37 protein-coding genes (1 of these 37 running past the window's edge) are annotated in these 57,671 nt (G+C 70.0%); 14 read left to right on the top strand and 23 right to left on the bottom strand.

All coding sequences use genetic code 11. The annotated features are described in order from the left end of the window. The 5 genes from ACGFZA_RS06915 to ACGFZA_RS06895 all read right to left on the bottom strand — a co-directional run. On the bottom strand, window positions 1-79 hold the 5' end (the start) of the coding sequence (locus tag ACGFZA_RS06915) for a glycosyltransferase (RefSeq protein ID WP_393677747.1). 1,928 nt of this gene lie to the left of the window's left edge; only the first 79 of its 2,007 coding nucleotides appear in the window; its start codon is at window positions 77-79; its stop codon lies off the left edge, out of view. A gap of 3 nt (window positions 80-82) precedes the next feature. Continuing rightward, window positions 83-1,753: a stealth family protein gene (locus ACGFZA_RS06910; RefSeq protein ID WP_385279307.1), complete on the bottom strand. Its 1,671-nt coding sequence runs from the start codon at window positions 1,751-1,753 to the stop codon at window positions 83-85. A 54-nt stretch (window positions 1,754-1,807) separates the two neighbouring features. Further along, entirely contained in the window at window positions 1,808-3,574 is a 1,767-nt protein-coding gene (locus ACGFZA_RS06905) for a stealth family protein (RefSeq protein ID WP_393678876.1), read from the bottom strand. Window positions 3,575-3,957: 383 nt separating this feature from the next. After that, window positions 3,958-4,971, bottom strand: coding sequence for a hypothetical protein (locus ACGFZA_RS06900; RefSeq protein ID WP_393677745.1), 1,014 nt, complete (start codon window positions 4,969-4,971; stop codon window positions 3,958-3,960). 276 nt (window positions 4,972-5,247) lie between these two features. After that, window positions 5,248-6,327: a hypothetical protein gene (locus ACGFZA_RS06895; protein ID WP_393677743.1), complete on the bottom strand. Its 1,080-nt coding sequence runs from the start codon at window positions 6,325-6,327 to the stop codon at window positions 5,248-5,250. 296 nt (window positions 6,328-6,623) lie between these two features. On the opposite strand from ACGFZA_RS06895, the gene ACGFZA_RS06890 reads away from it, so the two are divergent. Further along, the gene (locus ACGFZA_RS06890; RefSeq protein WP_385279315.1) at window positions 6,624-7,721 is read left to right on the top strand and encodes an LCP family protein; all 1,098 of its coding nucleotides are present in this window, start codon (window positions 6,624-6,626) and stop codon (window positions 7,719-7,721) included. A gap of 57 nt (window positions 7,722-7,778) precedes the next feature. On the opposite strand, the gene ACGFZA_RS06885 is transcribed toward ACGFZA_RS06890, so the two are convergent. From ACGFZA_RS06885 to ngcE, 9 genes are all read right to left on the bottom strand, one after another. Further along, window positions 7,779-9,284, bottom strand: a complete 1,506-nt coding sequence (locus tag ACGFZA_RS06885; protein ID WP_385279317.1) for an amino acid permease — start codon at window positions 9,282-9,284, stop codon at window positions 7,779-7,781. A gap of 163 nt (window positions 9,285-9,447) precedes the next feature. Further along, window positions 9,448-11,421, bottom strand: a complete 1,974-nt coding sequence (dxs, locus tag ACGFZA_RS06880) for a 1-deoxy-D-xylulose-5-phosphate synthase (RefSeq protein WP_393677740.1) — start codon at window positions 11,419-11,421, stop codon at window positions 9,448-9,450. Window positions 11,422-11,638: 217 nt separating this feature from the next. Further along, window positions 11,639-12,937, bottom strand: coding sequence for a sugar ABC transporter permease (locus ACGFZA_RS06875; protein WP_385279321.1), 1,299 nt, complete (start codon window positions 12,935-12,937; stop codon window positions 11,639-11,641). After that, the gene (locus tag ACGFZA_RS06870) at window positions 12,934-13,722 is read right to left on the bottom strand and encodes an ATP-binding cassette domain-containing protein (protein ID WP_030979331.1); all 789 of its coding nucleotides are present in this window, start codon (window positions 13,720-13,722) and stop codon (window positions 12,934-12,936) included. The genes ACGFZA_RS06875 and ACGFZA_RS06870 overlap by 4 nt, the downstream gene beginning before the upstream one ends. Window positions 13,723-13,954: 232 nt before the next feature. Next, entirely contained in the window at window positions 13,955-15,022 is a 1,068-nt protein-coding gene (locus ACGFZA_RS06865; protein ID WP_385286975.1) for a sugar ABC transporter substrate-binding protein, read from the bottom strand. A 123-nt stretch (window positions 15,023-15,145) separates the two neighbouring features. After that, window positions 15,146-16,345: an ROK family protein gene (locus ACGFZA_RS06860; protein ID WP_385287023.1), complete on the bottom strand. Its 1,200-nt coding sequence runs from the start codon at window positions 16,343-16,345 to the stop codon at window positions 15,146-15,148. Window positions 16,346-16,560: 215 nt separating this feature from the next. Next, entirely contained in the window at window positions 16,561-17,481 is a 921-nt protein-coding gene (locus ACGFZA_RS06855; RefSeq protein ID WP_385286977.1) for a carbohydrate ABC transporter permease, read from the bottom strand. 91 nt (window positions 17,482-17,572) lie between these two features. Further along, window positions 17,573-18,496, bottom strand: a complete 924-nt coding sequence (locus ACGFZA_RS06850; RefSeq protein WP_393677735.1) for a carbohydrate ABC transporter permease — start codon at window positions 18,494-18,496, stop codon at window positions 17,573-17,575. Between the two features lie 53 nt (window positions 18,497-18,549). Then, window positions 18,550-19,992 carry an N-acetylglucosamine/diacetylchitobiose ABC transporter substrate-binding protein gene (gene ngcE, locus ACGFZA_RS06845; RefSeq protein WP_385286980.1) on the bottom strand — a complete coding sequence of 481 codons (1,443 nt, stop codon included), beginning with the start codon at window positions 19,990-19,992 and terminating at the stop codon, window positions 18,550-18,552. Window positions 19,993-20,490: 498 nt separating this feature from the next. On the opposite strand from ngcE, the gene ACGFZA_RS06840 reads away from it, so the two are divergent. From ACGFZA_RS06840 to ACGFZA_RS06820, 5 genes are all read left to right on the top strand, one after another. Then, a complete protein-coding gene (locus ACGFZA_RS06840) occupies window positions 20,491-24,327 on the top strand; it encodes a GH92 family glycosyl hydrolase (RefSeq protein WP_393677733.1) in 3,837 nt (1,278 codons plus the stop codon). 385 nt (window positions 24,328-24,712) lie between these two features. Continuing rightward, window positions 24,713-26,941 (top strand): glycosyl hydrolase family 18 protein, encoded by a 2,229-nt coding sequence (locus ACGFZA_RS06835; RefSeq protein WP_393677731.1) that lies wholly within the window; start codon window positions 24,713-24,715, stop codon window positions 26,939-26,941. 196 nt (window positions 26,942-27,137) lie between these two features. Next, window positions 27,138-27,971 carry a Scr1 family TA system antitoxin-like transcriptional regulator gene (locus tag ACGFZA_RS06830; RefSeq protein WP_393677729.1) on the top strand — a complete coding sequence of 278 codons (834 nt, stop codon included), beginning with the start codon at window positions 27,138-27,140 and terminating at the stop codon, window positions 27,969-27,971. After that, window positions 27,968-28,177 (top strand): DUF397 domain-containing protein, encoded by a 210-nt coding sequence (locus ACGFZA_RS06825; protein WP_393677727.1) that lies wholly within the window; start codon window positions 27,968-27,970, stop codon window positions 28,175-28,177. The genes ACGFZA_RS06830 and ACGFZA_RS06825 overlap by 4 nt, the downstream gene beginning before the upstream one ends. Before the next feature lie 29 nt (window positions 28,178-28,206). Further along, window positions 28,207-29,718, top strand: a complete 1,512-nt coding sequence (locus tag ACGFZA_RS06820; RefSeq protein WP_393677725.1) for a hypothetical protein — start codon at window positions 28,207-28,209, stop codon at window positions 29,716-29,718. Window positions 29,719-29,726: 8 nt separating this feature from the next. Here the strand turns inward: ACGFZA_RS06820 and ACGFZA_RS06815 are convergent, their stop codons facing one another. The 6 genes from ACGFZA_RS06815 to xylB form a co-directional block, all read right to left on the bottom strand. Further along, window positions 29,727-30,368 carry a histidine phosphatase family protein gene (locus tag ACGFZA_RS06815; RefSeq protein WP_393677723.1) on the bottom strand — a complete coding sequence of 214 codons (642 nt, stop codon included), beginning with the start codon at window positions 30,366-30,368 and terminating at the stop codon, window positions 29,727-29,729. 33 nt (window positions 30,369-30,401) lie between these two features. After that, window positions 30,402-31,397, bottom strand: coding sequence for an aminoglycoside phosphotransferase family protein (locus tag ACGFZA_RS06810; RefSeq protein ID WP_393677720.1), 996 nt, complete (start codon window positions 31,395-31,397; stop codon window positions 30,402-30,404). Window positions 31,398-31,487: 90 nt separating this feature from the next. Then, window positions 31,488-35,468, bottom strand: coding sequence for a hypothetical protein (locus tag ACGFZA_RS06805; protein ID WP_393677718.1), 3,981 nt, complete (start codon window positions 35,466-35,468; stop codon window positions 31,488-31,490). A 56-nt stretch (window positions 35,469-35,524) separates the two neighbouring features. Then, window positions 35,525-37,672, bottom strand: coding sequence for a hypothetical protein (locus ACGFZA_RS06800; RefSeq protein WP_393677716.1), 2,148 nt, complete (start codon window positions 37,670-37,672; stop codon window positions 35,525-35,527). Window positions 37,673-37,972: 300 nt separating this feature from the next. Beyond that, window positions 37,973-40,228 carry an alpha-xylosidase gene (gene yicI, locus ACGFZA_RS06795; RefSeq protein WP_393677714.1) on the bottom strand — a complete coding sequence of 752 codons (2,256 nt, stop codon included), beginning with the start codon at window positions 40,226-40,228 and terminating at the stop codon, window positions 37,973-37,975. A gap of 52 nt (window positions 40,229-40,280) precedes the next feature. Further along, a complete protein-coding gene (gene xylB, locus ACGFZA_RS06790; RefSeq protein WP_385287002.1) occupies window positions 40,281-41,765 on the bottom strand; it encodes a xylulokinase in 1,485 nt (494 codons plus the stop codon). Window positions 41,766-42,032: 267 nt separating this feature from the next. Between xylB and xylA the strand changes: the two genes are divergently transcribed. The 5 genes from xylA to ACGFZA_RS06765 all read left to right on the top strand — a co-directional run bounded on the left by xylA (window position 42,033) and on the right by ACGFZA_RS06765 (window position 47,854). Next, window positions 42,033-43,202, top strand: a complete 1,170-nt coding sequence (xylA, locus tag ACGFZA_RS06785; RefSeq protein ID WP_393677712.1) for a xylose isomerase — start codon at window positions 42,033-42,035, stop codon at window positions 43,200-43,202. A gap of 179 nt (window positions 43,203-43,381) precedes the next feature. Continuing rightward, the gene (locus ACGFZA_RS06780) at window positions 43,382-44,620 is read left to right on the top strand and encodes an ABC transporter substrate-binding protein (protein WP_393678875.1); all 1,239 of its coding nucleotides are present in this window, start codon (window positions 43,382-43,384) and stop codon (window positions 44,618-44,620) included. Window positions 44,621-44,631: 11 nt separating this feature from the next. Continuing rightward, window positions 44,632-45,603 carry a carbohydrate ABC transporter permease gene (locus tag ACGFZA_RS06775; protein ID WP_385287006.1) on the top strand — a complete coding sequence of 324 codons (972 nt, stop codon included), beginning with the start codon at window positions 44,632-44,634 and terminating at the stop codon, window positions 45,601-45,603. Window positions 45,604-45,608: 5 nt separating this feature from the next. Continuing rightward, the gene (locus ACGFZA_RS06770; RefSeq protein ID WP_385287008.1) at window positions 45,609-46,466 is read left to right on the top strand and encodes a carbohydrate ABC transporter permease; all 858 of its coding nucleotides are present in this window, start codon (window positions 45,609-45,611) and stop codon (window positions 46,464-46,466) included. An 8-nt stretch (window positions 46,467-46,474) separates the two neighbouring features. Next, entirely contained in the window at window positions 46,475-47,854 is a 1,380-nt protein-coding gene (locus ACGFZA_RS06765; RefSeq protein WP_393677708.1) for a GH1 family beta-glucosidase, read from the top strand. A gap of 262 nt (window positions 47,855-48,116) precedes the next feature. Here ACGFZA_RS06765 and ACGFZA_RS06760 read toward each other — a convergent pair whose 3' ends face one another. Then, window positions 48,117-49,346 carry an ROK family protein gene (locus ACGFZA_RS06760; protein WP_385287012.1) on the bottom strand — a complete coding sequence of 410 codons (1,230 nt, stop codon included), beginning with the start codon at window positions 49,344-49,346 and terminating at the stop codon, window positions 48,117-48,119. A gap of 239 nt (window positions 49,347-49,585) precedes the next feature. On the opposite strand from ACGFZA_RS06760, the gene ACGFZA_RS06755 reads away from it, so the two are divergent. Further along, window positions 49,586-51,655, top strand: coding sequence for an FUSC family protein (locus ACGFZA_RS06755; protein ID WP_393677706.1), 2,070 nt, complete (start codon window positions 49,586-49,588; stop codon window positions 51,653-51,655). A gap of 101 nt (window positions 51,656-51,756) precedes the next feature. Here the strand turns inward: ACGFZA_RS06755 and acnA are convergent, their stop codons facing one another. Beyond that, window positions 51,757-54,471: an aconitate hydratase AcnA gene (gene acnA, locus ACGFZA_RS06750; protein ID WP_393677704.1), complete on the bottom strand. Its 2,715-nt coding sequence runs from the start codon at window positions 54,469-54,471 to the stop codon at window positions 51,757-51,759. Window positions 54,472-54,879: 408 nt separating this feature from the next. After that, window positions 54,880-55,965 (bottom strand): DUF5937 family protein, encoded by a 1,086-nt coding sequence (locus tag ACGFZA_RS06745; protein ID WP_393677702.1) that lies wholly within the window; start codon window positions 55,963-55,965, stop codon window positions 54,880-54,882. 99 nt (window positions 55,966-56,064) lie between these two features. Here ACGFZA_RS06745 and ACGFZA_RS06740 point away from each other — a divergent pair, with 99 nt between their 5' ends. Together ACGFZA_RS06740 and ACGFZA_RS06735 are read left to right on the top strand one after the other, a co-directional pair. After that, complete coding sequence (locus ACGFZA_RS06740) at window positions 56,065-57,426, top strand: MFS transporter (protein ID WP_393677700.1); 1,362 nt, start codon at window positions 56,065-56,067, stop codon at window positions 57,424-57,426. A gap of 48 nt (window positions 57,427-57,474) precedes the next feature. Beyond that, window positions 57,475-57,671: ATP-binding cassette domain-containing protein (locus ACGFZA_RS06735; protein WP_393677698.1), on the top strand; the 197-nt coding region annotated here is incomplete at its 3' end.

Below are 57,671 nucleotides of genomic sequence, written 5' to 3'. Positions count from 1 at the left end.
GGGACTGGGCGAGCCGGGCGGCCGCACGGGCGCCGATGGAGTCGGTGGCCAGGGTGTGGACCAGGATCTCGATGTTCATGGCTCAGGCCGCCGTCTTCTCGTACGGGCTCGGCACCGGGTAGAAGGCCTCCAGGAACCGGTGGAGCAGTTCGCTCTGGTGCTCGATCTCGGCGGGGTCGCTCGCGGAGTCGTTGAGGCAGAAGGTGTCGCGGTCCCGGCGCAGCAGCAGCAGTTCCAGCTTGTGCTCCAGCTCGGGGTCGTCCAGCGCGAAGTAGCCGTAGCGGAGGTCGCCGGGCAGGCTGCGGCCGGAGTAGTAGCCGTAGTAGTGGTGCAGCGAGGAGGCTATGGACAGGTCGGAGACGCTCCGCACGGCGCTGGCGGAGGTGCGCCGGTGCTCTTCGGGGAAGTCCTGTTCGATGGCGGTGAGGATGTCGCGGTTGAGCGCGTACGGCACGTGCTTCATCTTCTGTACGAGGGTGCGGCCGAACCGCTCCTGGATGAGCCGGCGGTTGTTCTTCGCGGCGACCGAGGTGGGTACCTCGTCGGGCTCCGGCGGGCCGTAGGGGACCTGGGCCGGGGACGGGAAGAACTTGGCGATGCCGTTCGGGTGGAAGAACGCGGAGGGCGTGAGGGTCCGGCCGATGAACATGTCGTCGTTGAAGTAGACGAAGTGGCGCGACAGTCCGGGGATGTGGTGCAGCCGGGACTCGATCGCGTGGCTGTTGAAGGTCGGCAGGTGGGAGGGGTCGTCGAAGATCTCCCGGTGGTCCACCACACGGGCCCTGCCGTCGCCGTCCGTCCACCAGTGCGGGGTCTGCCGGTCGGTGACGACGTAGATGTTGCGCACCCACGGCATGAACATCCGTACCGAGCGGAGGCTGTACTTCAGTTCGTCGCGGGAGACGTAGCGGGCCAGGCTCGCCGCCTCCGCGTGGAAGACCTCACCGCGGCTCTCGGCGCGGCGCCGCTGCCAGGCCGGGTCGTCGCCGTCCACCCAGGTGTACACGACGTCGATGGGGAAGGGGTGCTCGTCGGGGAAGAGGATGTCCAGTTCGGGACGGGTGCGGGTCGGACGCAGGGGCGGCACCTCGGACTCGTGGGCCCGGCCGACGAGCCTGGTCATCTGCTCCCCGGGGACGACCAGCTGCTCACGGCCGAGCGAGACGTGCTCGCTGGCACGGTTGCGGCGGGGGGCGGCGAGGCGGTCGACTCCCTGTCCGGGCACGCTCTCCTCGGGCTCCCAGAACTCGATGTCGCAGCCCGTGTCGGCACCGTGCGTCAGGTGTCCCTCCTCCGTGGTGCGGAACCAGAACGCGCGCACGACGGACAGGCCCTTCGCCCGCTCCCAGGTCTTGTCCGACGAGCCCTCCCACGCGCCGTCGCCGGGGGCCATCCCGGTCTTGGGGCGGGCGATGTAGCCCTTGCTGCCCGACAGCCGGGCGCGGAGCGCCGCCAGGGCCTGGGGGCGTCGGCGCGCGTCGACGCCGACCGCGGAGGCCGTGTCGTCGAGGCCCGGCACCGCGAACCAGTCGATCCCCTCGTTCTCCAGGGCGCGGCGGACTTCCAGGTTGTTCAGCTCGCGCGCGGCAAGCGGCGTGAGACGGTCGTGCACCAGCGCGACGCGCTGGTGCATGTCCACGATGACCTGCCGCTCCGTACGGCCCCTGCGCAGTTGCGCCGGCGCGGGCTCCGGGCGAGGGCCGGTGCCCACGGAGGTCTCGCCAGCCGTTTCCCGGCTGGAGGTGTCAAACACGCGGTTCACTTTCGTTACGAGGGGATGGGTGCTGCGGCGGGAGGAGCGGTTCGCTCACCGTCGGATCTCGGCCTTCTCCAGCCCGTCGGACCGGCTCACGTTGCGGTACTCGTCCGAGTCGACCCGCTCGAAGCGGCTGGGGACGGGGAAGTACGCGTCGAGAAAGGTCCTGACCATGTGCTCCTGGGCCTCCGGGTCGGGATGCTCCACGGTGTCGTTCAGGCAGAACGTGTCGAAGCTCCGGTGAGCGAGGAGGTTGTTCAGGCGTCGCCGGGCCTGCTCGGCGGCGAGGTCGATGTACTGGTAGCGCAGGTTCCCGGCGGTCGTACGGCCGGTGTGGAAGCCGTAGTAGTGGTGCAGCGACGACGCGATCGGGACGTCCTCGGGGGACCGGAAGCGGGAGTGCTGGGTGCGGTGGTGATCCTCGCTGTAGACCAGCTCGATGTCGGCGAGGATGCTGCGGCGCAGTGGGTGCGGGGTGTGCTTCATCTTCTGCGCGATGCGGGTGCCGAAGGACCGCTCGATCAGGGCCCTGCTGTTCTTGCCCGCCGCGTTCACCGGCAGGTCGTCGCCGTCCGCGGGGCCGCTCGGGATGAGTGCCTTGGACTGGAAGAACTTGGTCAGGCCATTGGTGTGGAAGAAGCGGTCGGCGCCGAGCGGACGGCCGAAGAACACGTCGTCGTTGAGGTAGAGGAAGTGCTCGGACAGGCCGTCGATGTGGTGCAGCTGGCTTTCGATGGCGTGTGAGTTGAAGGTGGGCAGGGCGGTGGGGTCCGAGAAGATCTCGCGGTGGTCGACGACCTGGAGGCCCGGGGCCTCGGTGTCCAGCCAGCGGGGCACCTGTCCGGCGGTGACCAGGTAGACGGTGCGGACCCAGGGTGCGTACTGGTGCAGGGAGCGCAGGGAGTACCGCAGTTCGTCGCGACTGGTGAAGCGCGCGTCGTTGGCCGCCTGGGCGTGCAGTGTGCGGGGCGCTTCGCCACCCGTGCGTCCCGAGCGGACGGCGTCGCGTTCGGCGCTCCACTTGGGGTCGGAGTCGTCGACCCAGGTGTAGACGACGTCGATGGGGAAGAGGTGGTCCTCCGCCAGGGGCTGGGTGAATTCGGCCACGGTGCGCGCGCTGCCCGTGGTATAGGCGCCGGGCACCAGGGCGAACAGGGCCTGCGGGACGGTGTGGCGTGGCGCGTCGACCGGCACCTCGTCGACCACCCGGTTGGGGCGGGGTGCCTGGAGCCGGCCGTTGCGTTCCGGCCAGAACTCGAGGTCGCAGCCCTGGTCGGCGCCGAAGACGAGCTCCTGGGTGGGGTCGGTGACGTACCAGGCGACCCGGAGGGCTTCCTGCCTGCGCAGTTGGCGCCAGGACCTGCCGTCGTCGCCGGGCCGCATGTCGGACTCCGACGCGGAGGACCCTCCCACATAGCCCGGCGACTGCTCGAAGGCGATCTGGAGCATCTCCTGCGCCGGCTCGCGCAGTCCGGCGGGCACCGCGACCGTCGGGACGTCGTGTGTGGCACCGCGGACACAGAAGTACTCGATGCCCCCGGCCTCCAGCGCGGCGATGAGGATGTGCAGATTGCGGGCCCGGGCGGCCCACGCCGTGGCGCCGTCGACGACCAGGGCATGCATGTGCCGGCCCTTGACCCGTACCACTCGGTGCGTGAAGGCGGCGCTGTGCCGGGGTGCGTTGCGGCGGCCGCCCATCGCCCAGACCACGGTCGCCGACCGGACGGCGTCGACGGAGGTGAAGGAGGACTTGACGGCGGAGCGCAGCGGGGCCGGCACTTTGCGGACGATGCCCCTGCGCGCGCCCGCCGGTATCACGGACCGATACGCCGAAACCAGCGATCCCGCCTCCGGATTACCGGAACCGACCACGAGGCATCCACCACCCACGCCACTGCGGTCCTGCGTCTGCCACAACCGGCCACCACGTCGTGCCCGGCCGACGGACGGTACGAGACCGAAACCTGTCATCCACCATGCAGACCGCCCCACCGGACGGTCGGACTTGCTCACTCATGAGCAAGTCACAGAACCTTCACATAAGAAGCGGATCAACGTCCAGCCAGAAAAGCGGACATGCGTGACATATGCCCGTGATGAATCCCACCGAGGAGCCGTACAACCTTTTACAACTTCACGCGAACCCCACATGACATCGAGGTGAAGTTCCGGCTGCCCGGAGCTCCGGAGGGGCCGTCAGGTCACAACCGGTGCCAGTGCGGTGAGAGCGTGAGCCCGGGGCCCGCTTCCTGCCGGGCGACGGACACGGACCCGTCCCGCCCGCACACCGCGACCACGACACGACCGTGTCCGTCGAGGGCGAGCGCCGGATCGCCGGCGCACTCCGCGGCGGTGTCCGACCACCAGACGCCGCCCTGCTCCCCCTCGGTGGCGCAGACCCCGATCAGCAGAGTGCCACCCGCCCCGCGCTGTGCGAGCACCGTGCAGTCGTAGCCGTCGAGCGGGGTGCGCAGTGCCACGACGGCACCGTCCCCCGGAGACCCGCCCACCGGCACGGGCCAGGCGCCCGCACGGTAGGAGACGACCCCTGTCCTGTTCGCATCGCTCCAGTAGTAGGTGAACCGGCCGGGCGCCGTCTCCAGCGCCGTCACGGATCCGTCCAGGGCCTGGAACGGCAGGGGCTGAGCGATCACCAGCGGGCCGTCCGGTTTCTCCTGACGCCACTGCTGCACCCCGCGGTCGCCGGGCGCGAAGACCTCCACGAGGCCGCCCGAGGTCACCGACGGCACGAGCCCGGAGGCCAGCCCGGACCCCTTGAGGTCCTGCCAGGCGCCCCACTTGCCGCCCTTGCCCTCGCGGCGCATCTGCAGTCCCCGCCCCGCGTTGCGCACGAAGACGAAGACCGCCCCCTGGGCGTCGACCGCTCCGGCCGGGGCACCGGCCTTCCGGCCCTCCTCGCGGTCACGGTGGAAGTTGCCGAGGGAGCGCCATTCGGTGACGGGACGGCCGCTCTGGTACTGGACGGCGTGCACGAAGTCCACGCCCGGCCCGTCGGGACCACGGCGCTCGCGCCGCCCGAGGAAGTACACGTACGCGTTGGCGCCCTGAACGACGGTCAGATCCGTCAGGTCCGCGACCGGTACGAAGTCCGGGCCGTCCCACCGGTCCCCGCCCGGGTTCCGCTCCGTCCAGCGCACCAGGCCGCCGTCCGTGCGGGCGTAGAGCGTGAGCCTGCCGTCCTTGCCGAGCGACATCCACCTGCCCCGCGGCACTCCGGTGACCCGGTGCTTCTCGGGCGACGGGGGGAGAAGGCGGGCGCCGCTCGCGGAGTCCGGTCCTCTTCTCCGCATGATCCGGGACGCCCTCTCCGCTTCACCAGTTCTTCATCGCACCCGCACAGGTCCGACACCATCATATGCTCAGCGCTCTGCCGCCCCGGCAGGCCACCGGCACTCCGCGCCCGGTCGCTCACCGGCTCGGGGACATGTGCGGTGCCGGGACGGGCCGGCCGCGGCGTCGGGACGAAGCGGTCAGAGCTCGCGCCACTGTTCGAAGCTCAGCCCCGGCCCGTCCGTCTGCCGCGCCACGCGCGGGACGCCGTCCGCACCGGTCACCGCCATCACCATCCGGCCCCGGGCATCGTGGATCAGGGCCGGAGTGGTCAGGCAGGGCATTCCGGTGTCGGACCACCAGACGCCGTCGCCCTCCTTCTCGGTCACCCCGACGCCGACGATCGCGCAGCCGTTCGCGCCGCGATGGGCCAGCACCGTGCAGTCGAGGCCGTCCAGGACCGTGCGGATCACAGCCGGCGCACCCCCGCCCGGCGCGCCGCCCAGCGGCACCGTCCCGGTGTCGGCGCGATAGGCCACGGCAGCGCCGGACGGATCGGTCCCGTAGTACGTGACGCGGCCGGGCGCGGTCTCCAGTGCGGCCGGCGAGCCGGGCGTCAGCGTGACGCCCAGACGCTCGGACCCGCCCCAGCGTCCACTGGGCTCGGCCTGCTCCCAGTGCAGCGCGCCCTCGTCCGTCGCGGCGAGGACCGTGACACATCCGGAGTCGAGCGCGACGACGGCGGGGTCACCCTTGATGTGCTTGCCGTGCAGGACGCCCCAGACACCCCACTTGCCGCCGGGCTTCTCCCGGAGCAGCCTCATGCCGCCGTTGCCGTCACGGACGACGATGTGCAGCTCGCCGGGCCGGCTGACGACGGCGACGGGCGCACCGAGACTGCCGCCCCGGTGGTCCTCCTTGTGCGGCGTGCCCAACGGGTGCCAGGCGGAAGGGGGGCGGCCCGTCTGGTACTGGATCGCGTGCACGATGTCGACGGTGACGGCGCCGTCGGCCGCGGTCCGTTCACGGCGGCCCACGAAGTGCACATACGCCTCGGCGTTCTGCGTCACGGACAGATGCGTGAGGGGCGGTGCCGGTACGACGTCCGGAGCGCCCCATCCAGGGCCTCCGGGACGGCTCTCGGTCCAGCGCCGCAGGCCGCCGTCGCCGGGGACGTAGGCGGTGAGCCTGCCGTCCTTCCCCCGGGTGAGCCAGATACCGCGCAAGGCCCCGGCTTCAGGCACGGCCTTCGAGGCCGCACGGGCATCCTGTCCGGACATGGTCTGTGATCACCTTCCGAGAACCGACTTCCGACGCCTCGTACAACGTTTCGAAGCTGTCACATCCTAAAGCCCCGGAACGGAGGCCTCCCCCGGGCCTCGTCGCCGTGCGGCCCCGCCGTCGCTCCCCCGCTCCGCCGTGTCACAGTCACGCCACAGACTGCGTACGTACACCAGAGCGACTGTCTATAGTTGCTCACTCATCAGCAAAACGCGGACCGGCTCCACCCCCCACCCGAGTCCCAGCCCATCACCTGCGCCCCGACCAGGCCACAAGTTGTGAGGACTCACTCAGGATGAGCCAAGACGCCATCACGCCCGGACACCAAAGCCCCCCGGAGAACCCCTCCCGCGGGCGCAAGCGTGTGCGGACACGGGGCCAGCGCATACGCCGGGCCATCCTGCTGTCCGTTCTGGTTCTCGTCATCGCGGCGGGCGGCACGGCCTACTGGCTGTACAGCCGCCTGGACGGGAACATCAAGGGCGTCGACATCGACAAGGCGCTGGGTGAGGACCGCCCCGAGAAGCTCCCGACCAGCGGACAGAACCTGCTGGTCCTCGGCTCGGACTCGCGTGCCGGTGCCGAGAACAAGGAACTGGGCGGCGGCGGCGCCGTCAGCGGGGCCCGCTCCGACACCGCGATGGTCGTCCACATACCCGAGGGCCGCAGCAAGGCCTTCGCCATCTCCATCCCCCGCGACACCCTGGTGACCCGGCCCGAGTGCACCAAGGCCGACGGTTCGACGGTGGACTCCGCGAACCGGGTGATGTTCAACTCCGTGTACTCCCAGATCGGCCCCGCCTGCGTGGTCAAGACGGTCGAGAAGATGTCCGGTGTGCGCATCGACCACTACCTGGAGATCAACTTCTCCGGGTTCAAGGGGCTCGTCGATGCCATAGGCGGCGTCACCGTCGACGTCCCCCAGGACATCCACGACACCTCCTCCGGGCTCGACCTCACCGCCGGGCCCCACAAGCTCGACGGCACCCAGTCCCTCGCCTACGTCCGTACCCGGCACGGCATCGGCGACGGCAGCGACCTCGGCCGCATCGGTCTCCAGCAGCAGTTCCTGTTCGCCCTCCTCAGCGAGGTCAAGAAGCAGGACCTGCTGGGCAGTCCGACCAGCGCCTACAAGATCGCCAACTCCGCGACCAAGTCGCTCACGACGGACGAGGGCCTCGCCTCGCTCAAGTCGCTGACCGAGTTCGCCCGTTCGATGAACGGCGTCGACCCGGCCTCGATGGAGACCATCATGCTCCCCGTCGCCTACGACAAGATCGACCCGAACCGGGTGATCGCCGCGCAGCCGCAGGCCGGCACGCTCTGGAAGGCGATCCGCGAGGACGCCACGATCCCCGAGTCCGCCAAGAAGTCCCCCGCCACCGGCGGCTGACGCGACCGCGGACACACCGGCCCCGCCGGCCCGGAAGGGCGGGCGGGGCCGTCTGCGTCACACCCGGGTCCGGTTCACCCGGCTGTGCCCGCGTCCGTACGCGAAGTAGATGATCACGCCGATGACCATCCAGATGCCGAACCGCAGCCAGGTCTCCGCCGGCAGGTTGAGCATCAGCCAGACCGACGCGGCCACCGACAGGATCGGGATCAGCGGGACCCACGGCGTACGGAACGCCCGGTGCAGGTCGGGGCGGGTGCGGCGCAGGACGATGACGCCGAGGGCGACGACCACGAAGGCGAACAGCGTGCCGATGTTCACCAGCGTCGCGAGCTCGTTGATGCTGGTGAAGCCCGCGATGATCGCGATGAGCACGCCCAGCAGGATCGTCGGACGGTACGGGGTGCGAAAGCGCGGGTGCGTCTTCGAGAAGAACCGCGGGAGCAGACCGTCACGGCTCATCGCGAAGAACACCCGGGTCTGCCCCAGCAGCAGGATCATGCAGACCGTCGTGAGGCCGACGGCGGCGCCGAAGCTGATGACGCCGGCGTAGAAGGGGTGTCCGACGGCCTTGAAGGCGTCGGCGAGCGGGGCGCTCACGGAAAGCTCGGTGTAATGCTGCATTCCGGTGACGACGATCGATACGGCTACGTAGAGCACCGTGCAGATCAGCAGCGAGGCCAGGATGCCGCGCGGCATGTCCCGCTGCGGGACCTTGGTCTCCTCGGCGGCCGTGGCCACGACGTCGAAGCCGATGAAGGCGAAGAAGACGACGGAGGCGGCGGTGAAGATCCCCATGACGCCGAAGTTCGTGGGCTCGTAGCCGAAGATCAGCTGCACCAGCGGGGCGTCCAGGCCCGATCCGGACGGCTGCGGCTGGGCATCGGGGATGAAGGGCGAGTAGTTCGCGGTGTCGATGAAGAAGAGCCCCGCGATGATCACGATCAGGACCACGGCCACCTTGATGGCGACCACCACCGTCGTGACCCGCGCGGAGAGCTTCATGCCCAGCACCAGGATGACGGTCAGCACCAGCACCAGGACGAAGGCGAGGAGGTCGAAGCCGAAGCCGTCCGCCACATCGGGGCCGGAGAGCGCGTCGGGCAGATGCCAGCCGGCGTTGTCCAGCAGTGAGCGGACGTAGCCGGACCAGCCGACCGCCACCACCGCCGTGCCCAGCGCGAACTCCAGGACCAGGTCCCAGCCGATGATCCAGGCCACCAGCTCGCCGAGGGAGGCGTAGGAGAACGTGTACGCCGAACCGGCCACGGGGACCGTGGAGGCGAACTCCGCGTAACAGAGCGCGGCAAGCGCGCAGACGACGCCCGCGACCACGAAGGCCAGGGCGGTGGCCGGCCCCGCGGTCTCCTTGGCCACCTTGCCGGTGAGCACGAAGATGCCGGTGCCGATGACGACGCCCACCCCGAACACCGTGAGGTCCACGGCGGAGAGGGACTTCTTGAGGGCGTGCTCCGGCTCCTCGGTGTCGCGGATCGACTGTTCGACCGTCTTGGTTCTGAACAGTCCGTCTCCGCTGGGGGGCAGGTCCTGCTGGGTGCTCACCGGCGTACCTCCACGCACTCGTCGTGCCCGCCATGATTCGGACCCGGCGGCCCCCCGGCCGCCCGCAGCACGCCGCGCACGGCGGTATTTCACGCGAATGGGCCGGTCGGACCACCCGTACAGGGTGGGCGACCGGCCCAATCGGAGTGCGTCGGTGCGCGGGTCAGTCCCGGACCGGCTCCGCCACGGAGCGGCTCTCGGCGTCCGTGTCGTAGCGGCCGTCGAGCCTGGCGATCAGGCCGGTGACCTGACGGGCGATGTCCGGCGCGGTCAGCCCGATCTCGGCCATGACCTCCTTGCGGGAGGCGTGGTCGAGGAAGACCGGCGGAATGCCGAAGTCCCGCAGCGGTACGTCGACGTCGGCGTCGCGCAGCGCCTGGGCGACGGCGGAGCCGACACCGCCGGCCCTGCTGTTGTCCTCGACGGTGACGACGACCCGGTGCTTCGCCGCGAGCGGGGCCATGGCCTCGTCCACGGGCTTGACCCAGCGCGGGTCCACGACGGTGGTCGAGATGCCCTGGGCGTCGAGCAGGTCGGCGATCTCCAGGCACATCGGGGCGAGCGCCCCGATGGAGACGAGCAGGACGTCCGGCCGGGCGGCGGCCGGCTCGCGGAGCACGTCCATGCCGCCGACCGTGCCGACGGCCTTGACCGACGGACCGACCGCGCCCTTGGAGAAGCGGACCACCGTCGGCGCGTCGTCGACCTCGACGGCCTCGCGCAGCTGGGCGCGGACCTGGTCGGCGTCGCGCGGGGCGGCGATCCGCAGCGACGGCACGCACTGCAGGATCGACATGTCCCACATGCCGTTGTGCGAGGCGCCGTCCGTACCGGTGACCCCGGCCCGGTCCAGGACGAACGTCACACCGCACTTGTGCAGGGCGACGTCCATCAGGACCTGGTCGAAGGCGCGGTTGAGGAAGGTGGCGTACACCGCGAAGACCGGGTGCAGACCGCCGGTGGCGAGGCCCGCCGCGGAGACCGCGCCGTGCTGCTCGGCGATGCCGACATCGTAGATCCGGTCCGGGAAGGCCTTCTCGAACTTGGTCAGGCCGACCGGCTGGAGCATGGCCGCGGTGATCGCGACGATGTCCTCGCGCTCCTTGCCGAGCTTGACCATCTCCTCGCCGAAGACGGAGGTCCAGTCCAGGCCGGAGGTCGCGACGGGGAGGCCCGTGTCGGGGTGAATCTTGCCGACGGCGTGGAAGCGGTCGGCCTCGTCGAGCAGCGCCGGGGTGTAACCGCGGCCCTTCTCCGTGAGGCAGTGCACGATGACGGGCCCGCCGAAGCGCTTGGCGCGCTGGAGCGCGGACTCCAGGGCCTCCAGGTCGTGACCGTCGATCGGGCCCACGTACTTCAGTCCGAGGTCCTCGAACATGCCCTGCGGGGCGATGAAGTCCTTCAGGCCCTTCTTGGCGCCGTGCAGCGTCTCGTAGAGCGGCTTCCCGACGACGGGTGTGCGCTCCAGGAGGTCCTTGCCGCGGGCCAGGAAGCGCTCGTAGCCGTCCGTGGTGCGCAGGGTCGCGAGGTGGTTGGCCAGGCCGCCGATGGTCGGGGCGTAGGAGCGCTCGTTGTCGTTGACGACGATGACGAGCGGGCGGTCCTTGGCGGCGGCGATGTTGTTCAGCGCCTCCCAGGCCATGCCGCCGGTGAGAGCCCCGTCACCGATGACAGCGACGACGTGGTCGTCCTTGCCCAGCACCTCGTTCGCCTTGGCGAGGCCGTCGGCCCAGCCGAGCACGGTGGAGGCGTGCGAGTTCTCGATGACGTCGTGCGCGGACTCGGCACGTGAGGGGTAGCCGGAGAGGCCGCCCTTGCTCTTGAGCTTCGAGAAGTCCTGGCGGCCGGTGAGGAGCTTGTGCACATAGCTCTGGTGGCCGGTGTCGAAGAGGACCTTGTCCTTCGGCGAGTCGAAGACCCGGTGCAGGGCGATGGTCAGCTCGACCACGCCGAGGTTGGGCCCGAGGTGTCCGCCGGTCTTGGAGACGGCGTCGACGAGGAACGTCCGGATCTCTTCGGCGAGCTGCTCCAGCTGCTCGGGGGTGAGCCGGTCCAGGTCACGCGGTCCGTCGATGCGGGCCAGCAGATCCCATCCGTCGCCCGTCACCGCCTGACGCGCTTCGCGCGGCTGTGTCACCGTGCCTCCTTGCGATTGTGCTGGTCGAGCATGCCGATCCGATGAGTCTAATGTTCCGTTCGCCGCATCGGGCGTCGGGCGGGGGTGTGCTGCCCCACCCGGTGCCCGAACGCGACCGTGCCCGGCGCCCTGGAAGGGCGCCGGGCACGGTCCTGACCGCTCCGGACGAGGGGTGGTGCCAGGGCCTCGCTCCCTGATCCGGTCTGATCCGGAGATCCTAGGCGCGGCCTGCGGTCTTCTGGGTCTTGCGCGAGACCGAGTCGATGATCACGGCGATGAGGAGTACTCCACCGGTGATCATGTACTGGATCGCGTTCGACGACAGGTTCATCTGGTTGAGGCCCTGGACGATCGACTGGATGACCAGGATGCCCAGCAGCGCGGACCAGACCTTGCCGCGTCCGCCGAACAGGGACGTACCACCGATGACGGCTGCGGCGATGCACATCATGAGCTGGTTGCCGCCGCCGAGCGAGCGGTCGGCGCCGCCGGTCGCGGAGGCGAGGAAGAGACCGCCGACCGCACCGAGCGTGCCGGAGATCATGAACACCGAGATGCGGATCCAGGACACGTTGATACCGGCACGGCGCGCTGCCTCGATGCCACCGCCGACCGCGAAGATCTGACGGCCGTAGGTGGTGCGGCGCAGGACGAAGTCGGTGAAAACCAGGATCGCGAGGAAGATCACCAGGGAGAGCGGGAGGCCCTGCTCCTGGTTGAAGGCGTACGCCGCGAGGAGGGAGAGGATCGCGAGCAGCACGGTGCGCAGGATGATCTCGCTCTGCGGGCGGTGCGGCAGCTCCGCGGCCTTGCGGCGACGGGCGTCGCGCAACTGCGCGAGGTAGAAGGCCACGATCACGAAGACGGCGAGACCGTAGGCGGCGGCGACGTCGGCGAAGTAGTAGCTGGTCAGGTCGCGGACGAAGCTGCCGAGCGGGGTGGTGATGGTGGACTTCTCGCCCATCACCCAGGTCTGCAGACCGGCCCAGCCCAGGAAGCCCGCCAGGGTCACGACGAACGCGGGCACGCCGATCTTGGCGAAGACGATGCCGTGGAAGGCGCCGATGACCGTGCCGGACAGGATGCCGACCACGATGGCCAGGGAGTCGGGTATGTCCGTGCCGACCACGGCCCACATCGCACCCGCGAGACCCGCGACGGAACCTACCGCGAGGTCGATCTCGCCGAGCAGCAGGACGAAGACGATACCCACGGCCATGATGCCGGGGCCCGCCGCGTACAGCGTGATCTGGTCGAGGTTGTACGAGGTGAGGAAGTTGCCGGTCTCGAGCTGGAAGACGATCCCGATGACGATCAGGCCCACCACGACGGGCAGCGAGCCGATCTCGCCCGAGCGCACCTTGCGCTTGAACTCGGTCCAGTAGCCCTTGAAGCCCTGCTCACGGATGAGCAGGCGGGGGTCGACGACCCTGACCGCGCCGGCCGCGGCGGCGGGGGCCTCGGTGGGCTCTGCCTGGGCCGGGACCTTGGCCGAAGTCTTGTTGATGTTGCTCACTTGGATGCCTCCGCGCTGCGGGACTTGCGGCGGGTCACGGCGTTGTCCGTGGCTCCCGTGATCGCGGCGATGATTTCTTCGTGGCTGGTCGTCGCCACAGGGAAGATGCCGTTGTTGTGGCCGAGCCGCAGCACGGCGACCTTGTCGGCGACAGCCTTCACATCGGCCATGTTGTGGCTGATGAGGATGACGCCGAGGTTCTGCTCGCGCAGCCGCTCCACCAGGTCGAGGACCTGTGCGGTCTGCTCGACGCCGAGGGCCGCGGTGGGCTCGTCCAGGATCACGATCTTGGGGTTGCCGACCAGGGCGCGGGCGATGGCCACGACCTGGCGCTGGCCTCCGGAGAGCGCGGCGACCGGGATACGGACGCTGGGAATGCGGATGGAGAGCGTGGACAGGAGGTCCTGGGCCCGCTTCTCCATGGCGACCTCGTCGAGGACGCCGCCCTTCTTGATCTCGCGCCCGAGGAAGAGGTTGGCGACGACGTCCAGGTTGTCGCAGAGCGCGAGGTCCTGGTAGACGGTCGCGACGCCGAGGTTCTGGGCGTCGTGCGGACGGTTGATGTCCACCTTCGCGCCCTCCCACTCGATGACGCCCTCATCGATGGGGTGCACGCCGGCGATCGTCTTGACCAGCGTGGACTTTCCGGCTCCGTTGTCGCCGACCAGGGCGACCACTTCTCCGGCATGGACTTCGAGATCGACACCGGAGAGGACCTGGACCGCTCCGAATCGCTTGAAGACTCCACGCAACGCCAGCACGGGCGTCTGTGACACGTGAACCATCTCCTTCGCCGCCTGACCGGCGGGGATGTGCCGCCTGACCGGCGGAGACGCCGCGCCACGAGGGGCAGCGTCGACGTACGGAAGTACTGGGGGAAGAGTTGTCCGGCACCCGGCCGGCAGCGGGGTGTGAGCCGGTCGGGGCCGGACGGTCATGGGGGCGGGCGGACTCCGCCGTACGGAGCGGATCAGACCCGCACGCGCCAGGGCCTGTCGGCCCTGGCGCGAGGAGGTACTACTTGATGCCCAGCGCGGTGCACTTGGCGGCGATGTCCTTGACGCAGACATCGGCCACCTTGTAGATGCCGTCCTTGATCACGGTGGACTGGATGTTGTCCTTGTTCACCACGGTCGGCTCGAGCAGCGTGGAGGGAACACCGTCCGTCTCGCCCTGGGCGCCGATGTCCTTGCCCTGGAGCAGGTTGACGGCGAACTGGGCGGCCGCCGGGGCGAGCTGCTTCGGCGACTTGTAGATCGTGAAGGTCTGCGTACCGGCGATGATCCGCTGGATACCGGGGAGCTCGGCGTCCTGGCCACCCACCGGGATGTCCTTGATGCCGGCGTTGTCCAGGGACGTGATGATGCCGCCGGCCATGCCGTCGTTGGCGGAGTAGACCGCGTTGATCTTGCCCTTGCCGACCGAGGAGATGGCGGCGGTCATCTTCTCGCCGGCGATCTTCGGGTCCCACTCGCCCGACGCCTCGTAGGCGATCTTGATCTTGCCGTCGAGGGACGCGTGGGCGCCCTTCTTGAACAGACCGGCGTTCGGGTCCTTCTCGTCACCGTTGATCATGACGAGGTTGGCGCCGGCGGCCTTGGAGCCGAGGGCGTCGAGAACGGCCTGGCCCTGGAGCTTGCCGATCTTCTCGTTGTCGTGGCTGACGTAGGCGTCGGCACCGACGATGGCGCGGTCGTACGCGACGACCTTGACGCCCTTCTTGTGCGCGTCGGCGACCCACGCGGCGGACTTCTCGGCGTCGACCGAGGAGATCGCGATGACCTTGATGCCGTCGGCTATCTGCTGCTCGAACTGCTGCTTCTGCTGGCCGACGTCACCCGCCGCGTTGTTGTAGACAACCTCGCAGTCCGCGCAGTCCTTCTTGACGGCCTCGATGAACAGCGGCTTGTCGAGCGTCTCGTAACGGGCGGTCTTGTTCTCCGGGAGCAGCAGACCGATCTTGGTCTTGCTGCCCGAGTCCGCCGAGTCCTTCTTGTCGTCGCCCGCCTTGCCACAGGCGGCAAGGGATACGGCCATCGAAACTGCGGCCGTGCCTATGACGATGCGTCGCGTCATTGCGTTCATTGCGGGTGTGCCTCCCTGACGAGGCCGCAGCGTTGCGGCCGAGGTGGATTGGAGTCAACTCGGCCGCAGGCGTGGCGTCAAGGAGTAAATTCTTAACGAGATGACAACGGTGCCATTCGTTATCTAAGTGAAGGCAGGGGTCGCTGTCGGGAGAGTGCTTTCCAACAGGGACGAATCGCCCATCTCATTCAGGACGAGGGCCAGTGCGCCCAGCACCTCCGCCCGTCCGCCGAGAGCCCCGGGCAGCACCGAGAGCTGCCGTGCGGCGCTGGGGATGGCGTAGCGCGACACGGAGTCGCGGATGGGCCCCAGGACCAGCTCGCCCGCCTCCGCGAGCGAGCCGCCGAGCACGACCCGGCTCGGGTTGAGCAGATTGCAGAGGTTGGCCACCCCGCTGCCGATGTGCCGCCCCACGTCGCCGATCACCCGGCGGCACCCCGGGTCGCCCTCACGGGCCAGCTGCACCACCCGCTCCATGGTCAGATCGGGCCCGTGGCTGGGCTGGAGCAGGGGCAGGACGTACCGTGCGGCCGTGAAGGTCTCCAGGCACCCGCGGTTGCCGCAACGGCAGACGGGGCCCGATTCGTCGAGCGTGATGTGGCCGATCTCGCCGGCCGTGCCGCCGGGACCCCGGTAGATGTGCCCGTCGATCACCAGACCGGCGCCGACGCCGCTCGCGACCTTGATGTACGCGAGATCCCGGACCCCCCGGCCGCTCCCCCACACCAGCTCGCCCAGCGCCCCGAGGTTCGCGTCGTTGTCGACGTACACCGGCACGCCCAGGCGTCCGGCGAGCTCCTCGCTGGGGTTGATGCCCGTCCAGCCCGGCAGGATCGACGTGGAGCCCAGCGTGCCGGACTCGACGTCGATCGGGCCGGGAACACCGAGCCCCACCCCGATGACCTTGCCCGGGCTGATCCCGGTGGTCTCGATCAGCCGGTTGACCAGCTGTTCCGCCCGTCCGAAGCCCTCGGCGGACGAGGCGTCCACGTCCAGCGGCTCGGACTCCTCCGCGAGCACTTGGTGGGCCAGGTTGCCGACCGCGACCCGAAGGTGCGTGTGTCCGAAGTCGACGCCGATGACGATGCCCGCGTCCCCGCTGAGCGAGACGCTGCGGGCCCGGCGGCCGCCGGCCGAGGTGGGGGTCACCTCGACGGTGCCGCCCTCCTTCAGTTCGCGAACGATATTGGAGACGGTGGCCGCGGAGAGGCCCGTACTCCTGGCGATCTCCGCCTGGGTGAGCGAGCCCGCCATACGTACGGCGCGCACGACCCGCTCAAGGTTGGCGCGATGCAGAGATGTCTGCGACCCCGGAGTCTCCATCGACTCTCTCACTCCTGCCATATTCTCCAACATGTGAACTCTAAGCTGAGCGTTTTGGGGTACCCCCCGTCAAGACCTTGAGCAGTCGAAGCCTCGGATGAGCACCGAACCCTCGCTCGGCACGCTCCACGAACTCCCCCGTACACAGACGAACCGCCCGCCGGCAGGGCTGCCGGAGGGCGGTTCGGTGGTTCCGTGAGGAAGTGCTCGGGCTATTACTTCACCGCTCCCGCGGTCAGACCGGCCACGACCTGGCGCTGGAAGACGATGTAGGCCGCGAGGACCGGGAGCATCGCCATCACCAGACCGGCGAAGAGACCGGACCAGTCGCCCTTGTAGCCCTGGCTGTTGGCCAGTTCGACGAGTCCCTGGGAGAGCACCCGGTGGTCGGGGTCGCTGTTCAGCACCGTGGGCAGCATGTACTGGTTCCACTGCCCGAGGAAGTTGAAGATGCCGACGCTGATCAGACCGGGCTTCGCCATGGGCAGCATCACCTGGAAGAACGTCCGGGTGTGCGAGGCCCCGTCGAGCATCGCCGCCTCCGCCACGGAGCCCGGCAGCGTCCTGAAGAAGGAGGTGAGGAAGAAGACGGTGAACGGCAGCGAGTAGGCGATGTAGACCAGGATCAGCCCGTGCGTCGTGTTCAGGAGTCCCATGTTGTTCATCACGAAGAACAGCGGGACCAGCGCCAGGATGATCGGGAAGCTCATCCCGCCGATGAACAGGTAGTACACGAAGCGGTTGCCCGGGAAGTCGAACCGGGCCAGCACGTACGCCGCCATCGAGCCGAGCAGCAGCGTGCCGATGAGCGAACCGCCCACCACCACGACCGTGTTCAAGAAGTATTCGCTCATGTGCGCCTGACCCCAGGCGCGTGACCAGTTCTCGAAGTGGAGCTTGTCCGGCAGCGCCCACGGTGTCGACAGGATCGAGTCGTCGGTCTTGAACGAGGTCATGATCGCCCAGAGCAGCGGCATGACCACCAGGACCGCCCAGATGATCAGCACACCGTGCGAGAAGACGTTGAGGACCTTGCCCTCGCTGCTCTTCTCCTTGCCGCCGCCCGGTGCGGGCGACTTGGACACGGGGCCGGGCTCCGTCACCGTGACCACGGGTGGGGTTTCAGTGGTCTTCACGCGTGGTCACCTCGTACTGTCGTGCCGGCCGCCGGGGCCGGGCTGTTGTGCGTGCCGGGGATCCGGGCAGCGTGTCCCGGGAGGCGCGGCATCAGAACTCCAGCCGCTCGCGCCGGCCCAGCCGCATCACGATGGCCGCGAACACCATGGTGACGATGAGCAGCCCGACACCGATCGTGGTCGCGTATCCGGCCTGACCGTCGCGGAACGCCGTCTGGTAGACGTACAGCGGCAGGACCGAGGTCGCGTAGTCGGGACCACCGGGGCCGACGGTCATGACCTGTACGGCCGTGAACGCCTCGACCCCGAGCGCCAGGATGCCCATGTAGACCCACCCCGACTGCACGGTGTCCCAGAGCAGCGGCAGGGTGATCTTGAAGAACGTCGTGACGCGGCTGGCCCCGTCCAGGAGTGCCGCCTCGTAGAAGTCCTTCGGGATGGACGCCATTCCGGCGGAGAAGAGGACGACGAAGAATCCGACCGTCGACCAGACCAGCACCACCATGACGCAGATGAGTGCCAGATTCGGGTCACCCAGCCAGTCCGGCTGGATGGAGTCGAGCCCGATTCCCGCGAGCGCCGAATTCAGCATTCCACTGCGCGGGTTGTACGCGAACTGGAACAGCAGGGCGACGATGACGATCGAAAGCACCTGCGGGAAGAAATAGGCGATCTTGTAGAACCCCGAGCCCCGCACGCCGGAGACCGCGGCGTTCTTGCGCCGACGGCCTCCGACATTGAGCATGAAGGCGAAGAAGAGCGCGAGGCCCAGCGTCACCAACGGCAGCAGCAGCACGAGCAGCACGCTGTGCTGCAGCGACTTCCAGAAAATGTCGTCCTTGAGCATCCTCGTGTAGTTGTCGAGGCCGACCATCTTGAAGTCCGGGCTCAGGCCGGTCCAGTCCGTGAACGAGTAGTAGATGGACTGGATGAACGGCCAGATGACGAAGACCGCGTACAACGCCAGTGGGGCTACCAGGAACCCCACAATGAACCGGTACTTGCCGTGCTGCATCGTTTACCGACCCCGATCTTTCCGCGGGTGCCGCCGTTGGTGACGGGTACTCACTAGTGCTTGTAGTGCTTGATGGACTGGTCCTTGGCCGCGGCGTCCGCGTAGGCCTGGATCTTCTTGATGGCCTCGGCGGGCGTCAGACGCCCGGCCATCATCTCGCCGATGCCGGCGGTGCCGATCTGCTCCTTCTGGAGCTTCACGTACCAGTCCTGCATGCGCGGGTTCACCACGTTGTCGCCGGCCTTCTTCAGCGCGTCGACACCGGCCTGCATGGCCGTGGACAGGGTCAGGCCGTCGGTGCCGCCGTTGAAGGCGCTCAGGGACTTGACCTGCTTGGTGAAGTTCTTCGAGGACTCCTCGGAGAGCATGATGCGCAGCTGCTCCATGCCGCCCTGCGGGTTCTTCGCCTTCGCCGGGACGACGAAGGGCTCGCCGCCGGACGCCCAGATGGTGCCGAAGGGCAGCTTGTCCGACGAGTCCAGGCTGGAGGGGGCCGAGACCATCATCTTGAAGTCCTTGGGCGTGGTCGGCGCCGCCTCGTTCTCCACCCACGAACCGTTCGGGATGAAGAGCGCCTTGCCCTTGGTCCACTCGGTCTGCGACTGGATGTGGGTCAGGCCCGGGGTGCCCTTGAGGATGTACCCCTTCTTGTACAGCTCGTAGTACGCCTCGAACGCCGCCTTGACCGCGGGGTCCTTCCAGGCGTTCGGCTCCAGGTTGTCGATCTTGTCGAGAACCTCCCGGCCACCGATCTTGCCGATGAACGGGTAGAGCGAGAACGGCAGGTAGTACGGGTACTTGCCCGGGTACGTCCAGCCGGCGATGCCCTTCTTCTTCGCCTTCTCACACAGGGCGAGCATGGCATCCCAGTCCTCGGGATACTCGGCGTCCAGCTTCTCCAGGTTGGTCTGCGAGTACCAGACGCCGTACACGGTGTACGCGTAGTACATGATCCAGACCGGGTCGCCGTCGAACTGACCCATCTCCAGGACACCCGGGCGCAGCGTGTCGCGGACCTTCTTGCTCGGGTCGTCGATGGACGGGGCGTCCATCAGCGGCGTCAGGTCCATCAGCTGCTTCTTGCCGACGAGGACACCCATGTCCATCTGCTCGGCACCGGAGTTGTCGATCAGGTCCGGCGGGGTGCCGCCGTTGAAGCGCGGCTGCAGCTGCGACTGGATCTTCTGCGTCGCGGAGTGCTTGACCTTGGCCTTCGGGAAGGCCGCGGTGTACTTCTTCTCGGCGTCGATCGCGTACTGCTGACCGAAGCCGCCGTCGAAGATGACCACGTCGAGCGCGGCCGTCTCGTTGACGCCCAGCGGGTTCTTCGCGCTGGTCTTGCCCTTCTCGACCTGCTTGTCGCCGCCGTCGTCGCTGCTCGCGCAGGCAGACAGGAAGCTCATCGTCGGGATGGTGATCAGACCGAGTGCGGCAGAACGCTTGATCACATCGCGACGGCCAAGGCCCTCATTCTTGTGGCCCGAGGTGGATCCCATGCTCAAGTCCTCGCCTTCTCCAGGACTCAGGCGGTGTGTACCGGTCGCCCGTCGATATCGCCTCAGGCGAAGGGCCCCGCCACCGCGGTCAGTTGCGCTTGGGTGGTGCAGATTTCTGGCTGGTCGATGCAGTGGGGGGCGCGAGGATACCGAACAGCCGGCGCACCTGTGGTGCCCCGTTGTCCCGCCCCCGTGTCTCCCCTTGCCGCACAGTTGGAAAGAAGCTGTGCAGACGCCGACAGGTATAGTCCACTTGTCGCCAACTGAGCAAGATCGAATGCAGGTTTGGACGGCAGTCTTTCCCGAGTTGAGACCTCGCGGATACCTCGGCACCGCACGGCCTCCTTCGGATGTAACGATTTCCGCATTCCGGTCGATTCGAACACGGCCTCTGATCCAACACCCTTGACACCAGCAGCCACTTCACTCCCTACTGGTTCCTGCGTCCCCCTATGACAACGTTGTCCAAGCGCACTTCCTCGGGAGGAATGGCTCGGCATGCAGCCCCGACATGGTTCTCGCAAGAGACAAAGCAGCACGGCCGCGCTGATAGCGGCCTCACTCGTCCTGCTCGTGACAGCCCCCACCGCTGCCGCGGCCACCTCGGCCGCGAAGGGCCAGAAGCCCGCCGGCGAACGGACCTTCAGCTCGTCTTTCGAGGCAGACGAAAAGCAGCCGGACTGGCGCAATACCGTTGAAGAAGGCCCCGACGGCAAGAAGCGGGCATCGGGTATCGACGGCGGCTTCTCCGCCGGAATACCGGGCAATGTGACCGACAAGGTCACAGACGTCCGCGCCAGCGACGAGAACACCGGCGGCGGCGAGGTGAAGGAAAACCTCATCGACGGCGAATCGGGTACGAAGTGGCTGTCCTTCGAGCCCACCGCCTGGGCCGAGTTCGACCTGATCGAGCCGGTCAAGGTCGTGACGTACGCGCTGACCTCCGCCGACGACCACGACGAGCGGGACCCCAAGGACTGGACCCTTCAGGGCTCCGAGGACGGCAAGACCTGGACGGACCTGGACACCCGGACCGGCCAGACCTTCAGCGAGCGCTTCCAGACCAAGTCGTACGACTTCACGGCGGACAAGGCCTACCAGCACTTCCGCCTGGACATCACGAAGAACAACGGCGCCTCAGACGCGACCCAGCTCGCCGACGTCCAGTTCTCCGACGGGGACACCTCCGCCCCCGCCCCCGACGACATGCGCAGCCAGATCGACCGCGGCCCGTCGGGCTCCCCCACCGCCAAGGCCGGCGCGGGCTTCACCGGAAAGAAGGCCCTGCGGTACGCGGGCACGCACAAGGCCGACGGCCGGGCGTACTCGTACAACAAGATCTTCGACGTCAACACGGCCGTCACCCGGGACACCGAACTTTCCTACCTGGTGTACCCCCAGATGGGCGAGACGGACCTGTCCTACCCGGCCACGCACGTCGCGGTGGACCTGGCGTTCACGGACGGCACGTACCTGAGCGATCTGCACGCCACCGACTCCAACGGCGGGCTGCTGACCCCCGGGGGCCAGGCGGACGCCAAGCGGCTGTACGTCAACCAGTGGAACAAGGTCGACGCGCGGATCGGCACGGTCGCGGCGGGCAAGACCGTCGACCGGATCCTGGTCGCCTACGACTCCCCCAAGGGTCCGGCGAAGTTCCAGGGCTGGATCGACGACCTGAAGATCGCTCCCAAGGCCCCGGAGAAGCGCAAGGCGCACCTCTCGGACTACGCGTCGACCGTCCGCGGCACCAATTCCAGCGGCGGCTTCTCGCGGGGCAACAACTTCCCCGCCACCGCGGTCCCCAACGGCTTCAACTTCTGGACGCCGGTCACCAACGCCGGATCGACCAGCTGGCTGTACGACTACGCGCGCGGCAACAACGACGACAACCTGCCCACCCTGCAGGCCTTCAGCGCCAGTCATGAGCCGAGCCCCTGGATGGGCGACCGGCAGACCTTCCAGCTGATGCCGTCGGCGGCCTCCGGCACCCCGGACGCCTCGCGCACGGCCCGCGCACTGCCGTTCAAGCACGAGAACGAGACGGCCAGGCCCCACTACTACGGGGTGACGTTCGAGAACGGCCTCAAGGCCGAGATGACGCCGACGGACCACGCGGCACGGATGCGCTTCACCTACCCCGGTGACGACGCGAGCATGGTCTTCGACAACGTCTCCAACGACGGCGGGCTCACCCTCGACCCGAAGACGAGTTCCTTCACCGGCTTCTCCGACGTGAAGAGCGGCGGCTCGACCGGCGCCACCCGGCTCTTCGTCTACGGCGTCTTCGACGCGCCCGTCACCGGCAGCGGCAAGCTCTCCGGCGGCGGCGGTGACGACGTGACCGGCTACCTGCGCTTCGACGCGGGCAAGGACCGCACCGTCAACCTGCGGCTCGCGACCTCGCTGATCAGCATCGACCAGGCGAAGCAGAACCTCGCCGCCGAGATCCCCGCCTCGCGCTCCTTCGACAGGGTCGAGGACAAGGCGCAGGACGCCTGGGACGGCCTGCTGGGCAAGATCGAGGTCGAGGGCGCGACCGCCGACCAGCTGACCACGCTCTACTCCAGCATGTACCGGCTCTACCTCTACCCGAACTCGGGCTTCGAGAAGGTCGGCGGCAAGGACCAGTACGCCTCCCCGTTCTCTCCGCAGGTCGGCTCGGACACCCCGACGCACACCGGCGCGAAGATCGTCGACGGGAAGGTGTACGTCAACAACGGCTTCTGGGACACCTACCGGACGACGTGGCCGGCGTACTCCTTCCTCACGCCGAAGAAGGCCGGTGAGATGGTCGACGGCTTCGTCCAGCAGTACAAGGACGGCGGCTGGATCTCCCGCTGGTCCTCGCCGGGCTACTCGGACCTGATGACGGGCACCTCCTCGGACGTCGCGTTCGCGGACGCGTACGTCAAGGGCGTGAAGTTCGACGCGGAGGCGGCGTACGACGCGGCCCTGAAGAACGCCACCGTGGTCCCGCCGTCCTCGGGCGTCGGCCGCAAGGGCATGGAGACGTCCCCGTTCGTCGGCTACGCGAACACCGCCACGCACGAGGGCATGTCCTGGTCGATGGAGGGCTACGTCAACGACTACGGCATCGCGCAGATGGGCCAGGCGCTCTACGAGAAGACGCACAAGCAGCGCTACAAGGACGAGTCCGAGTACTTCATGAACCGGGCCCGCAACTACGTCGAGCTGTTCGACGACAAGGCCGGCTTCTTCCAGGGCAAGGACGCCAAGGGTGACTGGCGCCTCCCGTCCGACCAGTACGACCCCCGCGTCTGGGGCTACGACTACACGGAGACCAACGGCTGGGGCTACGCCTTCACCGCTCCGCAGGACAGCAAGGGCCTCGCCAACCTGTACGGCGGCCGGGACGGTCTCGCCAAGAAGCTGGACACGTACTTCTCCACCCCCGAGACGGCGGGCCCCGAGTTCGTCGGCTCGTACGGCGGCGTCATCCACGAGATGACGGAGGCCCGTGACGTACGGATGGGCCAGTACGGCCACAGCAACCAGGTCGCGCACCACGTCACATACATGTACGACGCGGCCTCGCAGCCGTACAAGACGCAGGAGAAGGTCCGCGAGGTCCTCGGCCGCCTGTACACAGGCAGCGAGATCGGCCAGGGCTACCACGGCGACGAGGACAACGGCGAGCAGTCGGCCTGGTTCCTCTTCTCCTCCCTGGGCTTCTACCCGCTGGTGATGGGCAGTGGCGAGTACGCGATCGGCTCCCCGCTGTTCACCAAGACCACGGTGCACCTGGAGAACGGCCACGACCTGGTCGTCAAGGCGCCGAAGAACAGCGCGAAGAACATCTACGTCCAGGGCCTGAAGGTCAACGGCAAGAAGTGGACCTCCACCTCGCTGCCGCACGACCTGCTGGCCAAGGGCGGGGTGCTGGAGTTCGACATGGGCTCCGAGCCGTCCGCCTGGGGCACCGGCAAGGACGCCGCCCCGGTCTCCATCACCAAGGACGACGAGGTGCCGTCGCCGAAGAAGGACGTGCTGAAGGGCGAGGGCGCGCTCTTCGACAACACCTCGGCCACCACGGCCACCGCCGCCACGGTGGAGCTGCCGGTCCCCTCGGCGACGAACGCGGCGCAGTACACGCTGACGTCGGGCGAGGCGGCCAAGGCCCCGAGTGGCTGGACACTGCAGGGCTCGTCGGACGGCACGACGTGGAAGGACCTCGACAAGCGGTCCGGACAGTCCTTCGCCTGGGACAAGCAGACGAGGGTGTTCAGCGTGACCGCGCGCGGTGCGTACGCGCACTACCGGCTGGTGCTCGACGCCGAGGCGACGCTCGCGGAGGTGGAGCTGATCTCCTGACCTGACGGTCCATACGTCCGGTCCCGTCGGGGGCGGGCCGCCCGCACACGCGGGCGGTCCGCCCCCGACGTCGTGATGCCGAGGCCGAGGCCGATGGCGGGGTGCCGGGGTCTACGGCGGGGCGCCGGGGCGATGGCGGGGCGCCGGGGCCGACCGGGCCGAAATTGGTCTACACCAAGTTTCCCCCATTTTCGGCCCGCACCCTTGACCCGGCGCATTGGTCCAGTCCAATCTCGCGGATGTATCGCCACGTGGCATGAACACTTAAAGCGCTTCCGAGATCCGGCCCGCCGCTCGGAGACGTCGCGGCGCCGTCCCGGCAACCGCGACGTCACGCGGGGAGATCTCGGTCGCACCGGCTCCCCGCACCCACGGAGGTAGAACCATGCCCGCAAGCCCAGTCGGTTCAGGGGCCGCGAAGGTCCGCGGCCCGGCAGCACGAGCACGGCGCAACGGGGCCCTGGCCGTCGCCGCCGTACTCGTCGCCTCGGGGACGGCACTCGCCGCCGTCCCGGGTCACGCCTCCGCCGCGGACACTGCGCTGCTCACCAACGCCGGGTTCGAGGCCGGCTCGCTGGACGGGTGGACCTGCGCGACCGGCGCCGCGGTCTCCACCACCGCACACAGCGGCACGGGCGCGCTGGCCGGTGCCGCCACCGCGTCCGACACCGGGCAGTGCGGCCAGACCGTGGCCGTACGGCCGGACACCGCCTACACCCTGACCGGCTGGGTGCAGGGCTCGTACGTCTACCTCGGAGCCACCGGCACCGGTGTCGACGCGAGTACCTGGGCGCCCTCCGCACCGTCGTGGAAGCAGATCTCGACCACGTTCACGACGGGCGCGAACACGACGTCGGTGACCGTCTTCACCCACGGCTGGTACGGGCAGGGCACCTACCGCGCCGACGACCTGAGCCTGACCGGCCCCGCCGGCCCCACCACACCGCCGACCACTCCACCCACCACACCGCCTCCCACCGATCCTCCGAACGGACCCACGGGCGACGGCAAGGTCAGCACCCCCACCGGTGTCGCCTCCACCCGGGCAACCGGCAACGCCGTCGTGCTGAAGTGGAACGGATCGACGACCTCCTCGCAGACCGGCGCCGTGGCCTCGTACAAGGTGTGGTCGAAGGGCGAGCTCGTGGCCACCTCCATGGGGACCACCGTCGCCGTCAGCTCACTGCTGCCGAACCACACCTACACGTTCACCGTGCAGGGCTACCAGGGCTCCCACGCCTCCGCCCAGTCCGCGGCGGTCACCGTCACCACCGGGGCGGCACCGGCCGCGAAGCCCTACGCCTCCGCCTACTTCGACCAGTGGGGGATCTACGAGAACGCGTACTACCCGAAGCAGATCGGCACCAGCGGCGCCGCGGCCGGACTCGACGTGGTCACCTACGCGTTCGAGAACGTCCACCCCACGACACACAAGTGTTTCGAGGCGATCAAGGCATCCGACGCGGGCAACGAGGACAACCCGAACGCGGGTGACGGTGCCGGTGACGCCTACGCCGACTACCAGGCCGATGTGTCCGCCGCCGACAGCGTGGACGGCGTCGCCGATGTCTACGAGCAGCCGCTGAAGGGAAACTTCAACCAGTTGCGCGCCCTCAAGGCGACGTACCCGAACCTTCGCCTGACCGTGTCCCTGGGCGGCTGGACCTACTCCAAGTACTTCTCCGACGCCGCCGCCACCGCCGCGTCCCGCAAGGCGTACGTCTCCTCCTGCATCGACATGTTCATGAAGGGCAACCTTCCGAAGAACATCCAGGGCGACCCGTCCGGCGGCGCGGCCTCTGCCGCGGGGATCTTCGACGGCATCGACATCGACTGGGAGTACCCGGGATCGGCCGGAGGGCACACCGGCAACCACTACGCGCCCGCGGACAAGGCCAACTTCACCCTGCTGCTCAAGGAGTTCCGCACCCAGCTCGACGCGTACGGCGCCACGCTCGGCAAGAAGTTCCTGCTCACCGCGGCCCTTCCCAGCGGCCAGGACAAGATCGCCTTCCTGGAGACCGACAAGATCGGCGACTACCTGGACTACGCCGACGTGATGACCTACGACATGCACGGCGCATGGGACGCCACCGGGCCCACCAACCACCAGGACCCGCTGCACGACAGCCCCGGCGACCCGGCCACCCCGGTGGAGCCCGGCACCGCCAAGTACAACCTCGACACAGCCGTCACCGCCTACACCGACGGGCTCCCGGAGTACGGCATCACGGGAGGCTTCCCCGCGTCCAAGCTGGTGCTCGGTGTGCCCTTCTACTGGCGCGGCTGGACCGGCGTACCGGCCGGCCCCGACCACGGGCTCTACCAGAGCGCCACCGGCCCGACCGCCGCGAAACCACTGAGCCAGGAATCGGGGCTCGCGGCCTGGAAGGAACTCCACCCCACCGAGGCCCAGACCCACTGGGACCCGGTCACCGAGAGCTCCTGGATCTACGACGGGACCAACTTCTGGACCGGTGACACGCCGCGGGCCATCCAGGCACGCGCCGCGTACGCCAAGAGCAAGGGGCTGGCCGGGATGTTCGCCTTCTCCCTGGAGAACGACGACGCGTCGGGCACGCTGCTCAACGCGATGACCGACAGCCTCGGCTGAGGTCCGCCCGCCCCGCGGCCGCGGTCCGCCCGGAGCTCCCGGGCGGACCGCGGCCGCTGCGCCGCCCGGACCGCGCCGCACACCCGGCCCGCCCGGGACGCCGCCCCCGCCTGTCCCGCTTTCCGCGCGTCACCCGTGGGGGTGGGCCGGGGCCGATCGGAGGCGCGGCAGGCCGGACCACCGCTACATTCCGCTCATGCCTCAGCCGAAGGATCTGGGCCCGTACACCAATCCCCGTGCCTTCTACGGCGCCGAGTTGCGGCGGCTGCGCGAGGCGGCCGGGATGTCCCAGAGCGAGTTGGGCTCCCGGGCGTTCTGCTCCGGAACGTACATCGGGCTGTTCGAGGCGGGGGACCGGCGGCCGCAGCTCGAACTGTCGCGCACGCTCGATGAGTTGCTGGGGAGCGGCGAGCATCTCCAGCGGCTGTGCCTTCTGGCGCGGACGTCGAAGGTGGCGGGGTACTTCGCGGACGCGGTCGAACTCCAGGCGCGGGCCTCGTCCATCGACAGCTACACGGCCATGCTCGTGCCCGGCCTGTTGCAGACCGGCTCCTATGCGCGGGCTCTCACCCGGGCCGCACATCCCTTCGCCAGCGCAGAGGTGGTCGAAGGCCATGTCACGACGCGCATGGAGCGCGCCCAACTCCTCGACTCGCCCGCCGCGCCGGTGCTGTGGGTCATGATTCACGAGGCTGCTCCGCTCGTGCCCGTAGGTGGGCGTGCTGTCATGGCCCAGCAGCTCAATCACCTCGCCGCCCAGACGGATTCCCGCCCTCGTGTCGTCACTCAGGTGCTCCCGTTCTCGGCCGGGGCGCATCCCTTCCTGCACGCGTCCATGCTGCTGATGCAGTTCACCGACGCACCTGCCGTGGTGTACACGGAGAGCGCCTACAGCGGCCAACTCGTGGAAGAACCCCTGCTGGTGGAGCAGTACAGCGCCGCATACGATCTGGCCAGGGCTGCCGCGCTGTCGCCGGAGGCGTCCTTGGTCCGGATCGTCTCGGCGGCGAAGGAGTTCGCGACGCCATGAGCACCACACCTGACCTGAGCACCGCCGTCTGGCGCACGTCGTCGTACAGCAACGGCGACGGGGGCGACTGCGTCGAGATCGCCGACAACGTCCCCGGCATCGTCCCCGTACGCGACAGCAAGGCCGGCCCCGAGGGGCCGGCGATCACCTTCGCGAGGGCAGGGTGGGCCCCCTTCGTCGCAGCCATCGGTGACGGCTCGCTCTGACGGGAACTTCGCCATGTCCCTCGCGCGTCATGAAGTCCGTGACAGACACGGACGACACGGACGACATCGACGACATCGACGACATGTTCCTCGATGAACTCAGCGAGATCTGGGACGACATACGCGAGAACTACGACAGCTCCAACAACAGCGCCTACGACCGGACGGTGCTCGACTGCGCCGCCGATCTCGCCTCCGACCCCGGTGGCGAGTCGGCCTACGTCTGGGCGATCGGGCTGGCGGTGATGGCCCCCTATCTCACCTGGCTGCCCGGAGCAGGCGTCGCAGATCAGGCCGCGGTGGCGCTGGAAACCGCTGACAGGGCCCTGCGTGACCGTGAGTGCCCCCACGACTCGCATCCGTACCGGAGCCACGGCGACGAGGACGACGCCTACCTCGCCGAGCTGCTGCCCGCGCTCGCCGACGAATCGGCCGACTGGGACGAGGACCGGCCCCGGAGCGAGTGGCGTTGCCCGCGCAACGCGGCCGGATTCACGCGGATCGCTCTGGACATCATCCGCCCCGGATCGGTCACGGATGTGCCGCCCCGTCTGCCGCTGGAGGCCAAGGACAGCATCAGTACGCTGTCGGCGCTGCTGCACGGGTACCCGAAGCCGTGGACCGACATCAACGACGAGATCAGCGGCCATGGGGCGGAGCTCTCCCAGGCGGACCCGGCGGACCGCGCGGGGCGTCTACAGGTGGTCAGGGCGGTGACCTGGTACGCGGTTTCCGGCATGGTACGCAAGAAGTCCGTGCTCGACGGCCTGGCCGAAGCAGTGGAGAAGGTACTGCCCCACTTCGCCGGCAGTGACTGCGCCCACGACGGGCACCCGGCACTGCCGGACAGCGGGCCGAACGCGGCGGAACTCGGCATCCGGCTGAGCAGTGCCGGCGGCCGGGCGATCTACGAACGGGGCCGCATCGCCTCCGGCGGGGACGCCCCGCTCGACGAAGTGGTGTGCCCGGTCCTCATGGCGGAGATCGCGGACCAGACCCTGGCGCAGCTGCGCGAGCGGCGCGACGAGCTCTTCGGGGAGCGCGACACCTCGCACGCCGACGCCGAGTACCTGCGCGCTGACGGTCGGCTCGACATCGAGAAGCTCGTGGAACGGACGGACTTCAAGAGCTGGAACGAGAAGCACGCCGACGATCTGGGTCTGTGGGCGGCCCGACGGCACGAGCGGTCCGACGACCGGGATCGCGCCGTGCTGCTGCTCGTCGCCCACCAGGCGATGAACATCTCCTACCCGAGCCCTCCGCTCTCCGTCGTCCGGGGGGTCCTGGCCACCATGCGCGCCGTCGCCGCGGCTCCCCTGCCCGCCGCGTGCCCGCACGAGGACGCACACCCGGAGCTGAAGCGCGGGGGGTTCCGCGCCGGTATGGCGCACTTCTGGGCCCCGGAGGAGTTCCCGCCGGGCGAGGAGCCCCGCAGCGTGGAGTCCTGGACCTGCCCGCGGTTCGCGGCCGAGGTCGCCGGGAAGTGCATCGGCGACCTGGAGGGCCTGTACGAGGAGGACGAGCTCGCCGACGCGGGCTGAGGGCCCCTTCAGAGCTGCGGGGTGTCCGGGACGGCCCTGGGGAACAGGCTCTCCGGAAGGGTCACGTTCCACGCCGTGATGACCGGCTGGCCGTGCTCCCTGCCGAGCCGGGACACGGCACCGGTCGCGAGCTGGAAGAGCGTGCCCTCGGCCGGGGTGAGGCCGAGGTAGCGGGCGGTCAGGACGCGCAGGAAGTGGGAGTGCGCGACGAGGGCGATGTCCTCGTCGCCGGCCCGCCCGGCGGCTTCCGCGACCTCGGCCAGGATCCGGTCGGCCCGTTCGCCCACCGCTTCGGGGGTCTCGCCCGGGTGGGCGTCCGGGCCGGCCGTGACGCCGTCGGTCCAGAGGTTCCAGCCGGGGCGGGTCCGGTGGATCTCCTGCGTGGTGATGCCCTCGTAGCCGCCGTAGTCCCACTCGCGCAGCTCCGGGGTGATGCGGGGCGCGGCCAGTCCGGCGAGTTCGGCGGTGCGCCGGGCGCGTACGGAGGGGCTGACCAGGGTGAGCGCGATGTGCCGGTCGGCGAGCAGGGGCGCGAGGGCGCGGGCCTGGCGTTCGCCCAGGGGCGTCAGGGGCAGGTCGGTGTGGCTCGTGTGCTGTCCGTTGCGGGACCACTCGGTCTCGCCGTGCCGGATCAGGATCAACTCGCCCATGTGAAGGCCATCCGCTCTCAGTGCTGTTACCGCTCACGTGCTGTCGTTGGTGCGAACCCCCTGGTCCACGATCGCATTCCTTGCCGTGGCGGGGCGGGCGGGCGCGCCCGGGAGTGACCGGATGCGGCTACGCGCGCCGCCGCTGAGACCGGCCAGGATCTCCCCGATGACGTGCCGGGCGGTGCCGGCCATGAACGCGTTGGTCTCCCGGTAGTACTGGAGCTCCATCAGTGCGATCGACAGCGCCCAGCCGATGCCGCGCGCCCAGGCCGCGTCGTCCGCCTCCATGGCGTTGCGGAAGGTGTGGCGCGCCCCGGCGGGCAGTACGTACCAGGCGACGATCAGGTCGACGGCCACGTCGCCCAGGCCGAGGCAGCCGAAGTCGATGACGGCGGTGAGCCGGCCGTCGGCCGTCAGCATGTTGCCCGGTTGCAGGTCCGCGTGGATCCAGACCGGCGGGCCGGTCGGGGCGGGCGCCCGCAGGGTCGCCTCCCAGACCCGGGCCGCTGCCCCGGTGTCGATCTCGGCGCTCAGGTCCGCGAGTGCCGCGCGGACCGCGGAGTCCCGGGCCGCGAGGCTTTCGCCGCGGTAGGACGGCGGCCCGTCGGTGGGGTCGACGCGGTGGAGCGCGGTGATGAAGCGGGCCAGGTCCCGGGCGAGCGGGGCGGCTTCGGCGGGGTCGCCGACGACCGGGCAGCTGCCGTCGATCCACGCGTAGACGGACCAGGGCCACGGATAGCCCTCGCCGGGAACGCCCGCGCCCAGCGGAACGGGGATCGCGACCGGGAGCGAGGGCGCGAGGCGCGGCAGCCAGTGGTGCTCCTTGGCGGTGTCGTCGGCCGAGCCCGCGGTACGGGGAAGCCGCACGACCAGGTCCGCACCGAGCCGGTACATCGCGTTGGCGGTACCGGCGGCGCCGACGCGCTCGACGGGGAGGCCGGACCAGCGCGGGAACTGCGCGCTTATCAGCCGGCGGACCAGGGCGTGGTCCGTCTCGGGCTCGTCGGGGTGCATCCTGCCTGCGCTCATCCGCTGCCGTCCTGGAGAGGGTGGTCCTGCCTGTCGGCCCGACATCCGACCTCAGCCGGGACGCACCCGTCAACCGTGTTCCCGCAGGTCCTACACCTCCAGGTTGGCGAAGAGACCGATGAGTGCGCCGACGATGTAGCTCACGACGTCGGCGGTCGGCGCTACCCACGCCACGTCCGGCCCGCAGACGTCCTGGACGGGCTTGGTGCCCGTCGGGGAGCAGATGTTGGCCAGCGGGCCGAGACCCGAGCTGATGGCGGACAGAATGCGGTCGGCGGTCCAGTCGCCGCCCTCCACGCAGTCGCCGACGATGTTCACGACAAGATCGATCAGGCCGAGCAGCATGTTGAACATCGACAGGGCGAACAGCTTCAGCGCCTCGGAATCCGACGGCGCCATGCCACCGAGATAGTTGTTCAGATAGAACATCTTGAACAGCTGCCAGCCGATCGTGGAGAGGGTGGCGAAGAGGGCTCCGACGGACCAGTCGGCGATCGGCCAGGCGCTGAGGGCGGTCACGGGAAGCGGGACGGTCAGCGCGACCGACAGCACGTTGAGGCCCATCCCGAACGCGGTGACCAGACCACCGAAGTCCTGCCAGCCGCCCGACCACGAGTCACCGGCCGCCGAGCACACATCCATGTACATGAGGCAGAAGCCCTCGACGACACTGCACAACGCCCCGCTGACGTAGTAGATCGACTCCCACGGACCGGTGACGTCGGGACCGCCGTCGCCGGAGCGGTGCGGCGAGGCGGAGACCGGGGGCCAGGTCAGGCTCGCGGACTGCCCTTCGATGATGGTGCCGATGACGTGCACGGGCACGGCCGCGAGCAGCGTGAGCCCTTCTCCGACGGTGATGCTCCCGACGAGCGGGTCACCGGCGAGCAGGGCGAAGAAGTTCCAGCCGAGCAGGAGCGGGAGCGCCAGCGGTCCGGTGAGTTCCGTCGTCGCGAGGAACTCCTTGATGTCCTCGACGCAGTCCAGGATCAGCCCGAGGATGTCGACGACCACGACATCGAGCAGGGCGAGGAAGGCCTCGATCAGTTCCTCGGCGAGCGTCGCGAGGAGGCATCCGATGCTGACGTTCTGCCACTGGCTCGGGTCGGCGGGGTCGATTTGGGTCTTGATCCATGCGACGACCTGCTCCAGGGCTTTCCCGAAGGTCTGGAACAGGTCCTGCGCCGCGTCCGATGCGAACAGTTCCTTGCAGAACTGCCAGAACGGGTCGGGGTCGTCGCCCGCGCCTTCCTTGCCGGACTCGGCGAGCCTGCGGCCGAGATCCTCGATGAGCTCGCTGAAGGTACGTGGGGTGGGGCCGGGGAGCGCTCGGGTCCGGCCGGCGTCCCGCGTGCTGCCGTTGCCGCCGGCCGCCGGGGGGACCGCGCCGAAGGTCTGCTGGGTCAGGTAGTGGACGTGCGGGCTCGCCGCCAGGTCGGACGGCGAGACCGCTGTGCCGCTGGTGCTCGTCCTCGCGATCGGGTTGGTGTTGCCCGTGACGCCACTCGGCACGGCGTACTGCTGATACGTGGGAGTGGTGCCGAGCGTCTGGTCGGAGCCGATCCCCGTGGCGGCGGATCCGAACCAGGTCTGGATGTCGCCCGTGAGATCGGAGAAGAACGTGCCGCTCGGACCGAGGTTCTGCTGGGCGTTGGTCAGGGCCGCGGCCACGGCGTCGATCGTGTCGTTCAGCGCGGCGGCCAGGGCCTTCTGGCAGGCGAAGACGGCCTTGCCGTCGAACAGGGCCTTGAGGAAGTCGATGACGTCCTTGATGTACGCCTCGATGGCCGAGAAGACGGCCATGACGACGTTGACCGCGTCCTCGATGCCCTTGATGATGATGCTGCCGATGTTGACGATCGCGTCACCGATCTTGACCGCGAGCTGCACGATCCCGTCGACGAGGTTCGCGCCGAGGTGGTACACCTCCATCGCGGCCGACTTGATGCCCTGCCAGATGCTGTCCGCGATGCTCTCGATGTCACCCCACAGGCTCTCGCCGATGACGGTGTTGTGGTGGGCCAGTTCACGCCGGTAGGCGTCGGGGTCGTGGAACTCCTGGTAGCGGGGCCGGCCCGTGACGAGGTCGCGGTTGATGATGAATCCCGCCAGGGCGCCGTCCCCGCCGTCCGCGGATGCCCGGCCCTGGTTCGGCCGGCCGGTTCCCTTGGCCATGAGGCTCTGAACGGCGGTGTGCGCCTGGTCCGCGGTCATGACCGGGTCGTCGCCCTGCACTCCGGGGAAGAGGCTGCCGGCTCGTTGGGGGTCGGGGTTCTGCGCGCCCGCGATCGTGCCGGGGGTGAAGGTCGTGTTGGCGCCGCCCATGTACGGGAGCGAGCCGGTGGTGCCGAGGCATCCGTTGCTGACGCCGTCGGAACTGCCCGCGAGGTAGGCCTGCACCGGGGCGGCCGGGGCCACGGCCCGCGTCTCGAACGCGGGATCGTCGTCGGGGTCGGCGTCGGCACCGGACTGGCCCGGCACGTCGGTGAAGGTGAGGGTGGCCGGGGCGAAGTCGCTCGCGACGAGGGCGACGGTGGCGGTGCCGGCCGCTGTCGTGGTGACGGTGGCGGACTGGCCGTCGCCCGGCCCGATCACCCGGACGGTGCCGTTGAGGACCGCGCCGGTCACCGTGGAGGCGGTGACCTCGATCTGCCGGTTGCCCACCGGCAGGCCGTTGGCGTCGGTGAGGGTGAACTGGGTGCGGTACGTCGCCAGTTCGCACGTGTTGATCTGGGCCAGCGCCGGGGTCTGGCTCATCCAGCCGCCCGGACCGGCGTCGGTGGCCGGGTTGAGCTGGCGCAGCCTCAGTTCGCCGGCGGCGTTGGCGGTGAACAGGGTGGGCGGGTCGCCCGGGAAGAGCGACGGATACAGGGCGGAGCAGCCCTCGTTGACCCCGCCGCTCTCGGTGGAACTGCTGGTGATCGCGACGCTGGGCGCCCACTGGATCGTGTACTTGTCGGGCGCGGAGCTGCTGGTGAAGTAGCCCGTCTGTGTCAGGAAGAACAGGTTCTCGTCCGAGTCGGTGAAGAATACCGAGGTCATGCCCGCGCTGTCGGTAACGGCCTGGGCCGCGGTGATCGTGCCGCTCGTGTTCACGGGCAGCACGATGCTGCCGTACTCGGCGTCGTAGAGGAACGGCACACCGTTGGCGTCGACGTACAGCGGCCGGGAGCCGTATTCGGCCCCTTCCCAGCAGACGCCGGCGAACCATTGGGCCGCCGTGACCGGCGGAGGTGAGATCGGCGTGCCGTTACTGGAGTACGGGTCCTGGTAGATCAGGTCCGGGCTGTTCCGCCGCTGGAACGAGGCCAGCGACATGCCGGCGGGCGACGACCCGTTGGCGAAGACCATGATCCAGTTGCCGAACTCCCCGGGGGTCGGAAGCAGCGTCCAATCGGAGAAGGGAGCGTCCCAGCCGGGCCCGTCCCAGATCACGCTGGCGCCGTTCCAGCTGTCTCCGTCAAAGCTCAGCATCCCGTAAACCAGGTAGTAGTCGCGGCTCACGGTGTAGACGATCGGGAACGGGCCTGCGCCGGTGGTCGGGACAGGGCCGTTGTCCGGTCCCTGGACGGCCGGATCGTAGTAGGCCACCTTGAGCGTCGCCGCCGGCTCCGGGAACGGGAACTCGAGTGTCTCCGAGGAGACGTCGCCGTCTCCGTCGAGCCAGCCGTGCCAGATGGCACCGGACGCCTCGCCGCGGTCCTGCAGGGTGCAGAAGAAGTGGGGGAGCCCGCCGGCCATGCACGCCACGACCGAGACCGGCGTGCAGCCGTCCGGGATGCCGGAGATCGGCGTCAGGGTCCAGCCGTGCACCGCGGAGGGGTCCTGGGCGAGGTGGTTCAGCGCGTAGCTGCCGTTGTTCGATGTCCCGTCCGAAGCGGTGTCCGTGATGACGAAGGCCTCGGCCAGCCCGTTCTTGAAGGGGTTGCAGAACGTGCCGACCCAGGGGGCCGCGCTCTGCGGAAGGTCCTGGTCGAGGCTGACCATGACGCTGTTGGTGTTGACGGCGTCCTGGATCAGGACGCTGCTGACCTGCGCGCTGAACGGCATCGTGGGACAGGGCGTGCTCACGGGCGGTCTCCGGAAGTTGGCGGCGGCTTCGGGGGCGGAGCGGCGGTCTGCGCGCTTCAGCTGGACGGGGGGACGATCCAGAGGTCGTTGCCTTGGTCGTCGACGACGCAGAGCGTGCCGGGAGACTTGTCCACGATGAGCTGGGAGCCGTTCACCCCCGCCTTCCAGATGGCTGCGCCTTGACCGTCGAGCACGTGCAGATCGCCGTCGGCGGTGAACACGGCACCCGATCCGGGCTGTGACCAGTAGTCCGTTCCGGCCTGGTTCCACAACAGCAACTCATCTTGCTGCATGAGCAGTTGGGAGCCATCACATCCGGTCATGCCGGTACCGGGGGTGAACCACCAGCCGGGAGGGCAGCCGGTGGTGCCGTCACTGCCGGAAGGCGGTGGGCCGGCCCGGAAGACGAGAGCGCCCGTGGACGTGATCTCCAGGCAGGGCTCGGGGCCGCTGGAGAGGGTGAGGGTGTCGCCACTGCCGCCCCCGCAGTCGGCGGAGCTCCACACCACGTTCACCCCGGTGCTGTCGTAGACCTCCAGCACGCCCGCCTCGGTGAAGGCGGCGGAGTGCCCGGGGGCGTCGCCGTCGCCCCCGTCCGTGCCGGTGTTCCAGACCGGCTGACTGGACCCGTCGAGCAGGACCAGATTCCCGTCGAGCCGCATGACCAGCACCACTCCGTCCGCGGCGATCTGGGCGCCGGGGGCGATCGGGGTGCCGGGCGAACACGGGGCCTGCGTACGGTTCGAGTACCAGAACGGGTAGCCGTCGCCATCGACGATCTGCACGCTGGGCGGAGCATCGACGATCCTGAGGCTCGCCGTACCCGAGGTGGTGCCGGTACCCGATGCCCAGGTGGTGTCGCCGGACACGTCGACGACGGTCAGGTCGCCACTCCGGGTCAGCGTGGCACCGCCGACGCCGTCGAGGGGCACGGACCACACCGGGCTGTCGCCGGCGGTGAGCAGCAGTCCGGTCGACTGGACGGTCAGCCTGGTGTTCAGGGGCGTGGCGACGCTCGAACCCATGGGCAGCGCCGTGCCGGCCGGGATGGGACTGACCAGCTCGACGGGTGGCAGCGGGCCATTCTGCCGCACCTGGAAGCCGGCCCACTGGCCGGTGCTGCCGGGCAGTGTGGTGCTGTAGCTGCCGGGTTGGCCCGAGGGTTCGTAAAGCCAGAGGCTCTGGTCGTCGCCGACGACGAACAGGGCGGGGGCGTCGCCCGGCACCTGGTCCGGGCCGAGCTGCACGGGGTCCGTTCCGGATCCACCGGCGTAGATCTGCGAGGCCGGGCCCATCATCGGCGTCTGGGCGTTGAAGCAGGTGCCGATCTGCGGGATGGCGTAGACGCTGCCGTCGGAGCCGATCACGTACACGGTCGTGTTGAGGCCGGCCACGGACTGCCCCGCGACGGCCAGCCGGCACCCCAGATTCGGCACCGGCAAGGCCATCGCCCCGGTGAACCCGGCCGGCCAGACCATCAGGTTCCGCTCGCCGTCCGGCTGCTCGTCCAGGTAGACGCAGGCAGGGCTGAGGGGCTGCCCCTCGGAGTACGCCTGGGTCAGCGCCACGAGCCCTCCCGGGAAGACGCCGCCGGCCACACCCGCCCTGCCGCTGAGCCCGGGAGACCCGAGGGTGTGCCACGGCGTCAGGAAGCTGGCCTCCCCCGAGCCGGACAGCTGTGTGACGCCGGGCGAGCCGCTCCAGTTGAAGACCACGTTGAAGTGCGGAAGGCCGCCCGTCGTTGTCGCCGCCTCGGTCGGCGTCAGCACCGTTCCGTTGTACTCGGGCGCGAAGTCCGTTTCGTAGAAGAGCTGGTACGGGGTCCACGCCTCGCCGTCGAACGCGGTGACGATCAGGGAGGAGGAGTCCTGTGCGCCGTACAGGACCGGGCGCGGCGGGTCGTCTCCGACCGGCGGGGAGTAGGCGACCTTCAGACCGTTGACGATCGGCACCCGCCCCACCGGGTACCGCGGCGAGTCGCTCCAGCCTCCCCCGGTCAGCTCCAGCTGTCCGAGCGACCCGGAGTCATCGGTCCAGAACACGTTGACCGTGGCCGGGTCCCCGGAGCACCCGGTGACGGCGACGATCCCCCCTGCCTGTCCGTCACCGCCGCCGAGGGTGTACGGCCCGCCCGGCAGGTCGGCCACTCCCCAGCAGACGCCGCCGTTCGAGGTCAGGTACCGCAGCACCCCGGATGCGTCCACGAACACCGCTTCGGCCGCCCCCGATCCCGCAGGAGCGCCGCAGGGCACCGTGGACGGGTTCCGGAACGCCGCCACCGGTGAGAACCCGCCCCCTTGCGAAGGAGACCCGACCATGACCGGCGAAGCCGTCAGCGCACTTTTCACAGGGCTTGTCTGACACAACGTCACCACGGCCCGTCCGAGCGACGCGCCCGGGACGGTCATTGCAACGTGACGCTACGTCAGTTCCGCTCGACTGGCCTCGCGGCCCCTCCGCTCCGACACACCCGGCGCCGGTACGCGAAGGGGCCGCGCCCGTCATCAGCCCCGGACGACCTCCAGCGCCGCGTCGCCGACGACCACGACCTCGTACGGCCGGTCCGTGTCCGCCGTGACGCGGAGGGTGCCGCCCTCGCGGACCAGTTCGTACGTGGCGGCCGGGGCGCCCGTGAGGTCGGGCACCGTCACCGTACGGGTGAAGTCGCCCAGGCCCTCGGGGGCGTACACGCGCAGCTGGAGGTCCTGTGTCCAGTCGGCGTCGGGGCGCGAGGCGTCCGCGCCGAGCGGCAGGACCGCGCCGGGGCGGACCAGCAGCGGGAGGCTGTCGAAGCCGTGGGTGCCGTGGTGCCAGGCGGGGCCGCTGACCGTCTCGCCGGTCAGGAAGTGGGTCCAGGTGCCCTCGGGGACGTAGTACTCGACCTGCCCGTCCTCGCTGAAGACCGGCGCCACGAGGAGGTCGGAACCCAGCAGGTACTGGCGGTCCACCGTGCGGGTGGCCGGGTCGTCGGGGAACTCCAGCAGCATCGGGCGCATGGTGGGGACGCCGGTGCGGTGGGCCTCGACTGCGGCTCCGTACAGGTACGGCATGAGGCGGTGCTTGAGCTCGGTGAACTGCTTGGCGACCGCGACGGCCTCGTCGCCGAACTCCCACGGCACCCGGTAGGACGAGGAGCCGTGCAGACGGCTGTGCGAGGAGAGCAGGCCGAAGGCGAGCCAGCGCTTGAAGACCGCGGGGTCGGGCGTGCCCTCGAAGCCGCCGATGTCATGGCTCCAGAAGCCGAAGCCGGACAGGGACAGGGAGAGGCCGCCGCGCAGGGACTCGGCCATGGCGCCGAAGGAGGACCAGCAGTCGCCGCCCCAGTGGACGGGGAACTGCTGGCCGCCGGCGGTGGCGGAGCGGGCGAAGAGGACGGCCTCGCCCTGTCCGCGCTCCTTCTCCAGGAGTTCGAAGACGGCCTTGTTGTACAGGTGCGTGTAGTAGTTGTGCATCCGCTCCGGGTCGGAGCCGTCGTGCCAGACGACGTCGGTGGGGATGCGCTCGCCGAAGTCCGTCTTGAAGCCGTCGACGCCCTGGTCCAGCAGGGTCTTCAGCTTGGCCTGGAACCAGGCGGTGGCCTCGGGGTTGGTGAAGTCGACCAGCGCCATGCCGGCCTGCCACTTGTCCCACTGCCAGATGTCGCCCTCGGGGGTGAGGACGAAGTAGCCCTTCTCCGCGCCTTCCGCGTACAGGGCGCTCTTCTGCGCGATGTACGGGTTGATCCACACGCAGATCTTCAGACCCTTGTCCTTGAGCCGGGCGAGCATGCCGACCGGGTCGGGGAAGGTGTCCGGGTCCCATTCGAAGTCGCACCACTGGTACTCGCGCATCCAGAAGCAGTCGAAGTGGAAGACGGAGAGCGGGATTCCGCGCTCGGCCATCCCATCGACGAACGAGGTGACCGTCGCCTCGTCGTAGTTCGTGGTGAACGAGGTGGTCAGCCAGAGGCCGAACGACCAGGCCGGCGGCAGGGCCGGGCGGCCGGTGAGCGCGGTGTAGCGGGTGAGGACGTCCTTGGGCGTGGGCCCGGCGACGACGAAGTACTCCAGGACCTGGTCCTCGACGCTGAACTGCACCTGGCCGACGGCTTCGGAGCCGACCTCGAAGGAGACCTTGCCGGGGTGGTTGACGAAGACGCCGTAGCCGCGCGAGGAGAGGTAGAACGGGACGTTCTTGTAGGCCTGCTCGCTGCTGGTGCCGCCGTCGGCCTGCCACATGTCGACGACCTGGCCGTTCTTGACGTACGGGGTGAACCGCTCGCCGAGGCCGTGGATCGTCTCGCCGACGCCGAGGGCGAGCTGGGCGAGCATGTGGTGGCCGCCGTCCCGCACGGTGGCGAAGGCGGTCCCCTTGCGTCCGGCGGCGGTCAGCAGGCGGCCGTCCGCGTCCAGGAACTCCAGGCCGAAGTCGCCTTCGGTGGGCAGCCGGAGGGTGAGCGGGCCGCTGGTGAGCTCGGCGGTCGGGCCGTCGTCGCGCGTGGCGGCCGGGGCGTCCTCAGTGGCGCCGGGGAGGACGAAGTCGGGGCCGGGGCGGCGCTTGCCCGCGAGGTGGGTGACGCGGACGCCGATGACGCCTTCGGCGGGGGCGTACGCCTCCACCGTGATCAGGGGGGCGTTCAGGGTGTCACCGCGCCGCGTCACGCGCTTGACGGCGGCGTGGGCGGTGAGGCGGTCGGCGTCGAGGCGGAGGTCGCGGAGTTCGGTGGCGTACGAGGCGTTCACACCGTCTCGCATCTGCCAGAAGCCGTCGGTGAACTTCATGGGGGGGGTCTTCCTTGGCCGGTGGTACGGGGAGGTGTGCGGGGGTACGTCGTCAGGGATGCGTCGTCAGGAGTGCGGGGGCCGCCCGGTCGAGGACCGACGTCACCCGGTCCCAGGTGGCCGCGTCCCGGGGCACGGCGGGCAGTTCGCGGCCCTCGCCGGTGCCCCACCCGGCCGCCAGGGCCACCGGGTCGCGGCCGGTGGCGGCACCCGCGGCGAGGGCGGCCGCTCCGAGGGCGACGAGCTCCGCGGAGTCCGGGAGGATCACCGCACGGCCGGACAGCCGGCGCACGGTCTCCACCCACATCGTGCCCCGTGCTCCCCCGCCGATCAGGCGCAGCGGCGCGTCGGGCGCGTCGAGCGGCAGCTCGTCCAGGGCGCGCAGGACGGCGACGACGGCGCCCTCGTAGGCGGCGCCGAGGATCTGCTGCCGGGTCGTGTCGTGCCGCAGCCCGTGCAGGAGGCCGGAGGCGGCGGGGAGGTCAGGGGTGCGCTCGCCGTCCAGGAAGGGCAGCAGCACGGCTTCGCCGCCGGGTGCGGCGTCCTCGCGGTCCAGGCCGAGCAGCTCGGCGACCTTGTCCACGGCGAGGGTGCAGTTCAGGGTGCAGCCCAGCGGGAGGCGGGTGCCGTCGGTGGCGGCGAATCCCGCGAGGAGCGCGGAGTGCGGGCGGTTGCGCGTGGCGGCGAAGACAGTGCCCGAGGTGCCGAGGCTGACGACGGGGTGGTCGAGGAGCCCCTCGGCGCCCAGGCCGAGGCCGACTGCGGCGGCCATGTTGTCGCCGGTACCGGCGGCGACGGGGATGCCTGCGGGCAGGCCGAGCGCCTGAGCGGCCTCGGCGGTGAGGTGTCCGGCGCGGGTCGCCCCGGTGGCGGCGACCGGGGACAGCATGTCCGCGCGGATGCCGGTGAGGGCGAGCAGCTCGGGGTCGTAACCCTGGGTGGCGGGGTCGTACCAGCAGGTGCCGGACGCGTCGCCGGGGTCGGTGACGGCGGCGCCGGCCAGCCGTTCGGTGAGGAAGTCGTGCGGGAGGCGGACGGCGGCGGTCGCGGCGGCGGTGGCCGGTTCGTTCTCGCGGAGCCACATCCACTTGGCGGCGGTCATCGAGGCGACGGGGACCGAGCCGGTGCGGTCCAGCCAGGCCTCCCGGCCGAGTGCGGCGGTGAGGGCGGCGGCCTGGGGGGCGGAGCGGGTGTCGTTCCACAGCAGGGCGGGGCGCAGGGGCCTGCCGTCGGCGTCCAGGGTGACCAGTCCGTGCTGCTGGCCGGCCACGGCGATCCCGGTGACGGCGGCCGGGTCCAGGCCCGATTCGGCGAGGGCCGCGGCGACGGCCGTGCGCAGCGCCTGCCACCACTGTTCGGGGTCGCTCTCGCGGGCGCCGCCCTGACCGGTCACGGCGTGCGGGGCGCGGCCCACGGCAAGCAGGCGGCCGGTCGCGATGTCGACGACGGCGGCCTTCGTGGACTGCGTGGAGCTGTCCACGCCGATGACGGCCGATACCGGTGCGGTGGCCGGGTTTCTGGCTGGTCGCGACGGCATGTCGTACCTCGTTCCTGTGGGTCCCGATTTTGATCGTACACAAAACAAATAATTCTTCGAAGCGCTTCGACGCACACGGAAGCGGCCCGCACCCCGCCCCGCCTGGGCTGCAAGACCCCACAGAGGACTGCCATGTTGTCCCTATGTGACGCATGTGTCACAGAAGTGGTCTAGAAAGAAACGCCGAGATGCCGTATTAGTACTGCCAGCAAACAAATCGGTCGGACGGCAGAGCAGCCGCCCGGGCCATGTCGAAGAGGCAGCAGAATGTCGAATCGCTTCACCCCCACCCCCGCCGACCGGTTCACCTTCGGGCTCTGGACCGTCGGCTGGCGAGGCAACGACCCCTTCGGTGACGCCACCCGCCCCGCCCTGGACCCGGTCGAGTCCGTCGAGCGCCTCGCGGAACTCGGCGCGCACGGTGTGACGTTCCACGACGACGACCTGATTCCGTTCGGGTCCTCGGACAGCGAGCGCGCCGCGATCATCGCGCGCTTCAAGGGCGCCCTGGACCGCACCGGTCTCAAGGTCCCCATGGCCACCACCAACCTCTTCACGCACCCCGTGTTCAAGGACGGCGGCTTCACCTCCAACGACCGCGACGTCCGCCGCTTCGCGCTGCGCAAGGTCATCCGCAACATCGACCTCGCCGTCGAGCTGGGCGCCGAGACGTACGTCGCCTGGGGCGGCCGCGAGGGCGCCGAGTCCGGCGGGGCCAAGGACGTGCGGGTCGCGCTGGACCGGATGAAGGAAGCCTTCGACCTCCTCGGCGACTACGTCGTGGACCAGGGCTACGACCTCAGGTTCGCCATCGAGCCCAAGCCGAACGAGCCGCGCGGCGACATCCTGCTCCCCACCGTCGGCCACGCCCTCGCCTTCATCGAGCGCCTGGAGCGCCCGGAGATGTACGGCGTGAACCCCGAGGTCGGCCACGAGCAGATGGCCGGGCTGAACTTCGCGCACGGCATCGCGCAGGCCCTGTGGGCGGGCAAGCTCTACCACATCGACCTCAACGGCCAGTCCGGCATCAAGTACGACCAGGACCTCCGCTTCGGCGCCGGCGACCTGCGCCAGGCCTTCTGGCTCGTCGACCTGCTGGAGAGCTCGGACTACGCGGGCCCGCTGCACTTCGACTTCAAGCCGGTGCGCACCGACGGCATCGATGGTGTGTGGGAGTCCGCGAAGAACTGCATGCGCAACTACCTGATCCTCAAGGAGCGGGCGCTGGCGTTCCGCGCCGACCCGGCCGTCAAGGAGGCGCTGGCCGCCTCCCGTCTGGACGAACTGGCGCAGCCCACCGCCGCCGACGGCGTCAAGGCCCTGCTCGCGGACCGTTCCGCGTACGAGGACTTCGACGTGGACGGCGCCGCCCAGCGCTCGATGGCGTTCGAGGCGCTCGACCAGCTCGCCATGGAGCACCTGCTCGGCGTCGGCTGACGCACCCCGGGGTGCCCGGCGGACCGCCGCCGGGCACCCCGGACGACCTCACTCGCGCGCGGGCCCGCCGGACCCGCGCCGGGGCGGATGGATCCACCTCGTCGGGACACAGTGGTCCCCCCGGGCCGGCACCCCTCTCACGCAAGGGCACCATCGTGACAGCACCTTCTCCGGACGGCATGCGCCGGCCGCGCCGCCGTCCTCACCGGCGGGTCATCGTCCCGCTCACCGTCGTCTCCGCGCTGCTCGGCGGTGTCGTCTTGTCCGGCTGCGGGCAGCAGCGCGACCCGGACGTGTACACCGTCATGAACTCGTCGACCGACGAGTCCTACCACCGCTGGGACGCCCAGACGCTGGCCCGGTGCAGCAAGACGCTCGGCGTGAAGATCGAGCAGCAGAGCGTCCCGGCCTCCCAGGTGATGACGAAGGCCCTGCGGATGGCGTCCTCGAAGTCGCTGCCCGACGTGCTCCAGCTGGACGCCTCGGAAATGCCGACGTTCGCCGAGGCGGGCGGGCTGATCCCGCTGAAGGACCTCGGTCTGACGACGAAGGACATCCCGGAGGGGATCGTCAACTTCGGCTCGTACGAAGGGAAGTACTACGGGGCGGCGCGCACCGTGAACACCCTGGCGCTGTTCTACAACAAGGACACCCTCGACAAGGCCGGCCTGAAGGTACCCACCACCTGGGCCGAGATGCAGGACACCGCGAAGAAGCTCACCCAGGGCAAGCGGTACGGTCTGGCGCTCAGCGCGGGTGGTGCGGAGGACGGCGTCTTCCAGTTCGCCCCGTTCATGTGGTCCAACGGCGGCGACGAGACGAAGCTCGACAGCCCGCAGGTGGCCGGGGCGCTGGACTACTGGAAGGCCCTCCTCAAGGACGGCTCGCTGTCCAAGTCGACGGTCAACTGGACCCAGGCCGACGTGAACGACCAGTTCATGGCCGGCAACGCCGCCATGATGATCAACGGCCCGTGGCAGGTCGAGAGCCTCAACGCCAAGAAGGGGCTCAACTGGGGCATCGCCCAGATCCCCGTACCGAAGGCGGGTGACGACTCGGTGGGTCCGCTGGGCGGCGGAATCCTCACCGTGCCCAACACCGGTGACGAGGCGCGCGAGAAGATGTCCGCCCGGATCATCGGCTGCATGTCGGGCGAGCAGGAACAGATCACCTACGCGATCAACAGCTGGATGGTCCCGGCCAACGAGAAGGCCGCCGCCGTGTGGCGTACGAAGGCACCGGAGCTGGCCGCCCTCGCCGACCAGGTCGCCACGGCCCGTTCGCGCACCGCCAAGCTCGGCGCGCAGTGGTCGTCCGTGTCGCTGGCCCTGCAGAGCGCCTTCCAGTCCGCGCTCACCGGTGAGTCCAGCGAGGCCGCTCTGAAGCGTGCCCAGCAGCAGGTCACGAGCGGGAACTGAGGTAACGAACCATGTCATCCACCACAGCCTCGGCCGCCGCGCTGCCGGCCGACCCGAAGGCCCCCGCGGCCGGTGCGGTCAAGAAGCCGTTGAACCCGCGGAGTGCCAAGCGGCGCCGGACACTCGCCCAGTGGGGGTTCATCGCCCCCGCCGTGATCTTCATGGCGCTGTTCTTCGGCTACCCGCTCGTCCGCAACATCGTGATGAGCTTCCAGGACTACTCGCCGTCCACCTTCTTCACGGGCAAGGCCCCGTTCAACGGCTTCGACAACTGGAGCAACGTCTTCAACGACGGGCTGTTCGGCAAGGCCCTGTGGCAGACGATCCTCTTCACGGTCGGATCGCTCGTCGGCCAGTTCTGCATCGGCCTGGCCCTCGCCGTCTTCTTCACCCGGCGCTTCCCGCTGAACGGGATCCTGCGCTCGCTGATCCTGCTGCCGTGGCTGGTCCCCATGGTCGTCTCCGGCATCGTGTGGCGGCGCATCTTCGACCAGGACACCGGTGTCCTCAACTCCTTCCTGGGCACCGTCGGCCTCCCCGGCGACACGCCGTGGCTGACGAGCACCAGCATGGCGCTGTTCTCGGTGGTCCTGGTGAACATCTGGATCGGCATCCCGTTCAACATGGTGATCCTCTACGGCGGCCTCCAGGAGGTCCCCAAGGAGCTGAACGAGGCCGCCTCGCTGGACGGCGCGTCCGCCTGGCGTACGTTCCGCTCGGTCACCCTGCCCATGCTCAAGCCCGTCATCACCGTGGTGCTGGTGCTCGGCTTCATGTCGACGGTCAAGATCCTCGACCTGGTCCTCGCCCTCACCGACGGCGGGCCCGCCGACTCCACCCAGACGCTCGGCACGCTCACGTACCAGAACTCCTTCGTCCAGATGGACTTCGGAGCCGGTGCCGTGGTCGGCAACATCCTGATCCTGATCTCCGCCGTCTTCGCGGTGTTCTACCTGCGGGTCAACCGCAACGAGGGGAAGTGACCGGCATGGCGACCACCACCCAGATCCCCGCCGCCCCGGCTCCCGCCGCCGTCCACCGGCCGAAGCGCCGCTGGGGTGCGACCGTGTTCGGCATCGTCGTCCTCGCGGTGATGCTGTTCCCGCTGTACTGGATGATCAACACCGCGCTGCAGCCGGACGCGGGCCTGGTCGACGTCGGCCCGGTCCCGACCGGTGTGGACTTCTCCGGCTTCACCTCGGCCCTCAGCGACCAGGGCGGCAACCTGCTGACCTCGCTGGCCGTGGCCCTCGGCGCGGTGGCCATCTGCCTGGCGATCTCCGCACCGGCGGCCTACGGCCTGGCGCAGTTCAAGCTGCGCGGCAGCAAGACGATCGTCTTCGGCACGCTCATCACCCAGATGGTGCCGGGCATCGTCATCGCGAACGCCCTGTACAGCGCGTACGTGGACCTCGGCCTGGTCAACTCCTACTTCGGCCTGATGCTGGCGGACGCCTCGCTGGGCATCCCCTTCGCCATCGTGCTGATGCGCTCATTCATGGTGTCCATCCCCCGCGAGGTCATCGAGGCCGCCGAGGTCGACGGTGCCGGCCGCATCCGTACGTTCATCCAGGTCGTCCTGCCGATGAGCCGCAACTCGCTGATCACCGCCGGGCTGTTCTCGTTCCTCTACGCGTGGAGCGACTTCATGTTCGCGCTGACGCTGAACACCACGGACGACGTCAAGCCGATCACGCTGGGCATCTACCAGTACATCGGCGCGCACGTCGGTGACTGGGGTTCGGTCATGGCCGCTTCGGTACTCTCGGCCGTGCCCGCAGCGGTCCTGCTCGTCCTGTCCCAGAAGTACATCGCCGCCGGGATCACCGGCGGCTCGGTCAAGTAAGGGTTTCCATGAGTGACTTCCCGGTCTTCCCGCCCGGATTCGTCTTCGGCGCGGCCACGGCCTCGTACCAGATCGAGGGCGCCGTGGATGAAGACGGCCGCGGGCCGTCCATCTGGGACACCTACAGCCACACGCCCGGAAGGACGGACGGCGGTGACACGGGGGATGTGGCCTGCGACCACTACCACCGCTACCCCGAGGACGTGGCGCTGCTGCGCGACCTGGGTGTGGACTCGTACCGCTTCTCCATCGCCTGGTCCCGGATCCAGCCCACCGGCAGCGGTGCGGTCAACCCCAAGGGCCTGGACTTCTACTCCCGGCTCGTCGACGAGCTCCTCGAAGCGGGCATCGAGCCGGCCGCCACGCTCTACCACTGGGACCTGCCTCAGGCCCTGGAGGACAAGGGCGGCTGGCGGATACGCGAGACCGCCGAACGCTTCGGTGAGTACACGGCGATCATGGCGGAGCACCTGGGCGACCGGGTGCCGCGCTGGATCACGCTGAACGAGCCGTGGTGCAGCGCGTTCCTCGGCTACTCGGTCGGCCGGCACGCGCCGGGCGCGAAGGAGGGCCGCGGTGCCCTGGCCGCCGCGCACCACCTGCTCGTCGGCCACGGCCACGCGATGACCGCGCTCCGCGCGGCGGGCGTCCGCGAGGCGGGCATCACGCTCAACCTGGACCGCAACGTCCCGGCCACCGAGTCGGACGCCGATCTCGCCGCCGTCGTCCGCGCGGACACCCAGCACAACCTGGTGTGGACCGAGCCGATCCTGGCGGGCCGCTACCCGGCCACCGAGGAGGAGACCTGGGGCGAGCTGATCACCGCCCAGGACTTCCGGCGCGAGGGCGACCTGGAGCTGATCTCCCAGCCGATGGACTTCCTGGGCATCAACTACTACCGCCCCATCGTGGTCGCCGCCGCCCCGCACCGTGAGGCCGACCCGGCCCTGCGCGTCGCCACCGACAACCGGTACAGCGAGGGCGAGTACCGGGGCGTCCGCAAGACGGCGATGAACTGGCCGGTCGTGCCCGAGTCCTTCACCGACCTGCTGACCGCGCTGAAGCAGACGTACGGCGACGCGCTGCCGCCGGTGCACATCACGGAGAACGGCTCGGCCGAGTTCGACACCGTGGACGCGGACGGCTCGGTGCGCGACGCGGACCGCGTCACCTATCTGCAGACCCATCTCACCGCCCTGCGGGCGGCGATGGACGCGGGTGTGGACGTGCGCGGGTACTACGTCTGGTCCCTGCTGGACAACTTCGAGTGGGCGCTGGGGTACGCGAAGCGGTTCGGGATCATCCGGGTCGACTACGACACCCTGGAGCGCACGCCGAAGGACAGCTACCGCTGGTACCAGGAGCTGATCGCGGCGCACCGGAAGTAGCCGGATACGCCCCTCGGCCGCCCCCGTTCGCCGGCCCGCGAACGGGGGCGGTCCGCTGCGCGGAACAGGCCGACCGACGCGCCACGCATGCCGCCGGACGACGGCCCGGGACCGTCTTCTCCGCGAAACAGCCCGATCAACGCGCCGCGTACACCCCCGGACGACGGACCGGGACCGTCTTCTCCGCGAAACAGCCCGATCAGCGCGCCGCGTACACCCCCGGACCACGAACCGGGACCGTCTTCTCCGCGAAACAGCCCGATCAACGCGCCGCGTACGCCGCCGGATCCGCCAGGACCCCGCGCACCACATGGGCCGCCGCGCCCCGTGCCGCGTCGCCGGAGAGCGAGGAGGCACGCAGTCCGCTGCCGTCGGTCCGCCACCGGCCCGAGACCACGCGGTCCGCGAGCTGCGCCTCGGCCGCCGTCGCGAGCCACGGCATCAGGTCGCGGTAGATGCCGCCCAGGACGACGCTGTCCAGGTCGAAGAGGTTGACCGCCCCGGCCAGCACCACGCCCATCCGGTCACCGGCCGCCCGCAGCACCTCCCGCGTCTGCGGATCGCCCTCCCGCGCCCGCTTCTCCAGCTCGCCGAGCCCGCGCACACCCGCCGCCGGGTCGATGCCCGCGGCCCGCAGCAGCGCCGCCTGACCGGCGTACTGTTCCAGGCAGCCCCGCGCCCCGCACCCGCACAGCGGTCCCTCCGGGTCGACCACCACGTGCCCGACCTCCCCCGCGAAGCCGTGGGCTCCGCGCAGCAGTTCGCCGTGGAGCACCAGAGCGCCGCCGACGCCGATCTCGCCGGTGAGGTAGAGGAAACAGCCGGCGTCACCGAGGCCGCCGAACCACAGCTCGGCCAGCGCCGCCAGATTGGCCTCGTTGTCGGAGCTGACCGCCAGCGCCCGGCCCGCCGGCCGCAGTGTGCTGAGCGCCTGGCCGAAGATGCCTTCGGCCGCGACGCGGTACCAGCCCAGGTTGGGCGCCTGGCGGACCATGCCGCCGGAGACGAGTCCGGGCAGGGCCAGCTCGACGCCGACGGCCCGCAGCCCCTGCTCCCCCGTCGAGGTGATGACCCGGTTGGTGAGCCGGGCCGCGTGGGCGAGGACCTCGGCCGGCGGGGTGTCGCGGTTGTCGATGTGCTCGGTGACGCGGACCCGGTCGGTGCCGGTGAGCCCGACCGCGCACACCGACACGTAGTCGATGTTGATCTCGACACCGAGCCCGGCCGGGCCGGTGTCCGACACCTTCAGCACGGTGCCGGGACGTCCGGCGCTTCCGCTGAAGGTCTTGCCGGACTCGGTCAGGTGGTCGAGCGCCAGCAGTTCCTCGACGAGCGAGGAGACCGCGGCCCGGGTCAGCCCGACGCGGGCCGCCACCCGGGCGCGGGTCACCTCCCCCTCCTCCAGGACGGCACGCAGGACGAGGCCGAGGTTGTTGCGGCGCACGGACTCGGTACCGGCCTTGGCGCCGGGCGAGGTGGGATGGATGGTCATCAGGTCTTCGAGCGTAGGGCCTCGCGCGCCGGATCCCGCACGCGACCCCGCGGACGACCTGCGGTTTCGTGCCGCGGCCGGCGAGCGGCAGTGGACCGTCCCGAAGGATCACACGCCCGAAACATCACCGCAGCCCGCCCGACAAGTCGCCTTGTTACGTTCGGTGTACGCGGCCGCCGTTGCCCGCTCCACCCACCCCCCGGACCCTTTGGTCCGACCGGTGAACGAGGAGGTCTGCGGTGCACGTTCCCGAATTCCGGGCCGACAGCTCAGGATCGCGGCGCCACCCACCCGCCCGGCTCGCCCACGTGGCCCGGTCGCGGGCGCACGCGCCCGCCTGGCTCACCCACGTACTGCGGCTGCGCCGGGCGCCCGTGCCCCGTACGGCCATGGTGCGCGGCGCTCTCGGCGCGGGCCCGCTGCTCGGGGCCGGTATCGCCGTCGGGCAGTCGGGGGCGGGCGTCCTCGCCGCGCTCGGGGCGATGCTCGCCGGGGTCAACGACCGTCCGGGAACGCGCCGCAAGGGGCTCGTCCACATCGGGCTGCCTGCCGCGGCGGGATCGCTCGGGCTGCTCGTCGGCGCCCTGGTCGCGGACGTGACGGGGCGGTGGTCGGCGGTCCCCGTGCTCTTCCTGGTGGGCTGGGTGTCCGGCGCGCTCAGCGCCAGGGGCGGTGTGTGGTCGGCGGCCGCCCTCCAGATGCTGGTCGCCACGACGATCGGCATGGGAATGCCGCTGGCCGGACCCGCGTGGCTGAAGGCGCTGTGCTTCCTCTCCGGTGCGGTCTGGCTGGTCGTCCTGCGGCTGCTGCTGCGCGCCCCGCGATCACCGGGATCGCCCCGGTGGAGCGGTGAACGCGAGGCCGTCGCCGCCGTGTTCGACGCGCTCGCCGACGCGCTGGGCGCGCTCGGCGGGCCGGGGGCACCGTCCGCCCGGCGCGCGCTGGTCGCCGCGCAGCAGCAGGCCGACGAGGCGCTGCGGCTGATGCGGCTGATGCCGTGGCCGCGCCGGTCCGGCGGAGCCGAGGGCGCCCTCACCGAGCGTTTCGGCTCGGCCGTCGCGCTCTGCGAAGCGAGCATCGCGCTGCTGTGGGAGGGGCGGCCCGTACCGGACACCGTGGCCGAGGGCCCCCGGCGGCTGGCCGCGGCGGTCCGTTCCGGCGGACCCGCGGGTACGCTGCCGAGCCCGCGGCCGGACACCGTCGAACGGCTCGCCTTCGACCGGGCGGTCCTGGAGGCCGCGGTGGTCTTCGACCGGACGACGGCCGGTGCGTCTGCCCCGCGGAGCCCCGAGCGCCCCCGGACGACCGGTACCGTCCCCGGGTTCCGCCCAGGCCTGTTCACGCCCGCAGGACGCGAGTACGGGCTGCGGGTGGCACTCTGCGTCTCGGTCACGGCGGCCGTCGCGCTGCTGCTGCACGAGGACCACTGGTACTGGCTGCCCGCCACCGCCGCGTTCCTGGTGAAGCCCGACATGGGCCCGCTGTTCTCGCGGGTGGTGAACCGGTTCGCCGGGACCGTCGCCGGGGTCCTCGTCTTCGTCGCGCTCATGGCGGCGCTCGGCGGACTCGGCCCGCCGCTCGTCGTGGCGGCGGTCGTCGTGGCCGGGGCCCTGGTGCCGCTGTCCACCCGCCACTTCGCGTTCCAGACCGCGGTGATCACCGTGCTGGTGCTGTCGTTCGTGCACGCCGCGGGTGACACCGAGGCGGCGGCGTCCCGGCTGCTGGAGACGTTCCTGGCCTGCGTCATCGTGCTGCTCGTCGGCCATCTGCCGCTGGTGGCCGACCCCCGGGTACGGGCCGGTCACCGGTTCGCCGTCACACTGCGCTGCACGGAACGCTATCTGCGCCATGTGCTGGACGCCCCGGACCCGGCCGGGGACCGGCAACGGGGCGACGAGCGGGGCCTGGCGCTGCGCGGCGCCGTCTACCGGGCGCTCGCCGAGGCACGGGCCGCGGCGGAGACCGTCGCGGTCGAGCTGCCCGGCCCGTTCGGCGGGCGGCGCCACGACTGGTCGGCGGTGGCGGTCGCCGCCGAGCTGGTCGTCGACGCGGCGACCGCGTGCGCGCTGCGGGTGGAGAACGGGGTGCCGCGGCCCCCTGCGGGCGAGGTGGTGCGCGTGACGACGGCGCTGTCCGTGCTGGCGGACGCCCTGGAGGACGGTCACCGCACCGTGCGTCCGGCGCCCGGCCCGGGGCCGCGGGACTGCCGGTCGCTGCGCGACGTGATGACGCAGCTGCACGGCATTCACCGGCTCACCACCGCCGGCCACGCCGAACCGGCGAGGGCGGGTTCCCTCGCCCGGCCCTGATCCGGGCCTCCCGTCCGGATGACGCAAGAGTCCGGACGACGCGAGAGGGCCGCACCCCCGTCGCCGGGGATGCGGCCCTCTCGCCGTACTGCCGCTGATCCCTACTTGCGGATCAGGCTGCGGAGCACGTACTGCAGGATGCCGCCGTTGCGGTAGTAGTCCGCCTCACCGGGGGTGTCGATGCGGACGACGCCGTCGAACTCCACACCGGTGTCGGTGGTGACCTTGACGGTGCGCGGGGTGGTGCCGTCGTTCAGCTCGGTCACGCCGGTGAAGGAGAAGGTCTCCTCGCCGGTCAGGCCCAGGCTCTCGGCGGTGTGGCCCTCCGGGAACTGGAGCGGGAGGACGCCCATGCCGATGAGGTTCGAGCGGTGGATGCGCTCGTAGGACTCGGCGATGACGGCCTTGACACCGAGGAGCGCGGTGCCCTTGGCCGCCCAGTCGCGGGACGAGCCGGAGCCGTACTCCTTGCCCGCCAGGATGACGAGCGGGGTGCCCGCGGCCTGGTAGTTCTGGGAAGCGTCGTAGATGAACGACACCGGCGCGTCAGCCTGGGTGAAGTCGCGGGTGAAGCCGCCCTCGGTGCCCGGCGCGATCTGGTTGCGCAGGCGGATGTTGGCGAACGTGCCGCGGATCATGACCTCGTGGTTACCGCGGCGCGAGCCGTAGGAGTTGAAGTCACGGCGCTCGATGCCGTGCTCCGTGAGGTACTTGCCGGCCGGGGTGTCGGCCTTGATCGCACCGGCCGGGGAGATGTGGTCGGTGGTGACCGAGTCGCCCAGCTTGGCGAGGACGCGGGCACCCGTGATGTCGGAGACCGGGGTGGTCTCCATCGTCATGCCCTCGAAGTAAGGGGGCTTACGGACGTACGTCGACTCGGCGTCCCACTCGAAGGTGTTGCCGGTCGGGATCGGGAGCGCCTGCCACTGGGCGTCGCCCGCGAAGACGTCCTCGTAGGACTTGTTGAACATGTCCTCGCCGATGGAGTTGGCGACGACGTCGTTCACCTCGGCCTCGGTGGGCCAGATGTCCGCCAGGTGGACGGGCTTGCCGTCCTGGTCGACGCCGAGGGCGTCCTTGGTGATGTCGACCTTCATCGAACCGGCGATGGCGTACGCGACGACCAGCGGCGGGGACGCCAGGTAGTTCATCTTGACGTCGGGGTTGATCCGGCCCTCGAAGTTACGGTTGCCGGAGAGCACCGAGGTCACGGCCAGGTCGTGGTCGTTGACCGCCTTGGAGACCTCTTCCGGCAGCGGGCCGGAGTTGCCGATGCAGGTGGTGCAGCCGTAGCCGACGAGGTTGAAGCCGACCTTGTCGAGGTACGGGGTCAGGCCCGCCTTGTCGAAGTAGTCGGTGACGACCTTCGAGCCCGGGGCGAGGGTGGTCTTGACCCACGGCTTGCGGGTCAGGCCCTTCTCGACGGCCTTCTTCGCCACGAGCGCCGCGGCGACCATGACGTACGGGTTCGAGGTGTTGGTGCAGGACGTGATCGCGGCGACGGTGACGGCGCCGTGGTCCAGCTCGTACGTGGTGCCGTCGGGGGCGGTCACGGTGACCGGGTTCGACGGGACGCCGTTGTGGGCGGCCGGCGAGTCGGAGGCCGGGAAGGACTCCTTGCCCGCCTCCTCGTCGTCCGAGACGTAGTTGCGCACGTCCTGGGCGAACTGCGCCTTGGCGTTCGCGAGGACGATGCGGTCCTGCGGGCGCTTCGGGCCGGCGATGGAGGGGACGACCGTGGAGAGGTCGAGCTCCAGCTTCTCGGAGAAGTCGGGCTCGGCGGCCGGGTCGAGCCAGAGGCCCTGCTCCTTGGCGTACGCCTCGACGAGCGCGACCTGCTGGGCGTCACGGCCGGTCAGGCGCAGGTACTTCAGCGTCTCGTCGTCGATCGGGAAGATCGCGGCGGTGGAGCCGAACTCCGGCGACATGTTGCCGATGGTGGCGCGGTTCGCGAGGGAGGTGGCGGCGACGCCCTCACCGTAGAACTCGACGAACTTGCCGACGACGCCGTGCTTGCGGAGCATCTCGGTGATGGTCAGCACGAGGTCGGTGGCGGTGGTGCCGGCCGGGAGCTCGCCGGTCAGCTTGAAGCCGACGACGCGCGGGATGAGCATGGAGACCGGCTGGCCGAGCATCGCGGCCTCGGCCTCGATGCCGCCGACGCCCCAGCCCAGCACACCGAGGCCGTTGACCATGGTGGTGTGCGAGTCGGTGCCGACGAGGGTGTCGGGGTACGCCTGGCCGTTACGGACCATGACCGTACGGGCCAGGTGCTCGATGTTCACCTGGTGGACGATGCCGGTGCCCGGCGGGACGACCTTGAACTCGTCGAAGGCGGTCTGGCCCCAGCGCAGGAACTGGTAGCGCTCCTTGTTGCGGCCGTACTCCAGCTCGACGTTCTGCGCGAACGCGTCGTTGGTGCCGAACTTGTCGGCGATCACGGAGTGGTCGATGACCAGCTCGGCGGGGGCGAGGGGGTTGATCTTCGTCGCGTCACCGCCGAGCTCCTTGACGGCCTCACGCATGGTGGCGAGGTCGACGACACAGGGCACACCGGTGAAGTCCTGCATGATCACGCGGGCCGGCGTGAACTGGATCTCCTGGCTGGGCTGGGCCTGGGAGTCCCAGCCGCCGAGCGCCCGGATGTGGTCGGCGGTGATGTTCGCGCCGTCCTCCGTGCGGAGCAGGTTCTCCAGCAGCACCTTCAGGCTGTAAGGGAGGCGCGCGGAGCCCTCGACCTTGTCCAGCTTGAAGATCTCGTACGACTCGTCGCCCACGCGCAGCGTGCTGCGGGCGTCGAAGCTGTTCGCCGACACGACAGTCTCCTTCATCAATGTGCGCGTAACTCCGCGCCGCGCCTCACTTCGGCGGGCGCCGCGTGGTGCCGCCTTCGGCCACCCGACCATCCGCTAAGGTAAGGCTTAGTTAGGTAGCCCTTACTGCGCGGCGGCCCGCTGTGCGCCTTCGGCATATATCTCGATGTCGAGATAACTCTAGTACATGACCGGGGAAGGGTCATGTCAGGGCATGCCTGAGCGCTCTCATCCCATCGGGTGGTCCGGCCTCCCTCACCGGCGGACCCCAGGTCGTGCGGGGTGGAGCACCCGGGCACCGAGCGGCCGGAGTGGCCGGGGCGGCCTGCGCCCGCTTCGGGATTCACACGCCGCGGCTCCCCTCCGTGGCCATGGCTGTCGGCGCGGCTCGCTCCGGCGGACCGAAGCCACTCAGCGCAGTACGGCCGCCACCAGGTCGGTCCCCAGCGCCGTCAGATCGGACAGATTGGCGGTGTAACGGACGTAGCGGCCCTGCCGCCGGGACGTGAGCAGTCCGGCCCGGCGCAGGACGGCCAGGTGGCGGGAGACCTCCGGGGAGGAGAGTTCCCAGGCATGGGCCAGCTCGCCCGTGGTGTGCGGGCCGCGGGCCAGGGTGCGCAGCAGCCGCAGCCGCACCGGATGCGCGAGGGCCTCCAGCCGCAGCGTGACCGTCTCCAGCGACACCGGCTCCGCCGGACCCGCCTCGGCCACGGGGTACTGCACCACCGGCTGCCACCCGGGCGCGTGGACCACCAGCAGGTGCGGGCGGCCGAAGACGGTGGGGATGAAGGTGACCCCGGTGCCGCGGGCGGTGGTCGCGTTGTCCTGCAGCTTGTCCACGATGATGCAGTCGCCATCGGGCGCCAGGGTCACGGCGCCGGAGACCGACGCGAGTGCCGCCCCCGTGCCGTGGCGCTTCAGCAGGTCGTTCTTCAGCCGCAGGTCGGTGGCGAGCCGGACGGCGACGTCCGACCAGGCGGCGTCGAAGAAGGCGTCGGCGCACTGTTCGAGGGTGTGCCGCACGCGTGCCCGCACGACGGCCGGGTCCGCGAGCAGCCGTTGCGCGAAGGCCTCCTGCAGGGGGCCCCGGGCCTGGGCCAGGTCCATGGCCCGCTCGCGCGCCGTCGCGTCGGCGAGCGGTGACGGCGCGCCGAAGTGGACCCGGTTGCTGCCGCACGTGGTGACGAGCGCCGCGGTCACGTACGTTTCGTCGTCGATCCGGTCCACGTCGTCCAACTCCTCGGCGAGGGTCGGCCGGGGACGGGCGGGCACCAGGAAATCGGCTCGTGAGGAACGCCAGAGGAACTCCGCCTCCCCGATCCGCTCGGCCTGCTCGGGCCGCAGCCCGGCCCGGACGTCCGCGGCCCAGTCGGCGAACTGCGGGTGATGCGCGGGTTCGGCCAGCACGTGCAGCATCGCCGTCAGTTCGGCCAGTGGGGAGGCGGCGAACCGCAGTCGCGCGGACGGCAGGCCGCCGATGTCGATCCTCAGCGTCATCCCCTCATCATCGTCGGCCGGATGTCCGGCGACCGCGTCGATTGACGGTGTCCGTCAACCGGCGGGGGCGGCCCGGCGGCCGAACGCACCGTTGACGCCATGGCAACCACCAACAGGATCCGGCCGCGCGCCCTCGTCCGCGCCTCCGGCGGCCCCCGCTATGCCGTCGCTCTGGCCGTCGACGCGCTCGGCACCGGCATGCTCCGGCCCTTTCTGCTCCTCTACGGGGTGACGGTGCTGAGGCTGTCCGCGCCCGCCACCGGCGTCGCCATGACAGCCGGCGTCGTCGTGGGCCTGGTGTGCATGCCCGCTGTCGGCCGCTGGCTGGACCGGGGCGCGCGGAGCACGGTCGTGGCAGCGTCGATGCTCGTGCGGGTGCTGGGTGTGGCACTGCTGCTGGCCACCCCGGCAGGACATGTGTGGCTGTTCGCGACGGCGGCGCTCTTCCTCGGCATCGGCAACCAGGCGTGGCCGGCCGCCCATGCGGCTCTCGTGGCCACGGTCGCCCACGGCCGGGAACGCGACGCCGCTCTTGCGGGAGGCCGCGCCCTGCGCAACGCCGGCCTGGGCGTGGGCGCGCTTCTCGCCACCGCGTGCCTGGCGGGCGGCACCACCGCGTTGCAGGCGCTGGCGGCCGTCACCGGGCTCGCCTATCTCGCTGCCGCGGCCCTGGCGTGGTCGGTTCACCTGCACGCGCGTCCGGCCGCCGCCCCGGCAGCGGAGGCGGCCGGGGAACCCGCACCCCGGATGCGCATGCTGCTGGCCGCCAACGTGGTCTACGTCTTCTGCCTGAACGTCCCCGAAATCGCGCTGCCTCTGGTCCTGGTGACACAGTTGCACGCATCCCCGGTGTGGCCGGCAGCCGTCTTCGTCGCGAACACGGTGCTGGTGGTCACCTTGCAGGTTCCCGTCACCCTCCTGATGTCCCGCTTCTCCCGGCGGGCCGTACTGGTGGCCGCCGGCGTCGTACTCGCCGCGTCGTACCTCGGCTTCCTCGCGGCCACCTCACCGGGACACGGCTGGAGTGCCCCGGCCGTCGCCGCGGTGTCCGTGGTCTGCACCATCGGCGAGATCATCTACGCCGGCAGCGCCACCGCGCTCGTCACCGCCCTCGCTCCGCCCCATGTCCTGGGACGCGCCCTCGCCCGCTTCCAGCTCTCCACGGGCTTCGGCCTCGCCGTCTCCCCGGCGGTCATCACCGCTCTCGCCCCCCACGGCTCGGCTGCCCTCTGGGGCGGCCTCGCCGGCGCGACGCTCCTGTCCGCCTCCGCCGTTGCCACCGAGGAGGGGCAGGGGAAGCGGGGGCAGGGGAAGCGGGGGCAGGGAAAGCGTGAGGGCGCCGGGCGCGAGCAGGTCCCCGAGATCGGCGACAGGTCCGCGAACACGTCTGCCGGGCCGTCCGCCAAATCCGGTGCCCTGCACCAGGGGCAGCCGTCCCGCAGCCCGGTTCCGGGGCACTGAAACCGTCGTGAAACCACGGTGAATGCGCCCTGCCGCAACCTTCTCGGCATGACGACAACCACTTCGCACTCCCCCGCCATCGCGGCCAAGGGACTACGCAAGGCCTACGGGGACAAGACGGTCCTCGACGGGATCGACCTCGCGGTTCCGGCCGGGAGTGTGTTCGCTCTGCTCGGCCCGAACGGCGCGGGCAAGACCACCGCCGTGAAGATCCTCTCCACCCTCATCACCGCCGACGCCGGCGA

The sequence above is a fragment of the Streptomyces sp. NPDC048211 genome, from assembly GCF_043202315.1.
In the GTDB taxonomy this organism is placed as follows: Bacteria; Actinomycetota; Actinomycetes; order Streptomycetales; family Streptomycetaceae; genus Streptomyces.
This window is presented reverse-complemented; position numbering and strand designations above follow the sequence as displayed.

Bases quoted from the DNA above. Each gene is read 5' to 3' on its own strand.
- ACGFZA_RS06900 (WP_393677745.1), bottom strand. From the start codon at position 4,971: ATGTCGCTCGGCAAGGACGGCAGGCTCACGCTCTACGCCCGCACGGAC.
- ACGFZA_RS06895 (WP_393677743.1), bottom strand. From the start codon at position 6,327: ATGTCCGGACAGGATGCCCGTGCGGCCTCGAAGGCCGTGCCTGAAGCC.
- ACGFZA_RS06890 (WP_385279315.1), top strand. From the start codon at position 6,624: ATGAGCCAAGACGCCATCACGCCCGGACACCAAAGCCCCCCGGAGAAC.
- ACGFZA_RS06870 (WP_030979331.1), bottom strand. From the start codon at position 13,722: ATGGTTCACGTGTCACAGACGCCCGTGCTGGCGTTGCGTGGAGTCTTC.
- ACGFZA_RS06865 (WP_385286975.1), bottom strand. From the start codon at position 15,022: ATGAACGCAATGACGCGACGCATCGTCATAGGCACGGCCGCAGTTTCG.
- ACGFZA_RS06860 (WP_385287023.1), bottom strand. From the start codon at position 16,345: ATGGAGACTCCGGGGTCGCAGACATCTCTGCATCGCGCCAACCTTGAG.
- ACGFZA_RS06850 (WP_393677735.1), bottom strand. From the start codon at position 18,496: ATGCAGCACGGCAAGTACCGGTTCATTGTGGGGTTCCTGGTAGCCCCA.
- ngcE (WP_385286980.1), bottom strand. From the start codon at position 19,992: ATGGGATCCACCTCGGGCCACAAGAATGAGGGCCTTGGCCGTCGCGAT.
- ACGFZA_RS06840 (WP_393677733.1), top strand. From the start codon at position 20,491: ATGCAGCCCCGACATGGTTCTCGCAAGAGACAAAGCAGCACGGCCGCG.
- ACGFZA_RS06835 (WP_393677731.1), top strand. From the start codon at position 24,713: ATGCCCGCAAGCCCAGTCGGTTCAGGGGCCGCGAAGGTCCGCGGCCCG.
- ACGFZA_RS06830 (WP_393677729.1), top strand. From the start codon at position 27,138: ATGCCTCAGCCGAAGGATCTGGGCCCGTACACCAATCCCCGTGCCTTC.
- ACGFZA_RS06825 (WP_393677727.1), top strand. From the start codon at position 27,968: ATGAGCACCACACCTGACCTGAGCACCGCCGTCTGGCGCACGTCGTCG.
- ACGFZA_RS06820 (WP_393677725.1), top strand. From the start codon at position 28,207: ATGAAGTCCGTGACAGACACGGACGACACGGACGACATCGACGACATC.
- ACGFZA_RS06815 (WP_393677723.1), bottom strand. From the start codon at position 30,368: ATGGGCGAGTTGATCCTGATCCGGCACGGCGAGACCGAGTGGTCCCGC.
- ACGFZA_RS06810 (WP_393677720.1), bottom strand. From the start codon at position 31,397: ATGAGCGCAGGCAGGATGCACCCCGACGAGCCCGAGACGGACCACGCC.
- yicI (WP_393677714.1), bottom strand. From the start codon at position 40,228: ATGAAGTTCACCGACGGCTTCTGGCAGATGCGAGACGGTGTGAACGCC.
- xylB (WP_385287002.1), bottom strand. From the start codon at position 41,765: ATGCCGTCGCGACCAGCCAGAAACCCGGCCACCGCACCGGTATCGGCC.
- xylA (WP_393677712.1), top strand. From the start codon at position 42,033: ATGTCGAATCGCTTCACCCCCACCCCCGCCGACCGGTTCACCTTCGGG.
- ACGFZA_RS06780 (WP_393678875.1), top strand. From the start codon at position 43,382: ATGCGCCGGCCGCGCCGCCGTCCTCACCGGCGGGTCATCGTCCCGCTC.
- ACGFZA_RS06775 (WP_385287006.1), top strand. From the start codon at position 44,632: ATGTCATCCACCACAGCCTCGGCCGCCGCGCTGCCGGCCGACCCGAAG.
- ACGFZA_RS06770 (WP_385287008.1), top strand. From the start codon at position 45,609: ATGGCGACCACCACCCAGATCCCCGCCGCCCCGGCTCCCGCCGCCGTC.
- ACGFZA_RS06765 (WP_393677708.1), top strand. From the start codon at position 46,475: ATGAGTGACTTCCCGGTCTTCCCGCCCGGATTCGTCTTCGGCGCGGCC.
- ACGFZA_RS06760 (WP_385287012.1), bottom strand. From the start codon at position 49,346: ATGACCATCCATCCCACCTCGCCCGGCGCCAAGGCCGGTACCGAGTCC.
- ACGFZA_RS06745 (WP_393677702.1), bottom strand. From the start codon at position 55,965: ATGACGCTGAGGATCGACATCGGCGGCCTGCCGTCCGCGCGACTGCGG.
- ACGFZA_RS06740 (WP_393677700.1), top strand. From the start codon at position 56,065: ATGGCAACCACCAACAGGATCCGGCCGCGCGCCCTCGTCCGCGCCTCC.